The organism is Micromonospora sp. DT4 (genome assembly GCF_049841675.1).
Classification (GTDB): Bacteria; Actinomycetota; Actinomycetes; order Mycobacteriales; family Micromonosporaceae; genus Micromonospora.
In genome coordinates this window covers 1-41,693 of the sequence record NZ_JBNCKT010000045.1, presented here as the reverse complement: position 1 = coordinate 41,693, position 41,693 = coordinate 1, and the positions used below count along the sequence as shown (strand labels likewise).

Below are 41,693 nucleotides of genomic sequence, written 5' to 3'. Positions count from 1 at the left end.
AACTGGCACACCAACCAGCCAGTCCTACGGTCCCTGACCGCATACGACCACTGACCCCCTTGGAATAGATCGTCTAGCGCCGGGAGGCGACTGCGGCGGCGGCCACGACGGCCGGTAGCAGGGCGTGCGCCCACACGCGGTAGCCGTCGGCCGACGGGTGGAACCCGTCGTGGCACAGCGTGCCCGCGTCGGCCCGGAACACCGGCCCGGTCTCGGTGGCCAGGTCGACCACCGTCCCGCCCGCCTCCAGCACCGCCGTGGTCTGCGCGCGGGCCATCCTCCGGCCGGACCAGCCGACGAGTTGACGCAGCGGCGGCGCGATGGCGCGTACGGCCCCGAGGTCGGGGCAGGTGCCCACCACCACCTCGACGCGCGCCTCCCGCAGCCGGTGCACCGCCGCGCCGAGGTACGCGGACGCGTCGCCGGGCCGGCGCAGCCCGGTGGCGTCGTTCGCGCCGATCAGGATCAGCGCCACGTCGGGCCGCTCGCCGAGCAGGGCCCGGGCGACCTGGGTGGCCAGGTCCGTCGAGCGGGACCCCGACACGCCGACGCTGGACAGGTGCACCCGGCGGCCGGACGGCCCCTCGGCGAGGAGGTTGGCCAACTGCCCACCGATGGTGTCGTCGAGGCGGTCGACGCCCACACCCAGCGCCGACGAGTCACCGAGCAGCACCAGGCGCAGCGGTGCGGCGTCGGCCCGGCCGATCGTGGCGCGCAGCGCCAGCCCCAGCTCCGGCTGGGCGTAGCGCCGGTGCCGCGCGACGAACGCCTCACCGGCCAGGACGGCGGCACCGCCCACCGTGCCGGCGAGCAGCGAGAGCGCCGCCGCCCGACCCAGCCGACCGGGGAGGCCGGCGGTCACGTCCCGCTCGCTGCGCTCGTTCATGCCAGTCCCTCCACTGTCGAGGTGTCCGCGGGGCCTGGCTGCGGCACCGCGTGCACACCGAAGAACGCCTGGCGGCGCAGCTGCGCCCACCGGCCGGCCGGACCCCGGTCGCGGCCCCGGACCTGGGTGCCGCTGACCTCGGTGCCGGCATGCCGGGCCGCCTCCTGCGCGGCCTCTGGCAGCGACCGTACGCCCTCGCCCCGCGCCGGTGTGACCCGTCGTTCCTGCCCCGCGCCGAGTGCGGACAACATCGTCGGCAGCAGGGCGGCGGCGGCCATCGCGTACCCCTCGGCGGAGGGATGGAACCGGTCCCAGGCGAACATCCGGTGCGGTTCGGCGACGAACCGTGGGCCGAGCAGGTCGCCGAGGGACACCGTCCAGCCGCCCGCCTCGACCACGGCCACCGTCTGGGCGGCGGCGAGCTGGCGACTCCACCGGTGCGCCAGCCAGCGCAGCGGTGGCTGGATGGGCCGGATCGCGCCGAGGTCGGGGCAGGTGCCGACGACCACCTCGCAGCCGGCGTCGCGCAGCGAGTGGACCGCCTCGACCAGGTAGCGCACGGCCAGGCCGCGCGGGGTGCGGTTGGTGATGTCGTTGCCGCCGATCAGGATCACCGCGATGTCCGGAGCGCATTCGAGCGCCGCCTCCACCTGGTGACGCAGGGCCGCGGAGATGGCGCCGACCACCGCGAATCGGCGCAGCAGCACCGGCCGGTGCAGCCGCCGGGACAGGCCGGTGGCGAGCAGCGCTCCCGGTGTCTCCCGGCGGCGGTGCACCCCGTAGCCGGCCGCCGACGAGTCACCGAGCACGACCATGGTGAGCGCGGGGCCGGGGAACTTCGCGCCGTACATCCCGTCGCAGCGCGGTGGCGGCGCCTCGGCCATGGGAATGGTGCGCCGGGCCTGGCGGGCCTGGCCGAGCAGCATCCCGCCGGTCGCCACCGCGGCCGCCGCGGCGGCGCCCGTCCCGATGGCCGCCAGCCGGGCGATCCGCCAGGCCTGCTGCCAGCGCGGACCAACGGGTACGACAGAACCAGCCACCCCCATACGGCGACATTATCGCGCCGGTCCGACACACCGCTGTCGTCGTCACGGCTCACGGGTGCCTGGAAACCGACGCGACGGGGTACTTGTTCCATCCGAGGCCGGCCGACTTGCGCCGACCCGCCACGCTGATCCGGCGGAGAGGAGCGCGACGATGGGGAAGACACTGAAGCGCAGCGCGGCGTTCGCGGCCCTGGCAAGGGCACTGACGGCGGGGGCACGCGGCGGGCCCTCGCTGGGCACCCGACTGGCGGCGCTGCCCCGGATGATCCGTGCCACCGCCTAGGGGGATTACGACGGTGGCCTCCGGCTGGCCCTGATGACGGCGGCCACGGCGTACATCGTCTCGCCCATCGACCTGTTGCCGGAGATCCCACTGGCGATCTTCGGGCTGGCCGACGACGCCGTCATGGTCACCTGGCTGGCGGGCAGCGTGCTCGCCGAGACCGACCGCTTCCTCGAGTGGGAGGCCCGGCGCAGCTCGGTCATCCCCGGGGGTCTGGTGCCCTGACGGCACGTACGCTGGTCGGCGAGGATACGTCTGCCCGGCCGCCGTCGCCGGCGCCGCAACGAAGGGCACACCGTGCAGTACTACGACAACGTCGTCGACATGATCGGCAACACCCCGCTGGTACGCCTGCGCAACGTCACCGAGGGCATCCAGGCCACCGTGCTCGCCAAGGTCGAGTACGTCAACCCGGGTGGCTCGGTCAAGGACCGCATCGCCCTGCGGATGGTCGAGGACGCCGAGGTCGCCGGCCTGCTCAAGCCCGGCGGGACCATCGTCGAGCCGACCAGCGGCAACACCGGCGTGGGGCTGGCCCTGGTGGCCCAGCTCAAGGGCTACCGGTGCGTCTTCGTCTGCCCCGACAAGGTCAGCCAGGACAAGCAGGACGTGCTGCGGGCGTACGGCGCCGAGGTGGTGGTCTGCCCGACCGCTGTCGCCCCCGAGGACCCGCGCTCGTACTACAACGTCTCGGACCGGCTGACCCGCGAGATCCCCGGCGCGTGGAAGCCCAACCAGTACAGCAACCCGGCGAACCCGCGCTCGCACTACGAGACGACCGGCCCCGAGCTGTGGAAGCAGACCGAGGGCGGGCTCACCCACTTCGTGACGGGCGTCGGCACCGGCGGCACGATCTCCGGCATCGGCCGCTACCTCAAGGAGGCGTCCGAGGGCCGGGTGAAGATCATCGGGGCCGACCCGGAGGGTTCGGTCTACTCCGGCGGCACCGGCCGGCCGTACCTGGTCGAGGGCGTCGGCGAGGACTTCTGGCCGGAGACGTACGACCGCAGTGTCGCCGACGAGATCGTCGAGGTGTCCGACAAGGCGTCCTTCGAGATGACCCGGCGGCTGGCCCGCGAGGAGGGGCTGCTGGTCGGCGGGTCCTGCGGGATGGCCGTGGTGGCCGCCCTGGAGGTCGCGCGCAAGGCCGGCCCGGACGACGTCGTGGTGGTCCTGCTGCCCGACGGTGGGCGGGGCTACCTCTCGAAGATCTTCAACGACTCGTGGATGGCCCGGTACGGCTTCCTCGACAACTCGGGCGCCGAGCCGACGGTGGCCGACGCGCTGGCCAGCAAGCCGGGCGGGCTGCCAGAGCTGGTGCACGTGCACCCGACCGAGACGGTCCGCGACGCGATCGACTACATGCGCGAGTACGGCGTCTCGCAGTTGCCGGTGCTCAAGGCCGAGCCGCCGGTCGTGACCGGTGAGGTCGCCGGCTCGATCGCCGAACGGGACCTGCTCGACGCACTGTTCACCGGGCAGGCCCACCTGCACGACACCATCGAGCGGCACATGGGCGACCCGTTGCCGATGATCGGCGGCGGCCAGCCGGTCAGCGAGGCCGTGGGCCTGCTGGAGAAGTCCGACGCCGCCCTGGTCCTGGTCGACGGCAAGCCCAAGGGCGTCCTGACCCGCCAGGACCTCCTGTCCCACCTCGGCGCCCACTAGCTGCTTCCGCGCCACCGGGTGCCCATCCTGCGGGCGGGCACCGCACCACCCTGCTCCCGTCCTTTGCTCTGCTTCAACCCAGGCAACAGAGGTGCCTGGTCACTGTTGCCTGCGTTGAAGCAGAGCAAAGGGCCCGGGTGGGGTGGGGTGGGTGGGTGGGGGCTGCCGTCGCGCCGTGCTCGGGGTGGTCGGTCTGCTACCTCGGGCGTGTTCAGAGGGGGCGGGTGTAGCGGAGTTGGGGCGCCAGAGCGCTGCCCATGTGCTCCTCGCGTTCCGTGCCCGTCGGGGTCCAGCCGCCGCGCTCGTAGAAGGCACGGGCGTGGGCGTTCTCCCGCAGCACCCAGAGCACCGCGCGACTCCAGCCGCGGTCGCGCATGGCGTCGAGCACGTCCACCATCAAGGCGCGACCGACGCCCCGCCCCTGCTCTGCCGGGTCGAGGTGGATCGCGTTGAGTAGCCCGGTCGTCGGGTCGTCCTCGTCGTCCGGGCCCAGGTAGCTGAAGCCCACCAGCGCGCCGACGCGTTCCGCCACGATCAGCCGGTGGTCGTCGCGCTCCCAACGCCACCGCTCGGCCCAGTACCGCCCCATCGCCTCCCCGGTCGGCTCGGCCAGCGCCTCGGCCGGCAGGAACGACGAGTACGCGGCGACCCGGGAACGCTGGTGCAGGGCACCGACCCCCATCAGGTCGTGATCGGTGGCGGGGCGGAGCGTGACGGTCACCCGGCCGAGGCTACCCGGCGCGGCGGGACCTGCACGGTGGTCAGATCCTCGGCGACGACCAGATCGCCGTCGAAGTGCGCGCGGGCCTCGTCGAAGAACCGGCGCGGGTCGGGGTAGCGCTGCGAGAAGTGCGTCAGCACCAGCGTGCGTACCCCCGATTCGGTCGCCACCCGCGCGGCCTGCGCCGCCGTCAGGTGGCCGACCTCGGCGGCCAACGCGGCCTCCGACTCCAGGAACGTCGACTCGATGACCAGCAGGTCGGCGTGCTCGGCCAGGGCGTACACGCCGTCGCAGAGGCCGGTGTCCATCACGAAGGCGAACCGCTGCCCCGGCCGGGGCACGCTCACCTCGTCCCGCGTGACGCGACGCCCGTCGAGGTCCAGGTGCCCGACGCGGATCAGCTCCCCGACGGCCGGACCGACGATGCCGTACGCGGCCAGCTTCTCCGGCAGCATCCGGCAGCCGTCCGGCTCGACCAGCCGATAGCCGTACGTCTCGATGGGGTGTCGCAGCCGGCGGGCCTCCAGCGTGCCGCAGCTCAGGGCGATCCGTTGGCCGTCGGTCTCGATCGGGGTGACCGCCAGCTCGGCGGTCTCGTAGAAGGAGGTGGCGTGCCGCAGCCGGGCGAAGTACTCGGCGCCGCCGGCCGGGAAGTGCACGGCGACCGGGCGCGTCACCCGGTCCAGGGAGAGTCGCTGGATGGTGCCGGGCAGGCCGAGGCAGTGGTCGCCGTGGAAGTGCGTCACGCAGATCCGGGTCAGGTCGGTGGCGGTGACGGTGGTGTGCAGGAGTTGGCGCTGACTGCCCTCGCCCGGGTCGAAGAGGATCACCTCGTCGTCCCAGCGCAGCACGTAACCGTTGTGGTTGCGCTGCCGGGTGGGGGTCTGGCTGGCCGTCCCGAGAATCACCAGCTCGCGCATCGACACGCTGATCTCCCGCAGATATGAAGCGACCCCCGGGGTGCTCCACGCTGTCGCGTGGGCCGGCTGGACTATGCCGGCACCCCGGGGGTCGGGTGGCTGTCGTGGATTCGCCGCACCGCTGCCACACGGTCTCGACGGTCGTACTGGTTGTCCGCCTCGCGGCGGACGGTTCACTGTCGAGGACAGCGGCTAGCGGACAGCCACCTCACGAGTCCGATTGCTATACAAGTCTGGACCACCTCCTTTCACGTGTACTGCCACGCTATCGAGTACCTGACGGGCTCGGCAACGGATTTCGATCACACGCTCAGACGGGAATGCCCGGCCGCCGTGTCGGCGGCCGGGCATCGCGCTCCAGCAGGTGGGCGTCGGTCAGCCAGCGGTACGGGCCACGCCGACCGGGCAGCTCAGCCCGTTCGGGCCGTGGTTGCAGTACCCGTTCGGGTTCTTGGTCGGTGCCAGGTACTGCTGGTGGTAGTCCTCGGCGAAGAAGTAGCTGCCGAGCGGGGCGATCTCGGTGGTGATCTCACCCTTGCCGGCCCGGGTGACGATCGGCTGGAAGGCGTCCCGGGACGACTCCGCGATGGCCCGCTGCTCGTCGGTGGTCGTGTAGATCGCCGACCGGTACTGGGTGCCCACGTCGTTGCCCTGGCGCATGCCCTGGGTCGGGTCGTGGTTCTCCCAGAAGACCTTCAGCAGGTCCTCGTACGTGATCTTGCTTGGGTCGTACACCACCTGGACGACCTCGGTGTGCCCGGTCCGGCCGGAACACGTCTCCTCGTACGTCGGGTTGGTGGTGAAGCCGCCCGCGTAGCCGGCGGAGGTCGTGTACACGCCGGGCAGCGTCCAGAACAGCCGCTCGGCGCCCCAGAAACAGCCCATGCCGAAGACGGCGACCTGAAGGCCCTCCGGGAACGGGCCCTTCAGCGGGGTGCCCAGCACCTCGTGGCGGTCGGCGACCGGCATCGCGATCGGCCGGCCCGGCAGGGCCTGCTCGGGCGAAATCATCTCGGCGTTCATACGGCGCAGGAACACGGTGGGACTCCTCTCATGCCTCTCCCCGCGTGCAACACCGGTGAGCCGTGCTTCCTTACCCGCGCCGGTGTGACTCAGGCCCCACTGCCGAGGGAGGCCGAGATCCGGTCGGCGTAGGTCTGTGCCTCGGCGTCGTCCGTGTACCGGGTACGCGGCCAGAAGAAGCCACGCAGCCCGTCCCCCTTGGTGCGGGGGACCACGTGGGTGTGCAGGTGCGGGACGGACTGGGACACCCTGGTGTTCATCGCCACGAACGTCCCACCGGCGCCCAGAGCGGCCTCCACCGCCACCGCCAGTCGCTGGACCAGCGCGAAGTAGCCGGGCAGCAGGTCGGCGGGCAGTTCGGCCAGGGTCACCAGGTGCGTCCGGGGCACCACCAGCACGTGCCCCGCGAAGACCGGGCGGGTGTCCAGGAACGCCACCCCGTCCGGCTTCGAGCTGGGCGACGAGCTCAGCCCGGGCGCGCTGGCCTGGGCGCCGAACGGCGCCCGGCTCTACGCGGTCTCCCACGACTGGACCGGAACCCGCCCGGTCACCCTGCATGTCCTGCCCGTCCCGGCCGCCTGAGGGCCGTTCCCGGCACTGAGCCGGAGCGCGGGGGCCGGGCCGGACGGTCCGGCCCCCGCCCGGAGCACGGGTTCCGTGTCGGGTCGCCGGGACGGGGCACTAGCCTCACCAGAATGAGTCACGGCTTTGAGACGCTCGCCATTCACGCCGGTCAGGATCCTGAGGCACGGACCGGCGCGGTGATCCCGCCGATCTACCAGACCAGCACGTACGCCCAGGACGCCGTCGGTGCGCCCCGGCTCGGCTACGAGTACAGCCGCTCCGGCAACCCGACCCGCGACGCCCTCCAGGAGTGCCTGGCCGCGCTGGAGGGCGGGCCGTTGGGTCTCGCCTTCGCCAGTGGCCTCGCCGCGGAGGACACCCTGCTGCGGGCGGTCTGCCAGCCGGGCGACCACGTGATCATCCCGGATGACGCGTACGGCGGCACCTACCGACTCTTCGCCCGGGTGGCCCAGCGCTGGGGCCTGGAGTTCACGCCGGCCAAGGTCTCCGACGCGGCTGCGGTCCGGGCCGCCGTGCAGCCCGGCCGGACGAAGATCATCTGGGTGGAGACGCCGACCAACCCGCTGCTCGGCATCGCCGACATCGCGGTCCTGGCCGCTGTGGCGCACGACGCCGGTGCGCTGCTGGTGGTCGACAACACCTTCGCCTCGCCGTACCTCCAGCAGCCGATCGCCTTCGGCGCGGACGTGGTGGTGCACTCCACCACCAAGTACATCGGCGGCCACTCCGACGTGGTCGGCGGCGCGCTCGTCGTCGCCGACGCCGCGCTCGGCGAGGAACTGCGGTACCACCAGAACGCGATGGGCGCGATCAACGGCCCGTTCGACGCCTGGCTCACCCTGCGCGGCATCAAGACCCTCGGGGTGCGCATGGACCGGCACTGCGACAACGCCGAGCGCCTCGCCGCGTACCTCGACGGGCACGCCAAGGTGTCCCAGGTGATCTACCCCGGGCTGCCCTCGCACCCCGGTCACGAGGTGGCGGCCAAGCAGATGCGCCGGTTCGGCGGCATGATCTCGTTCCGGGCGGCCGGCGGCGAGGACCACGCCGTGGAGATCTGCAACCGGGCCAAGCTCTTCGTGCTCGCCGAGTCGCTGGGCGGTGTCGAGTCGCTGATCGAACACCCGGGTCGGATGACACACGCAAGTGCTGCCGGCTCGCCGCTTGAAGTTCCCGGGGATCTCGTGCGACTGTCTGTCGGCATCGAGACGGTCGACGACCTGCTCGCCGATCTGGAGCAGGCGCTGGGCTGACCGCTGGGGAGGACGGCCGTGCAGGACATCATGGCGACCTGGGTCGGGACGACCGCCAAGCAGATCGCCCGGGGCGTACGCCGGGGTGACGTCTCGGCCACCCAGGTCGTCGCCGACCACCTCGAGTACATCGCCTCGGCCGACCGCGAACTGGCCGCGTTCCGCGCCGTTCGCGGCGGCGAGGCGATCACCGAGGCGGAGAAGGTCGACGAGCAGGAGGACCTGGCCAACCTCCCCCTGGCCGGGGTGCCGGTGGCGGTCAAGGAGAACACCCCGGTCGCCGGACTGCCGACCTGGAACGGGTCGGCCGCCGTACGGACCGACGTCGCGGAGGCCGATCACGAGGTGGTCCGCCGGCTGCGCGGCGCCGGCGCCGTGATCCTCGGTGTCACCCGGATGCCCGAGTTGGGGCTGTGGGCAGTCACCGACGACGAGAGCGCGGTGACCCGCAACCCGTGGGACAACACGCGTACCCCCGGGGGCTCCTCGGGCGGTGCGGCCGCCGCCGTCGCCGCCGGCCTGGTCCCGATCGCGCACGGAAACGACGGGCTCGGCTCGATCCGGATTCCGGCGGCCTGCTGCGGCCTGGTCGGCCTCAAACCCGGCCGGGGTGTGGTGCCCTGTCAGCTCGGCGCGGACGACTGGTTCGGCCTCACCGAGCATGGGATGCTCACCAGCACGGTCGCCGACGCCGCTGTCGGTTTCTCGGTGCTCGCCGGCCGACGCCCGGAGAAACTGGTTCCGCCGCAGCGGCTGCGGGTGGGCGTCTCGCTGCGCTCGCCGGTGCGCGGAGTCTCGCCGGACACGCCCAACCGGGACGCGGTGGCCGCCGCCGGCCGGCTGCTCGCCGCCGCCGGCCACGACACCGTGCCGGCCGATCCGGTCTACCCCACGGCCCTTGGCCTACAGGGCCTCGCCACCTGGTTCGCCGCGGCCGCCGCCGACGTCCGGGCCGCCGGGCTGGACCGGCGCGGCCTGCAACGCCGTACCCGGCGGCACGTGGCGCTGGGCGAGTGGGCGCAGCGCCGCGGCTACGTCCGGGAGGCCGACCGGGCCGCGTGGCGACAGCGGTCGGTCGACTTCTTCACCGACCACTCGGTCGACCTGCTGCTCACGCCCGCCCTGGCGAGCGCGCCGCCGGAGGCTGGCCGCTGGTCCGAGCGGTCCTGGCGCGCGAACCTGTCGGCCAACATCAGGTACGCCCCGTACGCCGCGCCCTGGAACGTCGCCGGCCTGCCGGCGATCGTCGTGCCGGTGGGACGCCGCCCGGACGGCCTGCCGGTCGCCGTGCAGATCGTCGGCCCGCCCGGCTCGGAGCTGCTGCTGCTCGGCGTGGCCGGTCAGTTCGAGATGGCCGCCCCGTGGTCGCGCCACGCCCCCGGTTATCCCCTCGTCGGCACGGGGCCGCGGGCCAGCGCATGATCGTCTAGCCTGTGCGCGCATTGTCGCGCAAACCACGGGGGACACCAATGCGCTGCCAGACCTGCGGAGACGCCACGTCCCCCGAGCACAACGAATGTCCGCGCTGCTACACGCCGCTCGGCCAGCCGGCGGTCACGCCGGGGCTGGCGACCTACCGGGTACGGGGGATCGGCCTGGCGGCCAGCGTCGCCGTCGGCGCGACCGCAGTGCTCTACCTGGTGGTGGCGCTGTCCCCGCTCCTCGGGATGGTGCTGGCCCGGCGGGCCATGGCCGACGACGACCCGGACCTGCTCCTCGGTCCGGTGATCATCACGGTGGTGGTGGCGCTGGCCATGGCGGTGGTCTACCTCACCGCCGCCGTCCTGGTGATCATCTGGACGTGGCGGGCGCGCAAGAACACCGACGCCTTTCCCGGCGCTCTGCCCACACTCGGAGCGGGCTGGGCGATCGCCGGCTGGTTGGTACCGTTCGCGAACTTCGTGGTGCCGGCCCGGGTCGTGGCGGGCGTGGCGCGGGACAGCCTCTGGCGACGGTTCACGCCCACCCTGGTGAGCGTCTGGTGGTGCTCCTGGTTGGTGTTCAGCATCGGCGAGCGGCTGAGTAGCCGCCTCGAGGACAAGGCGTACGCGAAGCTGCCGGAGACCCCGTTCAACGACGCCGGCTACCAGGCGTACGTCGACCACTACCGGGACTCCCTGCTCCGCAACACGCTGCCCGCGCTGGGCTGCGTGGTCGCGGCGGTGACGCTGATCCTGCTGATCCACCGGATCTCCGCAGCACAGGAGGCCCGGATCGCCCACGCCGCGCCGGCGTGGTCGACCGCGCCGGTCTGGCCAGCGCAAACATGGCCGCCGGCACCGCCGGTCGTGTCGGCTCCGCCGGTCGTGTCGGCCCCGGCCCCGGTGGGGGCCCCGGAGGCGTCGGGGGCCGCGGTCGCGTCGCGTACCCCGGTGTCGCCGCCGAGGGCGGCGGGGTCGGGTGGCACGATCGGGGCATGACGGAACTGGTCGGCCTCGACGACGTACGGGCTGCGCGGAAACTGCTCGCCGACGTCGTCCGGACCACCCCGCTGGAGCCCTTCCGACCGCTGAGCGCGGCACTGGGCGGGCCGGTCTGGCTCAAGTGCGAGAACGTGCAGCGCGCCGGCTCGTACAAGGTGCGTGGCGCGTACGTGCGGATTTCGCGGCTGTCGGCGGCGGAGCGCGAGCGCGGCGTGGTCGCGGCGAGCGCCGGGAACCACGCGCAGGGCGTGGCTCTCGCCGCCGGGCTGGTCGGCACGCACGCGACGGTCTTCATGCCGGTCAACGCGCCGCTGCCGAAGGTCGCCGCTACCAAGGGGTACGGCGCGCAGGTCGAGCTGGCCGGTAACACGGTCGACGAGTCGCTGGTGGCCGCGCAGACGTACGCCGAGCGGACCGGCGCGGTGCTCATCCACCCGTTCGACCACCCGCACGTGATCGCCGGGCAGGGCACGGTGGCCCTGGAGATCCTCGACCAGTGTCCGGACGTGCGGACGATCATCACGGGGGTGGGCGGCGGTGGCCTGATCTCGGGCATGGCGGTGGCCGCCAAGGCGCTGCGCCCGGACGTACGCATCGTCGGTGTGCAGGCCGCGGGCGCGGCGGCCTTCCCGCCCTCACTGGTGGCCGGGGAGCCGGTCCGGCTGCCCGCGTTCTCCACCATCGCGGACGGCATCGCGGTCGGGCGGCCGGGGGAGATCACCTTCAACCATGTCCGCAAGCTGGTCGACGAGATCGTCACGGTCTCCGAGGAGGACATCTCGCGGGCCCTGCTGATGCTGCTGGAGCGCGGCAAGCAGGTCGTCGAGCCGGCCGGGGCGGTCGGCGTGGCCGCGCTGCTGGCCGGCGCGGTGGAGGTGGAGACGCCAGTGGTCGCGGTGCTCTCCGGCGGCAACATCGACCCACTGCTGATGCTGCGGGTGATCGAGCACGGTCTGGCCGCCGCTGGCCGCTACCTGCGCGTGACCGTCCGCTGCTCGGACCGGCCCGGGCAGCTCGCCTCACTGCTGAGCCAGATCGCCGAGCACCGGGCCAACGTGGTGGACGTGGAGCACCAGCGGGCCAACCCGCACCTCGGCCTCGGCGAGGTGGAGGTGGCGCTGTCGGTGGAGACCCGTGGGGTGGAGCACTCCGACACGCTGATCAGCGCGCTGCGCGCCAGTGGCTACCAGGTGGTCTTCGCCGCCGAGGCGTGACAGGTGGTGTCACGCCCCGGCGGCGGTACGCCGTAGGTGGTGCGCAGCAGTGCGTGGCGTTCAGTCGTGCGTGGCGTTCAGTCGTGCGTGGCGTTCAGCCGGAGAACGGCTCGAAGCTGACCACGGTCACCTTGATGTCGGCGCCGCTCGGCGCCGTGTAGGTGCAGGTCTGGCCGGCGCGGCCACCCAGGATCGCCTTGCCCAGGGCCGACTCGGGGCTGTAGACGGTCAGGTCGGTGGTGGCGGCGATCTCCCGCGAGCCGAGCAGGAAGGTCTCGGTGTCATCGGTGTCGTCGTCGAAGTAGATCGTCACGACCATGCCGGGCGACACCGCGTCGGCCGTCGGCGCCTCGCCGACCTTGGCGGTGCGCAGCAGCTCCTGCAGGTAGCGGATGCGACCCTCGGCCTTGCCCTGCTCCTCACGGGCGGCGTGGTAGCCGCCGTTCTCGCGCAGGTCGCCCTCCTCGCGGCGAGCGTTGATCTCCGCCGCGATCGTCGGCCGGTTGGCGATGTGCTCGTCGAGCTCTGCCTGGAGGCGGTCGTACGCGTCCTGGGACAGCCAGGTGGCGGGCGCCTCGTTGCCAGTGGACACAGGCGTTCTCCTCGGTTGTGCGTGGCTGGCTGACAGGTGAACTACCAAGTTACCAGTGCGGTACGACACAGCGTGTCGGCGATCACCGGCGGTGTCCGCATCCGACCCTCGCGGTCGACACCGCGCGACGGTCGTCCGCCGCCGCTGCGGGGTGACGTATTCGCAGCTCAGGTGGGAGGCCGGCAGTGCAGCACCTCGCCGATGAACGGTCGGGCGCTGGTGCCCAGCCGGTGCCGGGCGCTGACGTGCCGGTCGCCGGGAGCGGCGGTCACCGTGACCTCGTCGCGGGCCACCTCGACCCCGGCGCGATCCCGGGCGCGCAGGACACAGACCGCCGACCCGCCCTCCGGCACCCGCACCCGGAAGTCGACCACCACCTGGCTGTCCGTGATGTCGGTGTACGTGATCACCTGGGCGTCGTAGACCGGGTCGCCGTACTGACGGTAGAGCCGCAGCGAGATCAGGCTCAGCCCCACCACCAGCACCAGGAGCACCAGGGCGGCCAGCAGCGTACGACGACGGGCGCCGCCGGGCGCACGGCGGCGGCCGTAGCGCCCGGCCGGGAAAACCGGCGCGCCCGGTGAAATTGTGGCGTGCGTCTCGGTCACCGGCGGGTATCTCCTGGCGTTGTTGTCGGCGGCATCGGCAAGAATGGCAGGAGTCCATCCTCCCAGCCCGGCCGAGAGCCAGGAATGGCAGGTCGGGTCCCGCAGGTGCCGACCGGCGGCGGGGCGAGGGGGTACCGGCAGGTCAGCCGGTCGAGCCCGGTCGGGTCCACCGGCCGGCACAGACGAGGAGCGCCGAAAGTTGGCAGAGCAGCTGCGTCTCATGGCCGTCCACGCGCACCCGGACGACGAGTCGAGCAAGGGTGCGGCGACCATGGCGAAGTACGTCGCCCAGGGGGTGGACGTGCTGGTGGTGACGTGCACCGGCGGTGAGCGCGGCAGTGTGCTCAACCCGAAGCTCGACCGGCCCGACGTGTGGGCCAACATCGCGGACATCCGGCGCGCCGAGATGGACGCCGCGCGGGCGATCCTCGGCGTCGACCAGGCCTGGCTCGGGTTCGTCGACTCCGGCCTGCCCGAGGGCGACCCGCTGCCGCCGCTTCCCGAGGGCTGCTTCGCCCTCCAGGACGTCGAGGTCGCCGCCGGTCCTCTGGTGCGGTTGATGCGGGAGTTCCGTCCGCACGTGGTGACCACGTACGACGAGGAGGGTGGCTACCCGCACCCCGACCACATCATGTGCCACAAGGTGAGCGTGGCCGCGTTCGAGGCCGCCGGCGACCCGGAGCGCTACCCCGAGCTGGGCGCACCCTGGCAGCCGCTGAAGCTCTACTACGACATCGGCTTCTCCAAGGCCAAGATCATGGCCCTGCACGAGGCGGTGCTCGCCACCGGCGCCGAGTCGCCGTACGAGGAGTGGCTCAAGCGCTGGGACGAGCGTCCGGACAAGGGCCCCCGGATCACCACCCGCGTCGACTGCGCCGAATACTTCCCGGTTCGGGACGACGCGCTGCGCGCCCACGCCACCCAGGTCGACCCGGACGGCTTCTGGTTCCACGTGCCCATGGAGATGCAGCAGCGGGCCTGGCCGACGGAGGATTTCGAGTTGGCGCGCACCATGGTGGAGAGCCCGCTGCCCGAGTCCGACCTCTTCGCCGGAGTGCGGGAGACGGCGCACGCACGCTGATCCCGGCCGGGCTACCCTGGTAGGCAATCGCACATCGGAGGAACACCATGCTCACCGCTGCCCAGGTGCTCGCGGAGAACAACTTCGGGGACACCCGCACGGGTGGTCTGGCCGGGCCGATGGGCCTCCTCCTCATCCTGCTGCTGGCCGCCGCGACGATCCTGCTGATCCGCAACATGAATGCCCGACTGCGGCGTCTGCCCGACCGGTTTCCGCAGCCGGGGCGGCCGGTCGATTCGGCCAGGGCCGACGCTTCAGTCGTCGATCCGACAGACGGGACCGGCGCGCATGATTCATCCACGCCCGCTCCCAATGGGCACCAGCAGCAGCGGAACGGGTAGTCCCCGCATGATTCACGCCGAACCCGGTGGTGGACCCCTGTTGCGACCACCCGGTTTGGCTTAGCCTTCCGCCGGGGGACCAAAAGTCCCCGAGCCGTGCGCGGGAGGGGGCGTCGATGACCAGCACAGCACCGGCCGCCCGCCGTACCGTCGGTCGATCGGCTGACGGGGGAGGTCGATGACCTCCGGCCCGGCCGGCGACCCGTTCGACCGGCTCGGGGTGCACGGCATGCCTGCCCGGCTGCGCGTGCTGACCGTCGCGGTCACGGTGACCGCGCTGGTCGCCGCCGTGGTCGGGTTGACCCTTCCGTCCGGCCTGCCGGCCGATGACCCGCTGGGCGGTCCGGCCCGCTTCGGTATCGCCGTCGGCGTCCTGGCCGTGGCCCAACTCGCGCGGCTCCGGTTCCGCAGCGCGGCCGGCATGGTCAGCATCACCTGGGGTGAGGCGGCCCTGATCGTCTGCCTCTACCTCGCCCCGGCCGGCTGGCTGCCGTCGGCCACGCTTCTCGGCGCCGGGCTGGCCTGGACAGGGCTGTCGCTGCACAGTGACCGCCGCCCGCCGCTGGAGATCGTCCGGATCGCCGCGTCGCTGGCCGCCGCGTCGGCGCTGGCCGTGACCGTGACCACCGCCCTGGGGCATCCCCTGCTCACCCCGCCGAACCCGATGCTGGCGCTGGCCGTGGTCGCCGGGTCGGTGACGTACCTGATGGTGACGGCCTGGCTCGGTGGGGTCACCCTGAGCCTGCGGCACGGGCTGCCGATCGGGCCGCCGCTGCTGGCGGCGCTGCGAGGCAAGCTGCTGATGTTCGTCGGCAACGTGGCGGTCGGCCTCATCGTGATCGCGCTGCTGGAGCTGGACCCGCGCTGGTTGCTGCTGCTCCCACCGCTGCTCTGGCTGCTGCAACAGACCTACCGCTACCGCCTGCGAGCGGACCAGGAACGCCGGACGTGGCGCGCCTTCGCCGAGGCAACCGCGGCCCTCAACCAGCTCGACGAGCGCGGCGTGGCCAGCGCGGCGGTGACTGGCGCGCTGACGCTGTTCAACGCCGAGCTGGTCGATGTCGACGTGGCCCGGCCCGACGGCAGGTGGCGTCGCTACCGGGGGGACGCCGGGGGGCAGCTGCTCGACCGGGAGGTCGGCCCGCCCGAGCGCTCCGAGCCCGACGAGTACGAGCTGATCCGTCCTTTGTCGGTGGGCGCCGCGCCGGTGGGTCTGCTACGGGTCCGGTTCCCCCGCTCGGCCCCGCCCACGACCCGGGAACGCGACGCGGTGGCCGCGTTCGGCGACGCGCTCGCCGCCGCCCTGCACGACGCGGCGACCCACCGTGAGCTGCGAATGGTCACCGCCCGATCGTCGTACGAGGCGGTGCACGACCCGCTCACCGGGCTGGCGAACCGCGCGGCGATGCTCGGCAAGGGCGACCAGTCGCTGCGGCAGCTCGCACACGACCACCCGGTGGCGCTGCTGCTGCTGGACATCAACCAGTTCAAGGAAGTCAACGACACCCTCGGGCACGCGGCCGGCGACCAGTTACTGCGGCTGACCGCCAACCGCCTCAGCGCGCTGACCCGCCCCGGTGACCTGCTCGGCCGGCTCGGAGGCGACGAGTTCGCGCTGCTGCTCACCTCGGTCCCCGTGCTCGGTGACCGGGCCGCGCCGATGGCACACGCGCTGCGTCAGGCCCGCGAGATCGCCGAGCGGCTGGCCGCGCCGACCGAGGTGGCCGGGGTACGGATGTCCATCGAGGTCTCCGTCGGCGTGGTCGTCGCCGACGCCGGCACCGCCGACCTGACCGAGCTGCTGCGCCGCGCGGACATCGCGATGTACCAGGCCAAGGAGGGCGGCGGCAGCGTCGCCGCGTACGACAGTGCCCGGGACGCGGCCAGCACCGACCAGCTGGCCCTGCTGGCGGAGCTGCGCGAGGCGTTGAAGGTCGACGACCAGTTGGTGCTGGCGTTGCAGCCGGCGGTCGACCTGGCCACCGGCGCGCCCACCGGGGTGGAGGCGCTGATCCGCTGGCAACACCCCCGGCGGGGCTGGCTGAACCCGGCCGACTTCATCCGCCCGGTGGAGAACAGCGAGCAGCTCGGCACGTTCACCCGGTACGTGCTCGACAAGGCGCTCGGCGTGGCCGCGAGCTGGGCCCGCGAGGGGCTGGACGTCCCGATCTCGGTCAACCTGTCCGCGCGTAGCCTGCTCGATCCTCGCCTGCCGGTGGAGATCGCCGATGCGCTGCGCCGACACCAGGTGCCACCCCACCGGCTGGTCCTGGAGATCACCGAGACGGTGGTGATGAGCGAGCTGGAGATCATCGACGAGGTGCTCGCCACGCTCCGGTCGATGGGCGTGCAGCTCGCGGTGGACGACTTCGGCACCGGCTTCTCCTCGTTGACCTTCCTCACCCGGATCGCGGTGGACGAGTTGAAGGTGGACCGCTCCTTCGTCATCCGGATGGCCGACTCGCCGGAGGCCGCGGCGATCGTCCGGACCACCGTCGGGCTCGCCCACGAGTTGGGGCTGCGGGTGGTCGCGGAGGGCGTGGAGACGGCCGAGCAGCGGCTGGCCCTGGCCGAGCTGGGCTGCACGTCCGCGCAGGGCTACCACTTCTTCAAGCCCATGCCGGCGGACAAGATCGGCGCGGTGCTGGGTTCGCTGCGCGACTCGGCCGACTCGAATGTGTTCCGCCTGCGCGCCGACGGCGCATCCTAACCACCCCGGCGCGTCCCGGCCGGGGTGGTTATGGTCGTCGGGTGAATCGACTCGCCGACGCCACCAGCCCGTACCTACTCCAGCACGCGGACAACCCGGTCGACTGGTGGCCCTGGTGCGACGAGGCGTTCGCCGAGGCGAAACGGCGTGACGTGCCGGTGCTCATCTCGGTGGGCTACGCGGCCTGCCACTGGTGCCACGTCATGGCGCACGAGTCGTTCGAGAACGAGCAGGTCGGCGCCCTGCTGAACGACAACTTCGTGTCGATCAAGGTGGACCGGGAGGAGCGTCCCGACGTCGACGCCGTCTACATGACCGCCACCCAGGCGATGACCGGCCAGGGCGGCTGGCCGATGACGGTCTTCGCCACCCCGGACGGCACCCCGTTCTTCTGCGGCACCTACTTCCCGCGCGCCAACTTCGTCCGCCTGCTCCAGTCCGTCACGACCGCCTGGCGGGACCAGCGGGACGAGGTGCTGCGCCAGGGCGCCGCCGTGGTCGAGGCGATCGGTGGCGCGCAGGCCGTGGGCGGCCCCACCGCGCCGCTGGACGGCCCACTGCTCGACGCCGCGGCCGGCAACCTGGCCGGTGAGTACGACGCGACGAACGGCGGGTTCGGGGGCGCCCCGAAGTTCCCGCCGCACATGAACCTGCTCTTCCTGCTGCGCCACCACCAGCGCACCGGCGACCCGCGCAGCCTGGAGATCGTCCGGCACACCGCCGAGGCGATGGCCCGGGGCGGCATCTACGACCAGCTCGCCGGTGGCTTCGCCAGGTACTCGGTGGACGCGCACTGGACGGTGCCGCACTTCGAGAAGATGCTCTACGACAACGCGCTCCTGCTGCGCGTCTACACGCAGATCTGGCGGCTGACGGGCGATCCGTTGGCCCGCCGGGTCGCCCGCGACACGGCCCGCTTCCTGGCCGACGAGCTGCACCGGCCGGGGGAGGGGTTCGCGTCCGCGCTGGACGCCGACACCGAGGGCGTCGAGGGGCTCACCTACGCGTGGACGCCGACGCAGCTTGTCGAGGCGCTCGGCGACGAGGACGGCCGGTGGGCCGCCGACCTGTTCGCCGTCACCGACGAGGGCACCTTTGAGCACGGCACGAGCGTGCTGCGGCTCGCCCGGGACGTCGACGACGTCGCGCCCGAGATCCGTACCCGTTGGCAGGGCGTGGTCGGGCAACTGCTCGCGGCCCGCGACACCCGGCCCCAGCCGGCCCGCGACGACAAGGTGGTGGCCGCCTGGAACGGTCTGGCGATCACCGCGATCGTCGAGTTTCTCCAGGTCGCCGCGCTGTCCCTGGAGACGCGGGACGAGGGTGCGAACCTGCTGGAGGGCGTCACCATCGTCGCTGACGGCGCGATGCGTGACGCCGCCGAGCACCTGGCCACCGTGCACGTGGTCGACGGCCGGCTGCGTCGGGTCTCCCGCGACGGCAGGGTGGGTGAGCCGGCCGGGGTGCTGGAGGACTACGGCTGTGTGGCCGAGGCGTTCTGCGCCCTGCACCAGCTCACCGGCGAGGGGCGCTGGCTGACCCTGGCCGGTCAGCTCCTGGACACCGCCCTGGAGCGCTTCGCCGCGCCCGGCGGCGCGTACTACGACACGGCCGACGACGCCGAGCAGTTGGTCGCCCGGCCGGCCGATCCGACTGACAACGCCACTCCGTCGGGACGGTCGGCGCTGGTGGCCGGGCTGGTGGCGTACTCCGCGTTGACCGGGGAGACGCGCTACCGCGAGGCCGCCGAGGCGGCGCTCGCCACCGTGGCGCCGATCGTCGGGCGGCACGCCCGCTTCGCCGGGTACGCGGCCACGGTCGGCGAGGCGCTGCTGTCCGGGCCGTACGAGATCGCGGTGGCGACCGACGACCCGGCCGGCGACCCGCTGGTGGCGGCGGCCCGGCGGTACGCCCCGCCCGGAGCGGTGGTGGTCGCCGGCCGCCCGGACCAGCCCGGGGTGCCGTTGCTCGCCGACCGTCCGCTGGTCGACGGCCGTTCCGCCGCGTACGTCTGCCGGGGTTTCGTCTGCCAGCGACCGGTCACCTCCGTCGATGAGTTGATCGCCGAGCTGGGCTGAGTCGGGGCACCCGGTAGGCTGGCCGCGCTATGGATTCCCGTACCGGTCTGCCTGTTGTCGGCATGGTGGGTGGCGGCCAGCTGGCCCGGATGACCCACCAGGCCGCGATCGCCCTCGGCCAGTCACTGCGTGTGCTCGCGAGCGCCCCCGACGACGGCGCGGCGCTGGTCGCCGCCGATGTCCAGTACGGCGACCACACCGACCTGGCCGCCCTGCGCACCTTCGCCAAGGGCTGTGACGTGGTCACGTTCGACCACGAGCACGTGCCGAACGAGCACATCCGCACGCTCACGGCCGAAGGGGTGACCCTGTACCCGCCGGCGGCCGCGCTGCTGCATGCCCAGGACAAGCAGGTCATGCGGGAACGCCTGACTGAGCTGGGCGCTCCCAACCCGGCCTGGCGGCCGGTCGGCGAACCCGCCGACCTGGTCGGCTTCGACGAGCAGGTCGGCTGGCCGGTGGTGCTCAAGGCAGCCCGGGGCGGCTACGACGGCCGGGGCGTCTGGATGGTCGACGACGCCACGCAGGCCACCGAGCTGGCGACCACGCTGCTCGCCGGCGGCACCCGGCTACTCGTCGAGGAGCGGGTGCCGCTGCGTCGGGAACTCGCCGTGCAGGTGGCCCGTTCGCCGTTCGGGCAGGTGGCCGCGTACCCGGTGGTCGAGACGGTCCAGCGCGACGGCATCAACGTCGAGGTGCTGGCCCCGGCACCCGGCCTGGACGAGGAGCTGGCCGTCTCCGCCCAGCAGCTCGCCATCGACCTGGCCACCGCGCTCGGCGTGGTCGGTCTGCTCGCCGTGGAGCTCTTCGAGGTGCGCGACGACGCCGGCCGGCCGGCGATCGTGGTGAACGAGCTGGCGATGCGCCCGCACAACTCGGGGCACTGGACCATCGAGGGTGCCCGGACCTCCCAGTTCGAGCAGCATGTGCGGGCGGTGCTGGACTACCCGATGGGCGACACCGCGCTGACGGCGCCGGTGGTGGTGTCGGCGAACGTCCTCGGCGGCGAGCCGGGCGGAATCTCGATCGACGAGCGGCTGCACCACCTCTTCGCCGCCGAGCCGGGGGCCAAGGTGCACCTCTACGGCAAGCAGGTACGCCCCGGCCGCAAGATCGGGCACGTCACGGTGCTCGGCGACGATCTGGACGACGTACGGGTGCGGGCGGCGCGGGCCGCACGCTGGCTCCGCGAGGGGCACGAGTGACCCCGACGGCCGCGAACCAAGGAGGACTCCGGTGACCACGGTCGGATTGATCATGGGTAGTGACTCGGACTGGCCGACGATGCGGGCAGCCGCCGAGGTGCTGGACGACTTCGAGGTCTCGTACGAGGTGCGGGTCATCTCGGCACACCGGACCCCGATAGCGATGATCGATTACGGCCGCGACGCCGTGGACCGCGGGCTCAAAGTGATCATCGCCGGTGCGGGTGGCGCCGCCGCCCTTCCTGGCATGGTCGCCTCGGTGACACCGCTGCCGGTGATCGGCGTGCCGGTGCCGCTGAAGCACCTCGACGGCATGGACTCGCTGCTGTCCATCGTGCAGATGCCGGCGGGGATTCCGGTGGCCACCGTGTCGATCGGCAACGCGCGCAACGCCGGCCTGCTGGCCGTCCGGATCCTCGGCGCGTCCGACGAGACGCTGCGGACCCGCATGGCGATCTACCAGCGGGACCTGGAGCAGCTCATCAAGACCAAGGACGCAGCCCTCCAAGCCACGCTCCCGTAACCAGGCCCCTTTCTCCTCCGCGATCTTGCACTTTCGGTGGTCGTCAATCTGCTTTTGTCCAGCTATGCGACGACAGAAAGTGCAAGATCGCAGGAGACCCGGACCGCGCGAACCCAGCCCACTCACCGTCCCCGCCCACCCACGTCGCTCTGGCCCTCCGGTTTCACCTCATGCCGCGTAGCGCGGTCTGGAGGCGTTCCTGGGCTCGGCGGCGGCGTTCGTTGCTGGCCCCGAGGACGAGCAGCAGGATGCCCACGGGGATCAGCGCCAGCCACGGGCCGAGGCTGACCAGGGCGTGGATCGCGGCGATCGCGGTGACCGACGCGCCGACGATCACCGGGGCCTGCTGCCGGCTGGACGAGCCGAAGATCAGCACCGCCACCGCGCCGAGCAGCAACAGCATCTGCCGCAGCGTGCTGGACTCGGTGGTCAGCACGATCGCCAGCGTCGGCACGAACGCGGCGACCAGCGCCGGCCCGTACGCAACCCAACTGCTCAGGTCCGGTCGGTGGCGCAGTTCCAGCACGCCGACCAGCAGGGCCAGAGCGGCGAACGGCAGCGTGTACGCCTCGGGTAGCGCCACGTCGGCGACGCGCATCAGGATCCACCAGGCGGTGATCTCGCAGAACACCACCGCCCAGAAGAGGATCCGGCGCTCCACGGGCCGTCGGCCGGGTCGGGTGGCCGCCACGCCGAGGACCGCGCCCCAGGCCGCCAGCAGGGCGGCGATGTGCCGCGGTGAGTCGAAGGCGAGCGCCAGCGCGATCAGGGCCGCCGCGTACCCGGTCCACTGGACGGTGGCCGCCTCGCGCTGCGCCTCGGGACGGCGCAGTTGGGGCAGGGTCGCCGCGAGGACCTGGAGTACCGCGCCGACGGCGAGCACCCCGAACGCGGACCAGACCGCGGCGAGCCCGGCGATCAGGCCGGCGGTCAGCACGAAGAGCTGCGCCATCAGCGAGGCGAAGAGCCAGCCGAGGATGCGCGCCCGCTGGGTGGTGCCGAACAGGGCCGCCACCGCGCCCACACCCACCGCGCCACCGAGGGTGAACAAAGTCAGTTGCCGGTCGGCCAGGCTGCCGGCCAGGCCGGCGCCACCGGCGGCCAGACCGATGACGAACACCAGCACCCGGGCCAGCCGCAGCGAACGGGCCGGCTCGACGAGCGGCGGTGGCGGCGTCAGGGCGAGACCGAGCATGGAGATGGTGAACACGGACAGCGCGGCGAGGGTGCTCGCCGGCCACCTGAAGCCCAGCGCGATGGGCGCGATCAGCAGCGTGACGGCGGCGCCGGGCAGCACCACCGGTACGGCACGGGACCGTCGCCCGCCGCTGAAACCGGTGGCGGCCAGGGCCGCCGTCGCCGTGAGCAGCAGCGCGGTCAGCACGTGGGTCGGGTTGACCACGTCCGGCGGCGGGGTGAGCAGCTCCGGCGGCGGACCCTGCCAGATCCGGTCCAACGTGCGCTGCGGCTCGACCAGGGCGAAGACCAGCGCGGGCGCGATCGAGACGAGGGCCAGGGCGGTCGGCAGGGCGGCGGCTGCGAGCGCGCCGGCGGAGGGGCTGACCCGCCACCGCCGCCGATCCGGGTCGTCCGGCAGCCGGCGCAGCGCGCCGTCGAGCAGCACCGCCCAGCGACGGACCGGCTGGGCGGCGGCGGTGGGCGGCACGGTCGCCGCGCGGATCAGTTCGGCGAGGACACCGAGCAGCGCGGCGGCGGCCGCGTAGACCCCGACGGGCAGGCCGGTCGGGATGGCGGCGAGCGCGCTGATGCTCGCACCGCCGACCACGGCCACGCTGACCCACGGCAGGTACTGCGGCACGTGCCGGCGTACGGCGGCCACGCCGGCCAGGCCGAGGCTGGACGCGGCCAGCGCGGCGGTCAGCACCACCTCTGCCGAGTGCTGGAACTCGACTGCCAACGCCGCCACCGCGCCGGGCAACGCCAGCAGCGCGGCGCCGGCCGCCGCGCCACCGATCTGCGCCAGGTGCGGCGGCATGCCCTCGGTCTCCAGGTCGGTCACCTGCGGCCCGGCCAGGACGCGTGCCAGCGTGGCCACCACGATGCCGATCAGCGCGATGCTGCCCAGTGCCAGCGCGGTCGTCCACGGGCGGACCAGGCCGGCGCCGGCCCCGTGCAGCGCGACCACTCCGGCCACGGTGGCCCGGGACAGCCCGGCCCGGGCCTCCTCGGTGGCCACCGCCGCCATCCCGAAGACGGTGGCGACCATGGCCCCGACGAGCACCGGTGACCACCAGGGCAGGTCGAAGGCGGCCGGCGCGCCGATGGTGGCGAGCACCACGGCCACGCCGGACGCGTCCCACCGCCAGGGGGGTGGAAGCAGGACGCCGGCAGCGACGGCCAACAGCAGCAGCGCGATCGGAGCCTGCCAGGTCGCGCCGCCGGTCGGCGCCGCGGGCCAGTTGCTCAGGTCGCCGTTCCAGATCGGCCCGGGTGTGGCCAGCACGCCCACCCCACCGCGCAGCGCCGTCCAACCCGCCAGCACTCCGATGAGTACGCCGCCGACGGCGATGCCGAGGATCGGGCCGCGTCGCGACTCCTCGGGCATGGCGCGGGCGGCCACGGCCACGACCAGAAGCAGGCCGGCGGCCACCGCGAGCTGCCCACCGGGGGCGAGGACCGCGGCGATCCGTACCATCGTGGCGATCAGGGCGGTGGTCACCGCCGCGGCGGCCAGGTCGGAGCCGTCCAGGGTGAGGTCGGAGCGGCGGCCGGCGTCGATCGAGGGGGCCAGGAAGAGCAGCACCGCGGAGACCAGCAGGAGCGCCCCGACCCAGGCGTCGGCGACTGTTGCACCGGGCGCGCCGAAGGCGGCGGCGGTGACGACGAGCGCGCCCAGCCCGGTGCCGACCGACAGGGGCGCCGGGATGCGCCGCTGGGAGACCTGCACCATCGCGGCGTACCCGAGAGTCACACAGACGGCCAGGAAGCTCGCCGCCAGCACCGGGACGGTCGCCTCGCGGAGGCTGGCCGGGGTGGGTGTCTCGTCGACGGGCATGGTGGCGGCCACGAAGGCGGCCACCGCTCCGGGCAGCGCGAAGGCCGCGCCTCCGGCGGCCCAGTCCGCGACCGTGTCGGCGGCGGCCGACGCGATCCGGACCCGGGGCGCCAGGGCGACCAGCGCGCCGGCCGCGAACAGGGTGAGCAGGACCGCGGCCGTGAGCGCGGGCCGGGACAGGCCGGCGCCCGCTCCGAACAGGCCCACCACGGCGGCGCCGACCGCGTGGGCCAGGGCAGCCCGGGTGGTACGCGCGGAGAGGCCGATGGCCCCGATGCCGATCGCGGTGACCACCATCGGCCAGGGGGCGGACGCCCATCCGAGGCTGAACGAGGCCGGTACGGCGAGCGCCGTCAGCGCGGCACCGGCGACCGCGAACTCGCGGCGGATCTCCGGTGGCAGGGCGAGCACCGCGGCGATGGTGAGCAGGAACGCGGCGGCGGCGAGCTGCCACGTGGTCGGGCCGACGGAGGCGGCCAGTTCGGCGGCGTACCGGTCGAGGTCGGCGTCCCAGGCGGGCAGTGCCGCCCGGACGGGGGCGACACCGGCCCGGAGCGCTCCTCCGGCGACCATCAACCCGCTGGCGGTGAGCGCGACCGCCGAGGCGATCTGCGGGCCGCGTCGGGCGGCCTCGGGGATCGCGCGTACGGCCAGCCCGGTAGCCGTGATCACCGCCGCGATCAGCAGCAACGACTGGCCGGGTAGGGCCACCGAGGCGATCCGGCCGAACGCGCCGATCACGGCCAGGGTGACGATTCCTGCTGCCACGTCCGGCAGTGGCGGGCGGCGCAGCACCAGCGCGCCGGCCAGCCCGACGGCGGCGGCGAGCAGGAGGACCAGCCCGGCTCCGGTCGCCGTCGGCACGGTCTGCGCCCGTAGCAGGGCGGTCACCGCGTACGCCAGGGCGACCGCGACGGCTACCGCGTGCAGCGACCAGGTCAGCTCGCGCAGTCCGGGCACCGGGCGGGCGGGCCGGGTGTCGGCGGTGCCCGCGTCGGCGTCGACTACCTCGCCGGCCTCCTCCGGGTCGCCCTCCGGCCGGGCGTCGGCGTCGCGTTGCCGGGGTGCCGCCGATCCGTCGGCGGGGGCCGGCAGGTCCTGCCGGACGGGGCGCTCCACCACGATCGGGGAGCGGGCCAGCCAGAGGTCGAGCAGGGCCACCAGGGTCAGCACCAGCGCCCAGCCGCCCGGCCCCGTGATCCGGTCGTACGCGAGCAGCGGCAGCACCGGCTGCGCGGCGACCACTGTCGCGAAGCGGGGTGCGCGCAGACCCGTAAAGGCGGCGTACCCGACGGACACGGCGGCGGTGGCCGCGAAGATCAATCCGGCGAAGACGGCGCCCGAGGTGCCGCCGCCGATCCGGTCCACCGCCCAGAGCGCGTACCCGGCCAGCGGCACGAGCAGCAGACCCACCGCCGAGATCGTCTCCGCGGTGGAGGTGAGCCCGCGTCGCGCCAGCGCCGGCGGGGCCAGCAGCATCAGCGCCGTGGCGAGGAGCAGGACGCCGAGGCGGGCCAGCGCGTCCATCGAACTGGTCGCCACCGCGGCGAAGACCACCGCGGCCACGGCGAGCAGCAGCGCGCCCAGCCCGAGCGGAATGTTCTGCACCTCCCGGGAGGACGCCTCCGGGGGGTGTTCGGGGTCGTCGGCGTCCAGCCAGGACGCCCGGGGTGGGGGCGGCGGCGGATCCTCCGGGACGGGCGGCGTGCCCTGGCGGGGAACCCGGGGTGGTGGCGCGCCGGTGGTGGCCGTCGGCGGACGGCGACCGGGACGTCGGCGCAGCACCCGTCGGGGCCGGGTGGCCTGCTTGATCCGCTCCTCACCGGCGTGGGCGAGGATGTCCCGCTGGAACAGCGCGGCCTGCATCTTGGCGGCGATCTGCCGCTGTTCGCGGGCGATGGCGGCGTCGCGCGCCTTCATCTCCGCGATCGAGCGCTCGATGTCCGCCAGATGTTCGACCCACTGGGGCTGGTCGGCCCCGCAGTGCGGGCACTGTACGGCCGGCTTGATCTCCCGGCCGCACGAGGAGCATTGAAAGGTCGCCACGACACCCCTCCAGCCGCACTGTGGACTCCCACTGTCGCAGCATGCCCAAAGCTGGCGCGGATTTCGACACTTGTCGGCGGGTCCGTGGCAAAGAACATCACCAGCCGGCCGCGTGGAGCACTTCGCGGCCGGCCGGTGTGTGGTGGATCGTCAGGGGCGGCCCATGCCCCGGTACTCCCAGCCGGCCTGGGTCCACAGTGCCGAATCGAGACAGTTGCGCCCGTCGACGACCTTGCGGCCGCCGACCAACTCACCCAGAGCGACCGGGTCGGCGTTGCGGAAGTCCGCCCACTCGGTGAGGACGCAGACCAGGTCCGCGCCGGCGACCGCCTCGTTGATGCCGGGCTCGTAGGTCAGCTCAGGCACCGCGCGACGGGCGTTCTCGGTGCCCTGCGGGTCGTACACGTGCACGTCGGCCCCGGCCTTCTGCAACAGCGCGGCGACGGCGAGCGCCGGGGCGTCGCGGACGTCGTCGGTGTTGGGCTTGAAGGTCGCGCCCAGCACGGCGATCCGGGTGCCGGAGAAGTCCGGGCCGGCCGGCCCGGAGCGGCGGCCGAGCAGGTCCGCCGCGAGCTGGAGCACCCGGGTACGGCGGCGCAGGTTGATCAGATCGACCTCGTGCAGGAAGCGCAGCGCCTCGCCTGCACCCAGCTCCTGCGCGCGGGCCTGGAAGGCCCGGATGTCCTTGGGCAGGCAGGCGCCGCCGAAGCCGAGGCCGGCCTGGAGGAACCGGTTGCCGATGCGGGGGTCGTACCCGATCGCGCGGGCCAGCTGGGTGACGTCGCCGCCGCTGGCCTCGCAGACCTCGGCCATGGCGTTGATGAACGAGATCTTGGTGGCCAGGAAGGCGTTCGCCGCGACCTTGACCAGCTCGGCCGTCGCGAAGTCGGTGACCACCAGCGGGACCTCGCGGTCCTCGGTGGCGGCCAGGTCGAAGACGCCCTTGTGCGCGGCGTAGAGCATGCCGTTGGCCCACTCGCTCTTCACGCCGACCACGATCCGGTTGGGTCGCAGCACGTCGTCGACGGCGAAGCCCTCCTGAAGGAACTCGGGGCTCCACGCCACCTCGACGCCCAGGTCGCCGGGGGTGTGCTTGCCGACGAGCTGCTCGACCCACTCGGCGGTGCCCACCGGCACGGTGGACTTGCCGACGATCAGCGCCTTGCGGGTCAGGTGCTGCGCGAGGCTGGTGACCGATGCCTCGACGTACGACAGGTCGGCGCCCATCCCGTCGGCCCGCTGGGGGGTACCGACGCAGATGAAGTGCACGTCACCGAACTCGGCGGTCTCCGCGATGTCGGTCGAGAACCGCAGCCGGCCGGCGGCCAGGTTGCGCTTGAGCAGCTCGTCCAGGCCGGGCTCGTGGATCGGCACCTCGCCGGCGTTCAGCATCGCGATCTTGTCCGCGTCGACGTCGAACCCGAGCACCTCGTAGCCCAGCTCGGCGTAGCAGATGGCGTACGTCGCACCGAGGTAACCGGTCCCCAGGAACGTCACCCGCGGCCGAGGCGCGCCCGAAGGCGGCGTCACCGCGGCGATGGCGGGGGTCGGCTGGATGGTGGGGTAGGGGATCGTCACGCCTGTCTTCTCCGCTCGCACTGGCGGCGCGTCGTCGCGTCGCATTCTGCTGCGGCGCCTGGCCGGGCACCGGAGGGGTGGCTCAACTGTCTGCTTCCATCATCGCCCAGCGGCGCGGGTGCTCCGTCATGCCCCATACCTACGCGCCGGTAACATCACCTGAACTGCAGTCGCTATCCTTCAGTCTGCGCGGTCGGCGGTCAGGGGAGGCCACAGACTGCGCATGATAGCGGTGAAGGGGAGGGGCCGACATGGCCGCAGGGGAGTCGTTCGACGTCTACCGGTTGCCCGAGGAGCACGAGGCGATCCGGGAGGCGGTCCGGGATGTCTGTGCCGCCAAGGTGGCGCCGCACGCCGCCGAGGCCGACGAGACCGGTGAGTTCCCGAAGGCGTCCTACGACGCGCTGCGGGCCGCCGACTTCCACGCCCCGCACATCCCCGAGGAGTACGGCGGGGCGGGCGCGGACGCCCTGGCCACCGCCATCGTGATCGAGGAGGTGGCGCGCGCCTGCGCGTCCTCGTCGCTGATCCCGGCGGTGAACAAGCTCGGCACGCTGCCGCTGCTGCTGTCCGGTTCCGAAAAGATCAAGCGCCGCTACCTGACGCCGGTCGCGGCCGGCGACGCCATGTTCTCGTACTGCCTCTCCGAGCCAGAGGCGGGCAGCGACGCGGCGTCCATGACGACCCGGGCGGTACGTGACGGGGATCACTGGGTCCTCAACGGCGTGAAGCGCTGGATCACCAACGCCGGTGTCTCCGAGTTCTACACCGTCTTCGCCGTCACCGACCCCACCGCCCGCTCCCGGGGCATCTCCGCCTTCGTGGTCGAGAAGTCCGACCCGGGCGTCAGCTTCGGCGCGCCGGAGAAGAAGCTCGGCATCAAGGGCTCGCCGACCCGCGAGGTCTATCTGGACAACGTGCGGATTCCCGCCGACCGGATGATCGGCGCGGAGGGCACCGGCTTCGCCACCGCCATGAAGACCCTGGACCACACCCGGGTCACCATCGCCGCGCAGGCCGTCGGGATCGCGCAGGGCGCGCTCGACTACGCCAAGGGGTACGTCGCCGAGCGTCGCCAGTTCGGCAAGGCGGTCGCCGAGTTCCAGGGCATCCAGTTCATGCTCGCCGACATGGGCATGAAGCTGGAGGCGGCCCGGCAGCTCACGTACGCTGCCGCCGGCAAGTCCGAGCGGGGCGACGCCGACCTGACCTACTTCGGCGCGGCGGCCAAGTGCTTCGCCTCCGACGCCGCCATGGAGATCACCACGGACGCGGTGCAGTTGCTGGGCGGCTACGGCTACACCCGTGACTACCCGGTCGAGCGGATGATGCGCGACGCCAAGATCACCCAGATCTACGAAGGAACTAATCAGGTCCAGCGGATCGTCATGGCGCGGGAGCTGCTGAAGGGCTAATTCGGGGCTGTTCTAGCAGCTCAGTGCGGGTGTGGATGGGTCAATCGGCATGGCCACACAGTGTGGCTAAGTGATTACCTTGTGGGATCTTCTTGGTCACCCCAGAAGGCTTTCGGTTGGCGTTCTGGGGAAATCCTGGAGACATTCATCCATTAATTCAGATGTATCGAATGCATGGTGGACGATGGCGCGCTGCCGGGGTGCAGGTGGATGTCTCGGAGGGGGCACCTTGCTAATCGATGAACTTCGGTGACTATCAACCGGACCGTCGGTTGCGTTGAGTGAGGAGCGCAAGGCGTCGGTCGGCTGGGTGGGGCCTCGCGGCGTGCTGTCGACGGATGGTGGTAGGCAGCGCCGACACGGCGGTCATCGCTCGACTGTTGCGCCCGGTCAGCGATGGAATGACAACTTGTCGTACCTCAGCGCCACCATGTTGTGTATGGATGACGCATTCCACGGCCCTGGTCAGGAGGTCGATGGCCTTGCAGAGCGCGTCGTAGCACGTGTGCGAGCCAACCTTGGCGACCCTTCCGAGTGGATCAATCCCGCTGGCTACCCTGAGGGCTTGGCTCTGTGCGTCATCGATGCGATCCAGTCGATCGGGGTGAAGTACGGGTGAGCTTCCCCACTTTGATGGAGGGGTGTTTACCTGCTGCCGGTCGGTGCAGGGGTGACGATATCTGGCTTGGTCAGGTTGGTCTGTTGGTGGTGCCAGGCGGTCTCGTACTCGTCGGGGCTGAGGTCGTCCAGTTCTTTCTGGATGCGGCGGGTGTTGTACCAGCCGTCGATGTAGGCGAAGATCGGCGTTCTCAGCCTCGTCGCGGGTCCGCCAGCTCGTGCGGTAGACGAGTTCGATCTTCAGCGTCGACCAGAAGTTCTCCATCAGGGCGTTGTCGTACGAATCGCCGACCGAGCCCATCGACGGCAAGATCCCGTTGTCCTGTAAGCGTTCCGCGAAGCGAAACGACGTGTAATTCGACCCACGGTCGCTGTGGTGGATCAGTTGGCCGTCGCGGACGTCGCGCGACCAGATGCCGTATTCGAGGGCAGCGAGGATCAGGTCGGTGTCGCAGCGGTCGGACGTCTTCCACCCGACGATCCGGCGGGAGAACACATCCCGGACCGCGGCGAGCCAGAACACGCCCTTGCCGCAGGGGATGCGGGTGGCATCGGCGACCCAGAGCCGGTTCGGCCCCTCAGCGGTGAACCGCCGGTTGACCAGATCCGGCGCCGGCGTGTGCCGCGGGTCCTGCCGCGTGGAGCCGCCGCGCCAGCCTCGACGCAGGAACGCCCCCTGCCAGCCCTGGGCCGCCATCAGCCGCTCCACGCGCTTGCGGCCCACACCGATGCCGTCGCGACGTAGCTGCCGGTGGACCAGGTCTGCGCCGTAGGTGCGCCCAGAGGTCTCCCAGATCTCGTAGATGTTGGAGATCAGCCCCAGGTCGACCACGTCCCGGTCACAGGGGTGCTCGGCCTGCTTGACCCACGCGTAGTAGGTCGAAGCGCCGATGTTCAGGACCCGTAGCAGGAGCGCGACCGCGAACTGGTCACGATGTTCGTGGATGAACCTCATGACCGTCGCCGGGTCGGGTCGAGCTCCGCCGCGAAATACGCGCTCGCAGCCTTCAAGATCTCATTCGTCCGCCGCAACTCGGCCACTTCCTTGCGCAGCCGGCGGTTCTCCTCGACCATCTCGCTGGTCGGCCGGTCGTGACGCTCACCCGTGTCGGCCTCGGCTTGGCGGATCCAGTTCCTCAGCGCCTCGTGATGCACGCCGAGCTGCTCGGCCAAGCGCCGGATCACGGGCTTCGGGTCCGACTCGCGGTACAGACGCACAGCGCGCTGACGTAGCTCATCGGGGTACTTCTTCGGTGCTGCCACAGAACTTCCTCCCCCACAGCCATCAGACCATGGTCAAGAAGCTCCATGAAAGCGGTGGTGGCTCAAATACGCCCGACTCTTCAAGGCACAAGGCGCCAGCCTCAGCGCCATCGCCACCAAGACCAGCATTCCGAAGACCTCGCTGCACCGCTACCTCGGCACCACCGACTCGAACGTTCAAGCCGGTAGCTAGATCAACTTCTTAGCGATGTTTTTCGCTGGAAGCTACGGGCGGCCCTGAGGGTGTCGCCGTCACGGAGCACCTTCATCATGAGGTCGAACTTCGGGCGGCTGGCCTTGGTGCCGCTGGCGACATTGACATAGATGTTGGCGGGGTCACGCCGACGCGGCGTAGGGCGTCGATCTGGTGGACGGGTTTATGGTCCGCGGTGGACACCCGCGCGTAGCCGATCATCACGGCGTCGGCAATATCGAGTGGCATGCTTTGTCGACATTGTTTTTCGACACGGAGTGTCGACAACGACGACCGGGCCCGGGCCGCGGTAATGATTTTTCGGCAAATGGTCGTTTGCCGACAAGATCATTACTTGGATGTTGGGATGTCGGGGTGCTGGATCGGGGCGCGGCAGACTCGGTCATCATGTGGGGTGACGGAGCGAGATTCGGACTGAGGTCGACGGCGGACACGGCTGGTCGGGGTGCTTCAGATATCTGGTACATGGTCTCTTGCGTGGCCAGGCGACCAGCAGCGCCTTACCGGCCGCAGTGCGCGACCGTGTTGGGGGTGGGGTAGATGACGGCAATTGCAACTGTGGGCTGCTCCGAGTTTGTTATCACATGGGTGCCCTCCGGCGTTTTTCTGAGTCTGGAGCCGGGTTCGGTGCCGTCCGAGGTGTGGGACGCCCCGCCAGTTCCGGGTCTGCACCTGGTCCACATGACACCGACCATGATCGGGTCCGAAGTGCCGACGCAGGCGTTGTTGGCGCAGCCGCTGCACGTGCTCGCGCGGATGGTGGACGCCCCGCCGTCGTCGGTCACCACCGGACTCGACATGGCCGCGGCGATCGCCCGCGCTGACGCGCTGCGTCTGCCGGTCCGGGTCCCCGGCGTCGCCTTGGCCGGGGCCGGCGGCGACAGGGCGCTGCCAATCGATGCCCAGGGAAAACCCGCCACGTCGGCCACCGCCGCCTATGTACTCATACTGCCCGCCAGTCACCTGGTGGCCGAACACACCACCACCGTGGCATCCGACACTAACCTTGGCCGAGTCCTTCCCGGCCCGCCGATGCCCGGTCAAGTTCGGTGGGTCGACGAGCGGGCCGAGGTGGGCCTGCCACGGCCGATCGTCAACGCCCGCTACAGCGACGTCAAACTCATCACCTCACCGGCTGGCCAGACCCACACCCTGCAGGGCGGAATCGTCGGGCTCTGGCGCGCACTGGCGGACCTGACTCCCGGACAAACCGTGCTTGTGCACGCCACCACAACCCAGGCCGAGGCCACCGAGAACCTCCTCGCGATCCGCGCACCCGACGGCATCGCCCTACTACGCCACACCCCAACCGGCGCCCAGGCCGCGAGCCTCCCCCGCAACCCCACCACCCTGCACCTCACCCCGGCGACCGCAATCGGCACATCGCACGAACGGTCGACCGGACAGCTATCTACGCCGAACGAAGCAGCAGTTTCAATGACCAATTCGATTCAACAGGTCCAGAAGAAGCTTTCGCCGAGTCTGATCGCAGCGTTTGGCCTCGAACTAGAGATCCCGGGAGTTACTGTTCCATTCCGCAGAGGAGAAGTCCTGGCTTTCGGCGAGGGATGGAAATTGGAGCCCGACCAAATTTACAGGTCTGTCAGCACTGGCGACATAGAATTCGTGCTGTCACCCATGTCGAATCTCTCGGACATAAAGGCGACGTTAAAAGAGGTCATTTCGCTCATAGAACGCATACGACTTTTAGCGCTTGCCAGCTCCGAAAAAGGGGTCACTCTCAGTGCCGCCGCCAGGAGCATGTCGGGTCGCGTGACCATTGTGAGAGATGCCACGTTCACCGTAAGCGATATCCGCTTCCAGGCCAAGTTGCAAGCTACCTACGGAATCGGTCTCGACAAAATACCGCAAGTCATCGATGAGCTGCTTACTACAACGCAAGCACACAAAATCCATGAGGACACGCGCAAAGTGGCGCAGCTGCATTCAGAAAGGTACGCGCGGCCACTGGCGCGGCAAGCCGAAGGATTCGTGGAGCTGATCAACATGTATCGACACAACGCGGCTTTCAAAGGTCCTCGTTTCGGCGGCGAGGTAAACACGCAATTTAGGTTGATGGCAAGGAGTGACTTCACCTCGATATACGAGCGACTTCTAGACGAACCGGATCGGCGTGATATTGAGCGCTTGCTTCTACCTAGTCTAGAGGCAAGTGCGCCCCCCTTTATGGAGGCGTTGTCGCTTGATAGCTCTGATCCCCTGTTCAAGCAGCCCTACCTCATCGACACCGCCACTCAAATTCTTGTATCGGAAGATTCTCTCCCGAGGACGATCGACTGGCTTGCATCTATAGTGCATGGACGCGAGGATGGAGTTTTGAAGAAAGACCTTTTATCTCCTCCTCCTGGGTATCCATTGCATTCGGGCAACCTGGATGTCGATTACGGGATGGGCACCATGGGAGTAGATGAAAAGAACAAGCTCATTTTATTCGAGGTTCGCGGAAGGCCGAAGAGGCCAGACCGGATTTCGATGAACGGGAGAATTGGAAGCCTTATCTATGATGAATATCTGGAAGCCACCCGGTACAACGCCTCACTCGAGCATCCCGGTGAATTCTCTCCATCTGCCACCGTTGAGAAAAACACCACCTTGGCAAAACTTGAAGCCGCCTATGGTGAACTGCGTCGCGTCACAGACCGCATTCGACGGAAATGGAATGAACTTACGGCAAACTGGGGTTTTATTCGCGCGGGAGTCGTATCTCCAACACTAAACGAGATTGAAGAACTGAATGCTGACGGATCCGTGGATGCGGGTGAGGTACTAGAACCAGGCCGGCTTGGACGCTTGATAGGCCTTCTCAAGGAGCTGCGAGAGGCACCAACACCCCTCGCTTCTGCATACGTCTCGCCGATTTTGTCGCGCTACGATCACGAACTCCAACACTTCGAGAGAGAACTATGGGAGGCAGGCAACGAGATAGCACCTGACTGGGTGGACGCAACACCCGATCTGCCGGCTCTGGAACGCCGCCCGACGCTCGGGCTGACCGACCCACCGGCAGCGTGGTTCTCCGCAGGCAGTGGGGGCGGCGCTGCGCTGGCGGCACCAGCGGTGCCCGGTGACGTGAACGCCTCAATCGGCGAGGGCGGCACCTGGGTGGCGGAGTTCCGGCCGCAGCTTTCGGGTCGGGCCACCTCTGACGATGCGCTGACGGAGGATGTGATTTTTCCGTTGGGTAGTCACCGAGATGGAGAGCGGTCCAATCTCTCCTGGGTAGGTGGCGCGCCGTCGGTGCGGTTGCGGCAGCAGATCCGCATGGCGGCCGCAGGCTTTGACGGTCAGGTTATCTTTCTGGGTCCTGCCGGAGACGCGCAAGAGTCGGTGCAGAACGTAGGTGACGTGCGGCGTCTCGTGCAGCAGTTCGCCTTCAAACAGCAGCAACCTGTAGTGGTGACCCAGGGCCAGGTGAAGCCACTGAAGAGCATGTCGGCGACCTATGGCTTCAGCATCGTGCACCGCGTTGCGAAATCGCAGGCTACGACCGCCGGTGGCATTCCCGCCCTGGCGGCCGATCCCGTCTGGCGCGTGGACGGCGGTAACGGCACCGCCGAGGAGGTGGGTGCCTCCTTCGTGCCGCCGCTACTCACCAGCGCGGCCGCGCGCGCCAAGCCGGTCACCGACTCGACCAGCCGGGCGCTGGCCAAGCTACTCCTCGCGCCGAATCGAGCCGCGAAACTAAACGTGCTCGCTACGTACCGGGAACAGCTGGCCAGCCAACGAGCCCGCGACGACCTGGCCACAATTGTCCAGCGGGTCGACGCAGACCCATGGTTCCGCCAAGCCACACCGCTGCTGGGCGAGCTCGGCGCGCCGGACGCCGCCGAGTTCGTGCTCGACTTCCAGAAACCAGAATCCTCCCCCGTCGAACGCGCTCACCTACTGATGAACGAACGAGGCCGGGGCATCGACGTCGGACTACGCGTTGACCTCATCCGCGAATCCGGCTACTCAGACACCGGCGCCGCCACCGCCCTGACCGCGGTCGACCTGCTCTTCACCGACAGCGACGACGCCCTGGACAACGCTCTAAAGTACGTGAAAGACAACTCCGCTGACCTACCCGCCGATGCCAGAGGACGCTGGGTCGACTCCATCACAGAACTCGCCAAGGAACCCACGCACATCGACAAGCGAGACGCCCTGGAGCAACTAGCGCACCAGGTACTCACCTGCTGACCGACCACGTTCGCGCTGGGGTCGCTCATGCCGGACATCCTCGACGAGTGGCGGGGGCGATGCCACCGCATTCCAGTGCCTCGACTCGGGGCGTTGCTAACGAACGTGTGACCAGGGATCAAAAATTTGATCATCGGGTGAGGGGTGGTCTTGGTGTGATGTCGACGGAATGATGTCGGTCTGTGGCTCGTCTGCCGGAGAACTTCCCTGACCTGGTTGAGCATTGGACGCTGCTGCCTACGGAGTCGGACCTGTTGGCGGGCAAGCATGATGGTCCGACGAAGCGGACCTGCAGATCGAGTCCTGGCTAGTCACCGGCGACTCTGCGCTCGGTCCTCGGGCTGGGCGAGGATCGCAACACGCCAGTCGGCGCGACCTTCGGAACCTGAGTCGGGGCTGCGCCCGGTCCCCGGACCGGGCGAGGATCGCAACGACACCCCGGGCCTGCGGCTGTTTTACGGCAGCAAGCTGAGCTCGGTCTTCGGACCGGGCGAGGATCGATACGGCGAGGGAGGCGCGCTCTGAGGCTTGTAACGCTGGGTAGTGTCCCTGGCGGGTTGTTTGCCCCAGCAGGCAGAGCAGTTTTGCTCAGGGACTCAACCCAGTTTCGCCCAGCGTTGCACCTCGCTGGTCGTTGACTGGGCGCGAGGTAGCGCACAGTAAACAACTTTCGGCACACCGGACCTGCACGTGTTCTGGGGAAATCCTGGGCAACCCGGCGGATGGCTGAGTTTTCCCAGCTCAGAGGCCATGCCCTCGTTGTTCACCCAGATCTACGAAGGAATGAACCAGGTGCAGCGGATCGTCATGGCCCGGCAGCTCTTGAAGAGCTGACCCCGTATTTTCGCAGGTCAAAGCACTTATGTGGCGGGTTGCCGTCTACGTGAGCCGGTGGCGGGGTGCTGAGATGTCGCTAATCTACGAAGGTGCTCCGGCTCTGCTTGAGCCGGAGTGTTTCCCCAGGTAGACGCTTTATGAGCCGTTGGGTTGTCGTCGGTTGACCGCGTGGCGGTCAGCAGCGTTCTGGGCAAATCCTGGGGTTCTGGTCTCTTGTGGACCTACGCTCAGTCACCGGGGAGACTTCCAAGCCAGCGGTATCGGCGCCCGGGGCTTCGTGCTGCTCCGATGGCGACGACGGTGCCAGCCGCGACCAGTGCGCGTAGGTGGTTGAGTACGGCGGTACGTGACAGTCCGGTGAGTTCGACGAGCTCTCCCGCTGTCGCCTCTCCCCGGCTCCTCATTGCCTCGCTGACGTCGGGCAGGAGGTTGCTGAAGAGGTCCGGCTCCTTTGCCCGGCCGGAGGCCGCGGGATCGAGTACGTACTGTGCGTAGCGCCGTCCGCCCTCCTTGATGGCCAGTCCTTGGTCGACGAGATCCCTCAGGACCTGACTGGCGGCGATGCGGTCGACGCCCCATTGCCGCAGCATCTCGTTCGTGAGGTAGCTCTCGCGCAGCATCGCGAGGGCGATCTCATGCGCGGATGTGGGCAGGTGTGCGGGTAGCCCGGCGATCCAGCGGCGAACTTCGGGATTGAGGAGTTCGGAGCGGGCCATGGTAACCACGAAGCTGGAGATGGAGCTTCGGAAGTTCGGTCGCGGTAGACCTCGGCGTCGGGCCACGGCGAGCATCGCGGGGATGCCCGACGATCTGTTCTCGGCGACGAGTTCGTTCGACGAGGGGAGGTAGGTGTCCGCGAGCAGACTCGCCAGGACGGCGTTCCGCGAGGACGAGATGCCTTCCTCACCGAGTTCGTCGACGACAACCCCTCCATACAGGCCACCTGGGCTGCGGATGACAAGGCGGTCGGGAAACAGCTCGACCTGCACCTGGGTGCCTCTCGTCACGGGGCTGTAATCGCGGTGAAGCAGGGCATTGACGACCGCCTCGCGGACAGCTTCGAGTGGGTACTCGACCTCGTCTACGCGTCCCCCGTGATTGCTGATGACTGCACGGACCGCGAGATTGCGGCGAAGTGTGGAGAGGGTGGTCTCAACCATCTCGGGGATGGAACCCCGGACCGTCTGGTTGTCGAGGAACCTGACGCCGGAGGCCGGATCCGGGCCGTGCACGACCACCGATACCATCAGCTGGGGAAAGTGCTGTTGCGGGAATTGCCCGTAGGCCAGAAGCCCAGCGAGTGTCAACGCCGATCCGCTGGCGGGCCCCGCCGTTATGCCGAGCCGGTAAAGGACGGTGGCGTCGTCGGACTGCGCGAGTTTCGGGTAGCCAGTCCGCATCCTGCGCAGGGTGCGGCGTACGGCCTCGTCATCCAGGTCGTCCGCAGAGGTCCCTTCAACGGGTTCGCGATCGTACAGGGGTTGGGTCCTGGCGGACGTGACCATCGCGATCTCCGCCTGGGTCATGTGGCGGTCGCCGTCGCCCCCGCGCAGGTACGAGCCCCCGGAGATGCCTTGCGCGGTGACGTAGACCGGACGTTGGTCCGCCGATGCGGGTGGCACCTCGGCAACCACCAGCCGGCGACCGTCGACCTCGACGATCTCAGTGCTGATCCGTAGTGGAGGTGTGAGGTCGTCTCGTGACATCTGCACCAGAGCGTTCCGCAGTCCGACAGGATCGGTCAGGTCGATGAGGCTGAACCCACCTTGTTCGTCGATGCCGAGCAGGATCGTCCCGCCGTCGGTGTTCGCGAAAGCGGAAAGCGTTTCGCGAACGGATTTCGGCAGCCCCTCGGCGGCCCGCTTCGCTTCGACCCCCGAAGGCTCCCCGCCCATCCGGCGCAGGGTTGCGAGCATCTCGATCACGTCGTCTGCAATCACAGCAGCTATGACATCACCAAACTTCACACGTGGCAAGTGATGTGTGAAGTAAGTGTTAAGCTTGCCGCGCCCGGACCAGGGTCACGGCGGAATCGACGCCTGACTCCAGGTCCCCCGGGGGTCGCAGGGCGAGCGAGCAATCCACCTCGCGACCTGTGGCGAGGCCTGTGTGGACGATCTACCCACCCCGGCAGCAGCGGCTGCGATCGACGACGAGCAGATCCTGCGTCGGGCCCGGGAGATCGCTGACTGTGTACGCGACGGGGGCGTCCGGGAGCTGCCGCTTGACCCCCTCGGCTGGCGCGGCGGCCTCTACTACGGAGTACGCAACCAGCAGCGCTTGACCGTGGGCGTACGGGTGCCATGGTGGTCGGGGCCGCATGACGTTGGCGTCGTTGCCTCGCATCTGGGTCGGCTGGGTGCGCCGGGCATGTCGGTTCGCACGCTCGCGCAGCTTCAGGTGCCGTACTACGCGGCGGCGGCGACACCGGTGCGGGAACACGCGACGACCTGCCTCGGTTTGGGCCTGAGCACGACTGCAGAGCATGTGGTGGCGCTGCTGGAGGTCGTCCGGGAAGTCCTGCGCACGCTTGATCTGCCCGCCTCGCGTATGCCGTTCCTACGGGCGAGCGCGGGGCTCCACGAGGCAATTCACCCGTCATCCGGCCCCTTCGATCAGCCAGCGAGCGATCCGACCCCGGTCACAAGGCCGCCAGCGGTCGCGGTAGTGGGTCGACTGCCGGAACAGACCGTGACCGAGATGCGAGCACTTGTTCACGCGGCCGGCGCAACTCGAAGGTCGATCACGCCGATGAGCTGCCCGGCGCGGCGACGCGGTAGGCGGTTGTTCGGCGTTGTGCGAGATTGATTGATTGGCGCCATCACCAGCGGCGATCAACTTCGCTGTTCCGTAGAAGTGGACGGCGGGACGACTCTCAACCAACCCCGTCCCAGAGGAGTGGAAGTCATGATGCTGCGCAAGGCGTTCGGAGCGCTGGTGGCGTTGCTGACCTTCGGCACGGTGCTGGTCGTCACGGCGGCCCCGTCGCAGGCGGCGGTGGCCTGCTCGGGCACGGTCACCTACAGCTACGCGTACCCGCCGAGCAACCCCGTTGCCGAGCTGGTCATCTACTACAACAGCACCAACGGCGGCACGAACAGCGCCTGCATGTACCACCGCGGCGCGGCGTACGGCTCCTCGGCGCGGACCTCCGTGCAGATCGCCCGGTGCGCGGAGACCTCCGGCACCGGATCGTGCACCACCACCGCGGTCTCCAGCGAGGACAACGCCGACTACCTGTACTACGCCGGGCCGCGCGGAGTGACCGGCACGGCGAACAACTGCGTCGACGCGTACGGCGAGATGGACTGGGCCGGCACCACCTACTGGATCCACTCCGGTCGCCAGGGCTGCTGAGTTCGGTGACGCCTGACCGGTGGCCCGGTGGGATCCGTCCCGCCGGGCCACCGGTGGTAGCCGTCCGCGTACGCCCCCGTCAGGGGTAGAGGCAGGCGGTACGGCGGGCGGCGAGCCTCTGGTCGGCGGCGAGCGGCAGGGACTCGACGGTGCTGGAGCCGTCGGGACGGGCCACCCGCACGTCGAGTACGTCGGTCGGCGCGCCACCGCCGAGACAGGCGACCGCGGCCACCGGGATCTCGGCAGTGGATCCGGGTTGCACGGACAGGCGGTCGAGCTTCCAGACGAGGTCGAACGGCGGGGCGGCCAAACCGGTCATTCCGATTTGGTGCCAGCGGCGCTCCGTCGGCAGCGCGGGGTCGTCCGCGTAGTAGGCGGCAAAGCCGACGATCTCCACGTGCGTGCCGGTCGCGCTCAGCCGCCACCCACCCGGGCCGGTCACATCGGGGGCGATCGCGAGGGCGATCGCGGCCGGCCCGGGTCGGTCGCCCCGGCAGCGGGACGGTTCCAGGCCCGTGGGCGGGTTGCCGTGCACCACCCCAGAGGCGATCAGCCCACCGTCGGCCAGGGTGAACCAGCGGATGTCGGGGGTCTGGGAGGTGGAGTCGGCGATCCGCTCACCCAGGCAGTAGCCGGTGAGCCCGACCACGCAGCCGGGCGGAATGGTGTAGAGGATGCCCTGGTCGCGGCGGGGCTCGCTCCGGGCATGCACGCCACTGCCGTACGTGACGGCGGTGAAGGCGGCGTCCGTGGTGGTCGCCGGGCAGGCTGTGGTGGTCGTCGTGCCAGCGGCCGCCGTCGCCCCCTCGGCCGCCCATTTCAGCTGGGTCATCGGCACCACGGCGGCCGTACCGGCGAGACCGGCGACCGCCACCGCCGCCACCGCCAGTCGCCGTCGGAGTTTCCGGTGTCGCGGGGGGCTCGCGGGCCGGTCGTGGGTCGGTCCGGCTGCGCCGCTGGTGCCGGTTGGCTCACCCGTAGCCGGGGCGGGTGGATCCCCGGCAGTCCCAGTGGATGGTGCCTCTGCGAGGGGCGTGGCGATCGGTTCCGCCGGCGTCAAGTCGGGTGCTTCTGCCCTCGCCGGGTCGGCTGGTGCGCTGGCCGAACTGGCGGGCCGCAGCTCCTCGTCCAGTTCGAGCCAACGCTGCCTCCATTGGGCGGTGTCCCCGCCGCAGGCCCCGACGTACGCGAGCAGCACGTCGAGGCTGGGTTGCCGGATTCCGCTGGCAGCGGCGGAGAGGGTCGAGGCGCTGTAGCCGGCGACCTCGGCCAATCGCCGGTAGGTGGGATTGCCGGCATCGACACGTAACTTTCGTAGCTCATGGGCGAAGGACGACAACGGTCCAGCGGTCGGATCTACGGGCCGCTCGTGCCGAGCCATGCCGCTCCCTTGTCTCGGTAGCGCCCTGGGGCGGGGTGCCGCAGCACAGGGCTCATGTTCCCTGAAAAGTCAGCCAAAGTAGGGAATCATATTGAATTCCTCGACCGGCAGACGACGGCCACCAGTGTGCGGGGTGGCCTGGGACCGGCAGTGCGCGCTCAGCCGTTGAACGTCGCCGGATGACCTGTGGACCGACGACACCTGGGTCATCGACTCGACGCCGGTCGAGTGCGGCCGGTCCAGGCCGACGGTGAAACGCTCTGATCTGGCGGGGTGGGCCGGATACGGGTACTGCGCCTCGCACTCGCGGTTCTTCTGGAAGCTGCGGCTGCGACTGATCTGCACCCCGGCCGGCTTGCCGATCACCTGGGCCCTGGCGACACCGAAGGCCGACGAACGTCAGGTCCTCACGGCTGTCCTTGACCACGACCCCGACCTCCTCACCGAACGTCCAGGCTGGCTGATCATCGCGGACAAGGGATACGTGTCCGCGGAGCTGGACCGATGGCTGGCCGAGCGTGGGGTGCGGTTATTGACCCGTAAGGCAAATAGTTGATGGTCAGGAGGCGGCGTAGCGGACTTCGGGCTTGCGGAACAAGGATTTC

General features: G+C 70.4%; 30 protein-coding genes and 4 pseudogenes. 19 read left to right on the top strand and 15 right to left on the bottom strand.

What is annotated here, in order from left to right; translation table 11 throughout:
- Positions 1-73 precede the first annotated feature (73 nt).
- Positions 74-886 (bottom strand): SGNH/GDSL hydrolase family protein, encoded by an 813-nt coding sequence (locus ACLQ24_RS15250; protein WP_422738354.1) that lies wholly within the window; start codon positions 884-886, stop codon positions 74-76.
- A complete protein-coding gene (locus ACLQ24_RS15245) occupies positions 883-1,932 on the bottom strand; it encodes an SGNH/GDSL hydrolase family protein (protein ID WP_425892184.1) in 1,050 nt (349 codons plus the stop codon). Before ACLQ24_RS15245 ends, ACLQ24_RS15250 begins: the two co-directional genes overlap by 4 nt.
- A 151-nt stretch (positions 1,933-2,083) precedes the next feature.
- Here ACLQ24_RS15245 and ACLQ24_RS15240 point away from each other — a divergent pair.
- Both ACLQ24_RS15240 and ACLQ24_RS15235 read left to right on the top strand, forming a co-directional pair.
- Positions 2,084-2,440 (top strand): annotated as a pseudogene (locus ACLQ24_RS15240) (YkvA family protein).
- 72 nt (positions 2,441-2,512) lie between these two features.
- Positions 2,513-3,883, top strand: a complete 1,371-nt coding sequence (locus tag ACLQ24_RS15235) for a cystathionine beta-synthase (RefSeq protein WP_425892182.1) — start codon at positions 2,513-2,515, stop codon at positions 3,881-3,883.
- A 211-nt stretch (positions 3,884-4,094) separates the two neighbouring features.
- Here the strand turns inward: ACLQ24_RS15235 and ACLQ24_RS15230 are convergent, their stop codons facing one another.
- The 4 genes from ACLQ24_RS15230 to ACLQ24_RS15215 all read right to left on the bottom strand — a co-directional run bounded on the left by ACLQ24_RS15230 (position 4,095) and on the right by ACLQ24_RS15215 (position 7,017).
- Positions 4,095-4,604 carry a GNAT family N-acetyltransferase gene (locus ACLQ24_RS15230; protein ID WP_425892180.1) on the bottom strand — a complete coding sequence of 170 codons (510 nt, stop codon included), beginning with the start codon at positions 4,602-4,604 and terminating at the stop codon, positions 4,095-4,097.
- Entirely contained in the window at positions 4,601-5,530 is a 930-nt protein-coding gene (locus tag ACLQ24_RS15225) for a ribonuclease Z (RefSeq protein WP_425892179.1), read from the bottom strand. Before ACLQ24_RS15225 ends, ACLQ24_RS15230 begins: the two co-directional genes overlap by 4 nt.
- A 369-nt stretch (positions 5,531-5,899) precedes the next feature.
- Entirely contained in the window at positions 5,900-6,562 is a 663-nt protein-coding gene (gene msrA / locus ACLQ24_RS15220; RefSeq protein ID WP_425892178.1) for a peptide-methionine (S)-S-oxide reductase MsrA, read from the bottom strand.
- A 74-nt stretch (positions 6,563-6,636) separates the two neighbouring features.
- Positions 6,637-7,017: an HIT family protein gene (locus ACLQ24_RS15215; RefSeq protein WP_425892190.1), complete on the bottom strand. Its 381-nt coding sequence runs from the start codon at positions 7,015-7,017 to the stop codon at positions 6,637-6,639.
- On the opposite strand from ACLQ24_RS15215, the gene ACLQ24_RS15210 reads away from it, so the two are divergent.
- From ACLQ24_RS15210 to ilvA, 5 genes are all read left to right on the top strand, one after another.
- Entirely contained in the window at positions 6,968-7,129 is a 162-nt protein-coding gene (locus ACLQ24_RS15210; protein ID WP_425892176.1) for a hypothetical protein, read from the top strand. The two genes, ACLQ24_RS15215 and ACLQ24_RS15210, sit on opposite strands and share 50 nt — an antisense overlap.
- A 113-nt stretch (positions 7,130-7,242) precedes the next feature.
- Positions 7,243-8,385 carry a cystathionine gamma-synthase gene (locus ACLQ24_RS15205; protein ID WP_425892174.1) on the top strand — a complete coding sequence of 381 codons (1,143 nt, stop codon included), beginning with the start codon at positions 7,243-7,245 and terminating at the stop codon, positions 8,383-8,385.
- Between the two features lie 30 nt (positions 8,386-8,415).
- On the top strand, positions 8,416-9,807 hold the full coding sequence (locus tag ACLQ24_RS15200; RefSeq protein ID WP_425892188.1) for an amidase: 1,392 nt from the start codon (positions 8,416-8,418) through the stop codon (positions 9,805-9,807).
- A 47-nt stretch (positions 9,808-9,854) separates the two neighbouring features.
- Complete coding sequence (locus tag ACLQ24_RS15195; RefSeq protein ID WP_425892172.1) at positions 9,855-10,805, top strand: DUF4328 domain-containing protein; 951 nt, start codon at positions 9,855-9,857, stop codon at positions 10,803-10,805.
- Positions 10,802-12,022 (top strand): threonine ammonia-lyase, encoded by a 1,221-nt coding sequence (ilvA, locus tag ACLQ24_RS15190; protein ID WP_425892170.1) that lies wholly within the window; start codon positions 10,802-10,804, stop codon positions 12,020-12,022. The genes ACLQ24_RS15195 and ilvA overlap by 4 nt, the downstream gene beginning before the upstream one ends.
- A gap of 94 nt (positions 12,023-12,116) precedes the next feature.
- Here ilvA and greA read toward each other — a convergent pair whose 3' ends face one another.
- Positions 12,117-12,614: a transcription elongation factor GreA gene (gene greA / locus ACLQ24_RS15185; protein WP_425892168.1), complete on the bottom strand. Its 498-nt coding sequence runs from the start codon at positions 12,612-12,614 to the stop codon at positions 12,117-12,119.
- Positions 12,615-12,781: 167 nt separating this feature from the next.
- On the bottom strand, positions 12,782-13,222 hold the full coding sequence (locus tag ACLQ24_RS15180) for a DUF4307 domain-containing protein (RefSeq protein ID WP_425892167.1): 441 nt from the start codon (positions 13,220-13,222) through the stop codon (positions 12,782-12,784).
- 199 nt (positions 13,223-13,421) lie between these two features.
- Here ACLQ24_RS15180 and mca point away from each other — a divergent pair, with 199 nt between their 5' ends.
- From mca to purE, 6 genes are all read left to right on the top strand, one after another.
- Positions 13,422-14,303, top strand: coding sequence for a mycothiol conjugate amidase Mca (gene mca, locus ACLQ24_RS15175; protein WP_425892166.1), 882 nt, complete (start codon positions 13,422-13,424; stop codon positions 14,301-14,303).
- 47 nt (positions 14,304-14,350) lie between these two features.
- Positions 14,351-14,644 carry a hypothetical protein gene (locus tag ACLQ24_RS15170; protein WP_425892165.1) on the top strand — a complete coding sequence of 98 codons (294 nt, stop codon included), beginning with the start codon at positions 14,351-14,353 and terminating at the stop codon, positions 14,642-14,644.
- A gap of 229 nt (positions 14,645-14,873) precedes the next feature.
- Positions 14,874-17,354, top strand: coding sequence for a putative bifunctional diguanylate cyclase/phosphodiesterase (locus tag ACLQ24_RS15165; RefSeq protein ID WP_425892186.1), 2,481 nt, complete (start codon positions 14,874-14,876; stop codon positions 17,352-17,354).
- Between the two features lie 41 nt (positions 17,355-17,395).
- Positions 17,396-19,432 carry a thioredoxin domain-containing protein gene (locus ACLQ24_RS15160; RefSeq protein WP_425892163.1) on the top strand — a complete coding sequence of 679 codons (2,037 nt, stop codon included), beginning with the start codon at positions 17,396-17,398 and terminating at the stop codon, positions 19,430-19,432.
- Positions 19,433-19,461: 29 nt separating this feature from the next.
- Positions 19,462-20,637, top strand: coding sequence for a 5-(carboxyamino)imidazole ribonucleotide synthase (locus ACLQ24_RS15155; protein ID WP_425892161.1), 1,176 nt, complete (start codon positions 19,462-19,464; stop codon positions 20,635-20,637).
- Between the two features lie 31 nt (positions 20,638-20,668).
- Positions 20,669-21,160, top strand: a complete 492-nt coding sequence (gene purE, locus ACLQ24_RS15150) for a 5-(carboxyamino)imidazole ribonucleotide mutase (RefSeq protein WP_425892160.1) — start codon at positions 20,669-20,671, stop codon at positions 21,158-21,160.
- Positions 21,161-21,323: 163 nt separating this feature from the next.
- Here purE and ACLQ24_RS15145 read toward each other — a convergent pair whose 3' ends face one another.
- The gene (locus ACLQ24_RS15145) at positions 21,324-26,222 is read right to left on the bottom strand and encodes an SCO7613 C-terminal domain-containing membrane protein (protein WP_425892159.1); all 4,899 of its coding nucleotides are present in this window, start codon (positions 26,220-26,222) and stop codon (positions 21,324-21,326) included.
- Between the two features lie 150 nt (positions 26,223-26,372).
- Complete coding sequence (locus ACLQ24_RS15140) at positions 26,373-27,800, bottom strand: UDP-glucose dehydrogenase family protein (RefSeq protein ID WP_425892157.1); 1,428 nt, start codon at positions 27,798-27,800, stop codon at positions 26,373-26,375.
- A gap of 251 nt (positions 27,801-28,051) precedes the next feature.
- Here ACLQ24_RS15140 and ACLQ24_RS15135 point away from each other — a divergent pair, with 251 nt between their 5' ends.
- Positions 28,052-29,215 (top strand): acyl-CoA dehydrogenase family protein, encoded by a 1,164-nt coding sequence (locus ACLQ24_RS15135; RefSeq protein WP_425892155.1) that lies wholly within the window; start codon positions 28,052-28,054, stop codon positions 29,213-29,215.
- Positions 29,216-29,471: 256 nt separating this feature from the next.
- Here ACLQ24_RS15135 and ACLQ24_RS15130 read toward each other — a convergent pair whose 3' ends face one another.
- The gene (locus ACLQ24_RS15130) at positions 29,472-30,788 is read right to left on the bottom strand and encodes an IS3 family transposase (RefSeq protein ID WP_425892154.1); all 1,317 of its coding nucleotides are present in this window, start codon (positions 30,786-30,788) and stop codon (positions 29,472-29,474) included.
- Positions 30,785-31,096, bottom strand: coding sequence for a transposase (locus ACLQ24_RS15125; protein ID WP_425892153.1), 312 nt, complete (start codon positions 31,094-31,096; stop codon positions 30,785-30,787). The genes ACLQ24_RS15130 and ACLQ24_RS15125 overlap by 4 nt, the downstream gene beginning before the upstream one ends.
- 97 nt (positions 31,097-31,193) lie before the next feature.
- Here ACLQ24_RS15125 and ACLQ24_RS15120 point away from each other — a divergent pair.
- A pseudogene (locus ACLQ24_RS15120) lies at positions 31,194-31,289 on the top strand (hypothetical protein); the annotation flags it as partial.
- Between the two features lie 561 nt (positions 31,290-31,850).
- Entirely contained in the window at positions 31,851-35,513 is a 3,663-nt protein-coding gene (locus ACLQ24_RS15115; protein ID WP_425892151.1) for a hypothetical protein, read from the top strand.
- A 1,064-nt stretch (positions 35,514-36,577) separates the two neighbouring features.
- Here ACLQ24_RS15115 and ACLQ24_RS15110 read toward each other — a convergent pair.
- The gene (locus ACLQ24_RS15110) at positions 36,578-38,290 is read right to left on the bottom strand and encodes an ATP-binding protein (RefSeq protein WP_425892149.1); all 1,713 of its coding nucleotides are present in this window, start codon (positions 38,288-38,290) and stop codon (positions 36,578-36,580) included.
- A gap of 169 nt (positions 38,291-38,459) precedes the next feature.
- Between ACLQ24_RS15110 and ACLQ24_RS15105 the strand changes: the two genes are divergently transcribed.
- Positions 38,460-39,158 (top strand): hypothetical protein, encoded by a 699-nt coding sequence (locus ACLQ24_RS15105; protein WP_425892147.1) that lies wholly within the window; start codon positions 38,460-38,462, stop codon positions 39,156-39,158.
- 99 nt (positions 39,159-39,257) lie between these two features.
- A complete protein-coding gene (locus ACLQ24_RS15100; protein ID WP_425892146.1) occupies positions 39,258-39,707 on the top strand; it encodes a hypothetical protein in 450 nt (149 codons plus the stop codon).
- Between the two features lie 79 nt (positions 39,708-39,786).
- Here ACLQ24_RS15100 and ACLQ24_RS15095 read toward each other — a convergent pair whose 3' ends face one another.
- The gene (locus ACLQ24_RS15095; protein WP_425892192.1) at positions 39,787-40,581 is read right to left on the bottom strand and encodes a hypothetical protein; all 795 of its coding nucleotides are present in this window, start codon (positions 40,579-40,581) and stop codon (positions 39,787-39,789) included.
- Positions 40,582-40,869: 288 nt separating this feature from the next.
- Positions 40,870-41,088, bottom strand: a pseudogene (locus ACLQ24_RS15090) (helix-turn-helix domain-containing protein); the annotation flags it as partial.
- Positions 41,089-41,269: 181 nt separating this feature from the next.
- Here ACLQ24_RS15090 and ACLQ24_RS15085 point away from each other — a divergent pair.
- A pseudogene (locus ACLQ24_RS15085) lies at positions 41,270-41,623 on the top strand (transposase); the annotation flags it as partial.
- Positions 41,624-41,693: the final 70 nt, after the last annotated feature.

What these genes read in the sequence shown, in the direction of transcription:
- ACLQ24_RS15250 (WP_422738354.1), bottom strand. Translation starts at nt 886, where the DNA reads ATGAACGAGCGCAGCGAGCGGGACGTGACCGCCGGCCTCCCCGGTCGG.
- ACLQ24_RS15200 (WP_425892188.1), top strand. Translation starts at nt 8,416, where the DNA reads ATGGCGACCTGGGTCGGGACGACCGCCAAGCAGATCGCCCGGGGCGTA.
- ilvA (WP_425892170.1), top strand. Translation starts at nt 10,802, where the DNA reads ATGACGGAACTGGTCGGCCTCGACGACGTACGGGCTGCGCGGAAACTG.
- ACLQ24_RS15245 (WP_425892184.1), bottom strand. Translation starts at nt 1,932, where the DNA reads ATGGGGGTGGCTGGTTCTGTCGTACCCGTTGGTCCGCGCTGGCAGCAG.
- ACLQ24_RS15100 (WP_425892146.1), top strand. Translation starts at nt 39,258, where the DNA reads ATGATGCTGCGCAAGGCGTTCGGAGCGCTGGTGGCGTTGCTGACCTTC.
- ACLQ24_RS15115 (WP_425892151.1), top strand. Translation starts at nt 31,851, where the DNA reads ATGACGGCAATTGCAACTGTGGGCTGCTCCGAGTTTGTTATCACATGG.
- ACLQ24_RS15130 (WP_425892154.1), bottom strand. Translation starts at nt 30,788, where the DNA reads ATGAGGTTCATCCACGAACATCGTGACCAGTTCGCGGTCGCGCTCCTG.
- ACLQ24_RS15205 (WP_425892174.1), top strand. Translation starts at nt 7,243, where the DNA reads ATGAGTCACGGCTTTGAGACGCTCGCCATTCACGCCGGTCAGGATCCT.
- ACLQ24_RS15195 (WP_425892172.1), top strand. Translation starts at nt 9,855, where the DNA reads ATGCGCTGCCAGACCTGCGGAGACGCCACGTCCCCCGAGCACAACGAA.
- ACLQ24_RS15135 (WP_425892155.1), top strand. Translation starts at nt 28,052, where the DNA reads ATGGCCGCAGGGGAGTCGTTCGACGTCTACCGGTTGCCCGAGGAGCAC.
- ACLQ24_RS15155 (WP_425892161.1), top strand. Translation starts at nt 19,462, where the DNA reads ATGGATTCCCGTACCGGTCTGCCTGTTGTCGGCATGGTGGGTGGCGGC.
- ACLQ24_RS15170 (WP_425892165.1), top strand. Translation starts at nt 14,351, where the DNA reads ATGCTCACCGCTGCCCAGGTGCTCGCGGAGAACAACTTCGGGGACACC.
- ACLQ24_RS15165 (WP_425892186.1), top strand. Translation starts at nt 14,874, where the DNA reads ATGCCTGCCCGGCTGCGCGTGCTGACCGTCGCGGTCACGGTGACCGCG.